The sequence below is a fragment of the Thiobaca trueperi genome (genome assembly GCF_004342175.1).
In the GTDB taxonomy this organism is placed as follows: Bacteria; Pseudomonadota; Gammaproteobacteria; order Chromatiales; family Chromatiaceae; genus Thiobaca; species Thiobaca trueperi.
In genome coordinates this window covers 155153-204783 of the sequence record NZ_SMAO01000009.1, presented here as the reverse complement: position 1 = coordinate 204783, position 49631 = coordinate 155153, and the positions used below count along the sequence as shown (strand labels likewise).

Below are 49631 nucleotides of genomic sequence, written 5' to 3'. Positions count from 1 at the left end.
GGCTCACGCTTCTATAAACTCCGTTGATCAAAACTCCGTGTCAATCCTTGGGAACAGAACATACAAGGTTGGGGTGAGTTTACGAACCCCAACAATTCTCCGGCATGATGTTGGGATTCGCTCTCGCTCATCCCAACCTACGGTCCTAACTGGCGGTTAAAGAGTGGACCCCGCAGACGGCACGGCGCTCATTCCGTTACGTCATGTCTGTGGAGCCGCTTAACCGACGCCCATCTTGGAGTAAATCTGAAATGCCTGATTTAAGAGTGGCACGCAATAAAGTAAGGCTATTAAGATCGCATCAAATTGAAGACCCGGCATCAACGCTGCCGCAAGAAGAACTTCTTGCCAGCGTCTGGGAATTAACAGAAGAAATATACTCGCTCGCAGGTCACTACGATGCTCAATCAAGACTACAAAGAAATGTTGTCTTTGTTAATAGAAGGGAAAGTTGAATTCATATTGGTTGGCGCTTATGCGCTTCAACTGATTCAATCCGGCTGATTCAGCAAAGCGTCTCGAATCGCCATGACCTCCTGCCCGGTGTACTCCCGAACCGTCTCCAGATGACCCCATACCGGTTTGGGCCAGCAGGCATCGCCAGGACGGCGGCCAATGACATGAATGTGCAGCGGCGGAACCAGATTGCCGATCCAGGCCACATTCACCTTGGGATAGCCCAGATCGGCGGTCAGATAGTCCGACACGCGCCGGCAATCGGCCAGCACCGCCTCGCGTTGATCCGGCGGCAGATCCAGCAGGTTGCTCAAATCGGTCTCAGGAACCAGGATGAACCAGGGAACGGACCCATTGCGATGGAGCAGCAGATGGGTCGCGGACAGACGACCGAGCCGGTGGCAGTCGGCAAGAAGCTGCGGGTGGAGTGAAAAAGTCGGAGTCATATCGAGCCTGCGTCGAAACCGTGACGCGCCAGCGCCCGTACAGGACGCTGGCCCCTGTCACCACTGCTGATACAGAGAATTGGCATAGAGCCCCCCGCTGACCGCACCAAAGGTCTGCATGACGCCCCGGAATGCCGCCGTGCCCGCCCCGGCCCTGCCGGCCATCATGCTACCCGCGACCGTCGTCTCGGCGAATGCGGTGCCAGCGAACCACGAATACAGCGGCAGAATCAGGCCATTGGTCACGACGCCCGCGATCACCGCACCGCCCAGCGCGCCCGCCGTGATCATCAGGGCGTAGGTATGATCGACTGATGAGTCGGAGGCGGCGGGCGTTTGCGGCGGCATCTCGGCCAGGGCATCCAGTGAAGTGACCGCAAGCATGGCGGCGATCAGCGTCAGGCGTGAACGGGATGAGCAGTTCATCGGCATTCCTCCAGGATTGAAAACCATCAACAGGGACATTGAAACCCGCTCGTCCAGGCCATCCGGCCAGCGCCTGGGCGATCTCGTGGCGCATGACGACGCGCGACCGGCTTTATCGTGCGATGCAGAAACATGAAGCGCCTCGCTCGGTTCAGTGGATGTCGTTTCGGTTTGACTTCCCAACAGGCCAGGGTCTGGCGTCCCATGAGGCGCCCGATTGCCTTTATACTGCGATCCTTTGACTGAGCAACGCGGTCTGACTGGACGGCGTCAGAGACAGGCAACACCAGCAATGAATCCGGATTTGGGACGTCTTCAGTCTTACCCTTTCGAGAAGCTCGCCCTGCTCAAGCAGGGTATCGAACCGCCGCGCGGGCGCGATCATCTCGCGCTCTATATCGGCGAGCCCCGGCACCCCACGCCCACGCTCATCACCGAGGCGCTGATCGCGCATCTGCACCAACTGGCGGTCTATCCCACCACGCGCGGTCTGCCTGCGCTGCGCGAGTCGATTGCCGGCTGGCTGACCCGCCGCTTCCGGCTCGCGCCCGCTGGCGATCTCGGGATCGACCCCGAGCGCCAGATCCTGCCGGTCAATGGCACACGTGAGGCGCTCTTTGCCTTTGCACAAGCCATCATCGACCGCTCGCAAGACCCGCTGGTGCTGATGCCCAATCCCTTCTATCAGATCTACGAGGGCGCGGCGCTGCTGGCGGGGGCCGAGCCGCGCTATCTGGCGTGCCGGGCGGAAAACGGCTTCATCCCGGATTTCGATGCCGTGGACGCGGCGACCTGGCAACGCTGCCAGTTGCTCTATGTCTGCTCGCCGGGCAATCCCACCGGGGCGGTCTTCGACCGGGCGACCTTTGCGCGTCTCATCGAACTGGCCCACACCCATGATTTCGTGATTGCCTCGGACGAGTGCTATTCCGAACTCTATCAGGATGAGAACGATCCGCCACTGGGGTTGCTCCAGGTCGCGGCGGAGCTGGGTCATCGCGACTTCGGGCGCTGCGTCGTTTTCCATAGTCTGTCCAAGCGGTCCAATGCGCCGGGGCTGCGCTCGGGCTTCGTGGCCGGTGACGCCGCGATCATGGAACGCTTTTTCGCCTATCGCACCTATCATGGCTGCGCCATGCCGCTGCCGACACAGCACGCGAGCCTCGCCGCCTGGAACGACGAGGGCCATGTGCGCGAGAATCGCCGGCTCTATCGCGAGAAATTCGACGCCGTGCTCGATCTTCTCGATGGCGTGCTGCCGGTTGCGCGTCCGCCAGCGGGTTTTTATCTCTGGCCGGAAACGCCGGTCGCGGATACCGAATTCGCCCGCCGGCTCTATGCCGAGGAAAATCTCACCGTGCTGCCCGGCAGTTTTCTCTCGCGCACCGTCGCGGGCGACAATCCGGGCGCCAACCGCATCCGGCTGGCGCTGGTGCCGCCGCTGGACGAATGCATCGACGCCGCGCAGCGCATCCGGCGCTGTAGGGGCGAATTCATTCGCCCCTGACTCCCATGCCAATCCAGATACGACAGAGCACCAGCGCCGAGACTCCAGCCGAGCACGCCGATGCCTGGATGGTCCAGGCGCTCGAACCGGGACTCATTGGGCCGGTTCGGGGTCAGGTCAGGTGCGCCGATGCACTCGGCGACCCCCGGCACTGGCAGGAATAATCCTTTACTTTCAACCGATACGGAAAAAACATGAGCGATCAACAAAGCATCATCGTCGAAGCCTTCGAGCGCCGCGCCGACATCACCCCCCGCAATGTCGAAACCCATGTCCGCGATGCGGTGCAGGATGTCATCGAACGTCTCGACCGGGGCGAGCTGCGGGTCGCCGAAAAGCGCGACGGCGACTGGATGGTCAATGAGTGGATCAAGAAGGCGGTGCTGCTGTCGTTCCGCATCGAGGACAACAGTTTCATCAAGGGCGGCTTCACCAATTATTACGACAAGGTCGCGTCCAAGTACGCCGACACCAATTCGCGCGAATTCCGCGAGAGCGGCGTGCGTATCGTGCCGCCAGCGACCGCGCGCAAGGGTTCCTATATCGCCCCGAGCTGCGTGCTCATGCCCTCTTATGTGAACATCGGCGCCTATGTCGATTCGGGCACCATGGTCGATACCTGGGCCACGGTCGGTTCCTGCGCCCAGATCGGCAAGAACGTGCATCTCTCCGGCGGCGTCGGCATCGGCGGCGTGCTGGAGCCGGTGCAGGCCGCGCCGACCATCATCGAGGACAACTGTTTCATCGGCGCACGCTCCGAGGTCGTCGAGGGCGTGATCGTCGGCGAGGGCGCGGTCATCTCGATGGGCGTCTACATCGGCCAGAGCACCAAGATCTACAACCGCGAGACCGGCGAGATCACCTATGGTCGCATCCCGCCCGGTGCCGTGGTCGTCTCCGGCAACCTGCCGGCGAAGGACGGCAGCCACAGTCTCTACTGCGCGGTCATCATCAAACAGGTCGATGAGCGCACGCGCGGCAAGGTCGGAATCAACGAGCTGCTGCGCGACATTTAAGGCATTCAGGAAAATGGACAGGATTCACAGGATTTTTCAAGATTGACAGGATTCAGAAAACAATGGCTTGCCTCCTGTGAATCCTGCGAAATCCTGTTCATCCTGTCTATTCGAGGCGTGTCATCCGGTATGAGCCTTTCAGGAAGTCCCCCAACGCTCTACGGCATCACTAACTGCGACACGGTGAAAAAGGCCCGCCGCTGGTTGGATGACCGGAGCATCGCTTACATCTTTCACGACTACAAAAAACAGGGGCTGGACGCTGGCATCCTGCGCGCCTGGGTGGACGAACTCGACTGGGAAACCCTGCTGAACCGTCGCGGCACCACCTGGCGCAGGCTGCCCGAGTCGGTGCGCGAGGGGTTGGACCGGGAGGGCGCGATCCGGGCCATGCTGGAGAATCCATCGCTCATCCGCCGCCCCGTACTCGACACCGGTGCCGCGCGCCATGTCGGTTTTTCCGAGAGCCAGTATCAGGAGTTGTTCGGCTGATGTCGCCTACCCTCGCCCTTGCCTGCGATCTCATCGCGCGCCCTTCGGTCACGCCGGACGATGCCGGCTGTCAGGCCTTGATGGCCGAGCGACTTGCCGCCATCGGTTTTCGCATCGAGCACCTGCCCTTCGGCGAGGTCAGCAATCTCTGGGCGCGGCGGGGCGAGACGGGGCCGCTCTTCTGTTTTGCCGGGCATACGGATGTCGTCCCCACCGGCCCGCTCGATCAATGGACTTCGGATCCTTTCGTTCCGACCATTCGCGACGGTCTGCTCTTCGGTCGCGGTGCGGCGGACATGAAAGGCTCAGTGGCGGCGATGGTCACGGCGGCTGAGTCCTTCGTGGCGGCGCATCCCGGCCATCGGGGCTCCATCGCCTTTCTCATCACCAGCGACGAGGAAGGACCGTCGGTCGATGGGACGGTCAGGGTGATCGAACGGCTCGAAGAGCGGGGCGAGAAGATCGATTACGCCCTGGTCGGTGAGCCGTCGAGCAGCGAACGGCTGGGCGACACCATCAAGAACGGTCGGCGCGGCAGTCTGTCGGGCTGGCTGCGGATACAGGGCAAGCAGGGCCATGTCGCCCATCCGCACCGCGCGAAAAATCCCTTTCATGCCAGCGCCCCGGCACTGGCTGCGCTCTGCGCCGAGGTCTGGGACGCGGGCAACGATTATTTTCCGCCGACCAGCTTCCAGATCGCCAATCTGAACATGGGCACGGGCGCAGACAACGTGATTCCCGGCCATCTGGACGCGCAGTTCAATCTGCGTTTCTCGACCGAACTGACCCCTGAAACCATCCAGGCGCGGGTCAGACAGATCCTCGATGCCGGCGGTTTCGACTATGACCTGAGCTGGCGACTGTCGGGCAAGCCTTTTTTAACCCCAGCCGGGGAACTGGTCGCCGCCACCCGCGCGGCCATCCGCGCCGTCCAGGGGATCGAGACCGAACTCTCAACCAGCGGCGGCACCTCGGATGGGCGCTTCATCGCCCCGACCGGGGCTCAGGTGCTGGAGCTGGGTCCGCTCAATGCCAGCATCCATCAGATCGACGAATGTGTCGGCATCGCGGATCTCGACCAGCTCTCTGTTATCTATTGCCAGATTCTGCAACGTCTGCTGGTGGCGGCCTGAAGCGGGACAGCTCATCCAGGGTCAACGGCTGGCTGAAGAGATAGCCCTGGAACGCCTGGCAGGCGTGTGCCTGCAGAAACCGCTTCTGCGACTCGGTCTCCACCCCGGCGGCAATGACCTCCAGCCCCAGCGCATCGCCTAAGACGATCACGCTGCGGGCGATGGCGGCGGCCTTGGGATCGGTGAGCAGATCGCGCACAAACGAGTGGTCCAGCTTCAATTGATCCAGCGGGAGACGGATGAAATCGGCCAGCGAGGAATAGCCAGCACCGAACCGATCCAGCGAAAAACGCACGCCACGCGCCTTGAGCGCCTCCATCCGCGCCAGTATCTTTTCGGGATCCTGCAACAGCAGTCCTTCGCCCAGTTCCAGTTTGAGCCGACGCGGATCGGCGCCGGTCCGGTCCAGGATCGTCAGGATCCGCTCGACAATGTTCGTATCGCGAAACTGGCGGGCGCTGAGATTGATCGAGATGGTCAGTTCCGCCCACTCCGGATCGCGCGACCAGGCATTGAGCTGCGCACAGGCGGACTCCAGCACCCAGTCGCCGAGCGGCAGGATCAGGCCGGACTCTTCGGCCAGCGGGATGAAGTCATGGGCGCTGACCATCATCCGCCGTGGGTTCGCCCAGCGCACGAAGGCCTCGGCGCCGATGATCTGACCGGCGCCGTCAACCTGCGGCTGATAATGCAGGACGAAATGCCCCAGTCCGATGTCTTCCCGCAGGTCGCGCTTGAGCAGCAGGCGCGCATCGACCGATGCCTGCATGGCAGGGTCGAAGAAGCGCAGCGTATTGCGCCCGCTCTGCTTGGCCCGATACATCGCCATATCCGCCCGGTTAAGCAACTCGTCGGGGTTCGCCTGATGTCCATCGAAGAGGACGATGCCCATGCTGGGTGTGCTGTCGTGCCGGTGCTCGCCGAGCTGGTAGGGCTGCCCCAGCGCCGCCTGGAGCTTGGCGCCAAGATCAGCGGCGCGGATCTCGGCAGCGCTGGCGTCTCCGCTCAGATCCTCCAGCATGACCACGAACTCGTCGCCGCCCAGACGCGCGACCGTATCGATCTCGCGCACGCTCTGACACAGCCGCCGTGCCACCTCCTGGAGCATCAGATCGCCAACGGCATGGCCGAGGCTGTCATTGAGCTGTTTGAAGCGGTCCAGGTCGATAAAGACGAGCGCGCCGAAGCGCCGCGAGCGCTCGCTGGCGACGAGTGCGTGATGCAGACGGTCGAGCAGCAGGCGTCGGTTGGGCAGTCCGGTGAGGGCGTCATAGAAGGCGAGATGCTGAACGGCCTCTTCGGCGGCCTTGCGCCCGGCGATATCGATATCGACGCCGATCATGCGTTTCGGCTCGCCGTTCGCCGTGCGTTCGATGAGCTGGGCGCGCGTCAGGAACCATTTGTAGCGACCGTCGCGGCAACGCAGCCGCTGCTCGGCCTCGTACAGCGGTGATTCGCCATCCAGATAGCGTTTGAGCGTGGCGATCACGGCTGGCCGGTCATCCGGATGGACGCGGTTTTTCCATTCTTCGATGCTCAGACCGATCTCGGATTCGGCATAGCCCAACATCGTTTTCCAGTGCCGCGAGTAGAACACCTGATCGATTTCCATATCCCAGTCCCACAGCCCCTGGCCGGTCCCATCCAGCGCAAAGCGCAGACGCCGCTCATTGATCTGGATCAGGCGTTTCTGCTCGTCGGCCTGTAAACGCAGCCGGATACTTTCGCCCAGCGAACGCTCGATGCGGGTGGCCGTGACGATCAGAAAGATCAGCAGGACCAGCAGGATGATGCCCATCGCCAGACTGAGGGTGGCTGGCTCCAGTAAAAACCGGATGGCGGCTGGCGCCAGCATGGGCACGACGAACAGGAGCGCCGTTCGCCGGTCGATCGACAGGGCGGTGATCGCAGCGGCGCCGATGCCGGCCAGGGCAAAGCCGACGAATGACTGATAGACCGGATCGCCGGACTGACAGAGGATGAGTCCGCCGAGCCCCCAGTTCAGACCGCCCGCCAGTACCGCCAACCGGAAACGGCGCAGCCAGCGGTGAGCCGATGCGGCGTCCGGCACACGGCGGAAGGACCAAACCAGGGCCGCGCACCCAGTCAGCACGGCACCCAGGACGGTCAGCCAGGCCAGCAGCACTTCCGGCGGCACCAGATTCCAGTGCACGACGACCAGCACCAGCCCCGTCACCGCACTGGCCGCCAGCAAAGCAGGCAGTGCGGCATCGAGAAAGCGGATCTTTTCCGTGGCGAACTCAGGTGTGTTCACATGGCGATCATCCCTGCATGCATGGGCCAACCAAGACATCGGCCCGATCAGTTCAAAATCGTTCAGGCCACTCCGATCAGGAAGCACGGTGACGGGCCATCGGCCCCTCAGGCTGGATAAACCAAATTCAAATGCGGTGCTTGCCCGTGTCCGGCAGGATGATGTTGAGTTCCAGCACCTCGTGCGACTCTTCCTGCTCGTAATTCACCGAAACCGCGCTCAGATCCACATCGACATATTTACGGATCACCTCCAGGATTTCCTGCTGCAACTTGGGTAGATAAGAGGGACAGCCGCGTGCGGCGCGGTCGTGGGCCACCAGAATCTGTAGCCGCTCCTTGGCGACATTGGCGGTCCCCTTCTGCTGGGTGGAACGGAAATAGTCGAGCAGGCCCATGGGTTACCCTCTGAATAAGCGGCTCAACAAGCCCTTCTTCTCCGCATGAAGGAACCGGTGAGGCACCTCCTCCCCCAGATAGCGCGCCACCATGTCGCCATAGGCTTGTCCGGCGTCGCTGTCCCGATCCAGGATCACCGGAATACCGGCATTGGAGGCCGTCAGAACGGCCTTGGACTCGGGAATGATGCCGAGCAGGTTCAGCGCCAGAATCTCCTGCACGTCATCGACACTGAGCATTTCGCCGCTTTCGACCCGATGTGGATCGTAGCGGGTCAGCAGGAGAAATTCGCGGATGGGTTCGGCATTGGTTTCGGCGCGCCGCGACTTGCTCGACAGGATGCCGAGCATGCGATCGGAGTCGCGTACCGAGGACACCTCCGGGTTGGTCACCACGATGGCGTCGTCGGCATAGTACATGGCCATGGTGGCGCCATGCTCGATCCCGGCGGGCGAATCGCAGACGATGAAGTCGTAGGTCTGGGACAGCTCTTCGAGCACCCGTCCCACGCCTTCCTTGCTCAATGCGCCTTTGTCGCGGGTCTGCGAGGCCGGCAGCACATAGAGATGGTCGCAGCGTTTGTCGCGAATCAGCGCCTGATTGAGATTGGCCTCCTGATTGATGACATTGATGAAGTCATACACGACTCTGCGCTCGCAGCCCATGATGAGGTCCAGGTTGCGCAGGCCGACATCGAAATCGATGACCACCGTGCGTTTGCCGCGCTGGGCCAGCCCCATGGCCAGAGCGGCGGACGTGGTCGTCTTACCGACCCCGCCCTTCCCCGAGGTAATGACAATAATTCTCGACAAAATCGCACCCTCCTTAAAGGGATCTGTTCCGTTACTTAAGCCGTTAAATTTTCTCGATGCGCAGGATTTTCTGATCCAGAAAGATCTGCACCGGAACGCCCCGCAATTCCTTCGGAATGTGCTCGCTGACCCGATAATGTCCCGCAATCGAAACCAGTTCCGCCTGAAGATCCAGACAGAAGATGCGCGCGTCGAGGTTGCCGTTCATGCCCGCCAGCGCCCGTCCGCGCAGCGGGCCATAAATATGGATATTGCCATCCGCCATCAGCTCCGCCCCCGAGCTGACGGCGGCGGTGATGGAGAGATCGCCGCCCGCCGCATAGACCCGCTGTCCCGAGCGTACCGGGCGCGTGACCAGCATGAAACCCGAGTTGATACGCCGCACAGTTGCCACCCCAGGCGATGCATCGGACTGTGTGGTCGCAGAGAGAACCGCCGCCACCGCAGCCGGGTCGGCTGCCGTCGCGGCGTCAGCGGTCTTGGTTTTGCGCGCATAGGAATCGCGCAGAATGGCCAGATCCAGCGCCTCGGCAATGGCGTTCTGTGCCGGATTGCCGCCACGCACCCCGAAGGGAATCATGCCATAACCGCGCAGCAGTCCCACCAGCAGCGGGAATTCGGCCTCGCCCACGCCTTCCGGGAGACCGCTCAGATCGATCACCACCGGCGTATTGTGAAAAAACTCGGGTGCCGTCTCAACCTTCTCGCCCAGTTTGGCCGCAAGCGCCTCGATATTGGCGTTGAGCAGATAGATCACCGGCAGCATGAAATTCGCCGCCTTGAGATCGAAGCCAGCGGCTGCATCGGCTTCAGGATATTTGGGATTCACGGCCATGGTTATGCACTGCTCCGGCGTCGCATGCTCTGGATGTCCTGCCGCTCACCAAATGGACAGGATTAACAGGATTTTTCAGGATTCACAGGATTAAAAAGCATGAAAAATCCTGTCAATCCCTTTTATTTTCAGCATCATCCGGGCGGCCACTGCAAGGGGCGTCCGCCCAGGACATGCAGATGCAGATGAAAGACGGTCTGGCCCGCCCCCGCATTGCAGTTGACCACCGTCCGGTAGCCGCTCTCTGCAATGCCTTCCTGCGCCGCGACCTTGGCCGCCGCCAGAAACAGCCTGCCAAGCAGCTCGGTATCCTCCGGCTGCGCATCGTTCAGGGTTGGGATGGGCTTGCGCGGGATCACCAGGACATGCACCGGCGCCTGCGGATTGACATCGCGAAAGGCGACGACCTCCGCATCCTCATAAATGATGTCGGCGGGGATGTCGCCGGACAGGATCCTGCTGAAAATGGTCTCTGACATATCAAAGTTTCCTCGAAAGCGCCTAATGCAAGAGTACTGATGTTTCGAGACCGTCTCCGATCATTGTCGTTGTCGTTGTCGTCGGCTTGCGAAACTTCGACAACGACAACGACAGCGAATGGCTTCGGTATTTCCAGGGTGCTGCACTAAAGCGCGCGGCGACCTGAGAAAGCCAGCGCCAGCGTTCCCCCGTCCACATACTCCAGCTCGCCCCCCAGGGGCACGCCGTGGGCAATGCGCGTGACTCTGACCCCGTGACGGGCGGCGCTGTCGGCGATGTAATGCGCCGTCGCGCTGCCTTCCACGGTCGGACTGATGGCAAGGATCAACTCACTGACCGGTTCGTCATGCAGTCGGCTTTCGAGCACGTCCAGTCCCAGTTCGTCGGGACCGATGCCGTCCAGCGGCGAGAGCCGACCACCCAGCACGAAATACAGCCCGCGAAAGTCGGTCGCCTGCTCAATGGCGACGATCTCGGACGGCTGCTCGACCACGCACAGCAAACCGGCATCACGTCGCGGATTGGCGCAGATGCCGCAAAGCTCGTGCTCGCTCAGGGTCCGGCAGCGCCGACAGCGCTGGATGCGGAGCATGGCGTCCGCCATGATCTGCGCCAGACGGGCGCCGCCTTCACGGTTGCGCTCCAGCAGATGAAAGGCGATCCGCTGCGCCGATTTGGGACCGACACCCGGCAGACAGCGCAGGGCATCGATCAACTGATTCAGCAGTGAGCGTTCAGTCACGTCCGGGCGCGTTAAAAGGGCAGCTTCATGCCGGGCGGCAGCGGCATGCCGGCGGTCAGTTCGGCCATGCTTTCCTTGGCCTTTTCGGCCACGCGCTGGGTCGCGCCATTGAAGGCGGCGGTGATAAGGTCTTCCAGCATCTCTTTATCGTCGCCCATCAGCGACGGATCGATCTCGACCCGCTTGACCTGATATTGGCCGTTGATGGTGATCTTGATCAGACCGCCGCCCGCTTCGCCAACCACTTCTTCCTGCGCCAGACGCAATTGTGCCTGCTGCATTCCTTCCTGCATCTTCTGCGCCTGCTTGAGCAGACCACCCAGTCCAGCTTTCATCGCGTTCTACCTCGTTGATGGTGTTAAACCGCGTCCAGCGCGATATGCGTTATTTTCAGTTTGTGTCTGGCTTTGCGGATGTCAGCGGCCTCAGTGGAGGCGCGGTTTAAGACATTAAATATAACTTTAAACCGCGTCCCCACTGCTGTTGGTGACACCCTCAAGGTTCAACACAAACTGAAAATTACGCCTGTCGCACTGGACGCGGTTTAACATGATTAAAAACAGTATGATAAACAACCCTGTTAATCCTGTTAATCCTGTCAAAAATTCAGGATCAATCGGCTGGTGCAATAGTCCCCGGCACCCAGTCGGCATCGAACCGCTCGCGTAACTGTGCGGCGAGCGGGTCGGCGCGCATCGTCTCTTCAGCGAGTTGCTGCCGTTCATCGGCCTCGCGCACCCGGCGCTGGGCCAGGGTTTCCTGCTGCGGTCGCGCGACCTGAATATCGAGCCTGACCGGCCCGCCCAGCGCCTGTTCCAGCGCCTCGCGCAGCCGGGTCTCGGCGCTGGCGACCCGCAGATTCTCGGCGGTCGGGTCCAGGGTCAGCGCCAGCCGTCCGTCCGCCCACTCCAGAAAGCCGCAATGGTGCGCGAGCTGACTGGGGATCCCGCGCAACGGCAGTCGCGCCACCAGGTGCTGCCAGTCAGCATGGGATGTCAGACGTACCGACTCGACGGAGACGGCGGGCGGGGGCGCCGGATTCGGCACCGCCGCCCGACGCGGCGCATTCGGCCCGGTTCCGGGAACGGCTGGCGGAGCGGCGTCGCTGACGGGCGGTACAGAGCGTTCGAGCGCACGCGGTGCAGGCGGCGCCGACAGGGTATCCGCGGCAGCGACCGGACGAAAGGCCAGCGCCCGCAGCAGCACCATCTCGAATCCGGCGCGGGGATCGGGCGCAAGCGGCAGGTCACGCTGTCCGGTCAGGGCCACCTGATAAAACAACTGCACATCCTCGGCAGGCATCGCGGCGGCGAGCGCCGCCAGCCGCGCCTGATCGGGATCATCCGCCGCCAGACTTCCCGGCACCTGCTGAACCAGCGCCAGCCGGTGCAGCAGCACGATCAATTCACGCAGCAGTTCGCCGAAATCGGGCGTCAGAGCAGCGACCCGCTCGACCTCGGCCAGCAGCCGCGCACCATCGGCGGCTGCCAGTGCATCCAGCAGATCCAGCAGCAGATCGCCGCTGACGGTGCCGAGCATGGCCCGCACCTCGTCCTCGGCCACCCGCCCGCCACTGAAGGCGATGGCCTGATCCAGCAGGCTCAGACCGTCGCGCATGCTGCCATCGGCGGCGCGGGCGAGCAGCGGCAGAGCCGCCGGCTCGAACGCCACACCCTCAACCTCCAGCACATGACGCAGACGGTCGCCGATCTCGCCCGGCAGCAGACGGCGCAGATTGAATTGCAGGCAGCGCGAGAGGACCGTGACCGGCACCTTCTGCGGATCGGTCGTCGCCAGCAGAAATTTCACATGCGGCGGCGGCTCTTCCAGGGTCTTGAGGAGCGCATTGAAGCTGTGCGAGGAGAACATGTGCACCTCGTCGATCAGGTACACCTTGAAACGCGCACGCGCCGGGGCATAAGGGACGTTATCGAGCAGTTCGCGGGTCTGATCGACCTTGGTGCGCGAGGCGGCATCGACTTCCAGCAGATCGACGAAGCGCCCGCCATCGATCTCAAGACAGGCCGAGCAGACGCCACAGGGTTTGGAACTGACGCCCTGCTCGCAATTCAGCGCCTTGGACAGAATGCGCGCCAGCGTGGTCTTGCCGACACCGCGCGTGCCGGTGAAGAGATAGGCGTGATGAAGCTGGTCGCGGTCGAGCGCATTGGAGAGCGCACGCACGACATGCTGTTGTCCGACCAGATCATCGAAGGACTTGGGGCGCCATTTGCGGGCGAGCACCTGATAGGACATGCGCGACTTGGAGTGGCGGAATAAGGATTGGCAGCGGATGCCTGAATGGGCGCGAGTGTAACAGAAGGCGCACCACACTCAACGACCAACTGCCGCTCGACAGCCTGACGGACACGATGACGATGGAGGGCGGCGGCTGACGCCAGCCACACCCCGGCACACGCATCAACCGCTGCGGCTGCTCCCTTCCGGGCCTGACCGGGTTCACGGTATCGCGTTGCGAGGGGACCGACGCCGGCCACCATAACGCAGACTCTCCGGGCAGCCCGGAGATGAGCGGCGCAGAGTAACAAAGCGCGTCAGAGAAGACAAATGCGATGAGGCATGCGCCGTGTTCAGACGGCGGACGCGGCAGTGCGCTCAAGACTGACGGGGTTCCCGGAATCAGCGGCCCATCGTCAGGCCGGATTGAGATAACCTTGGAGCAGACTTCAATCCGGCCTGTCACCATGAATCTACAGCAATTGCGCTATATCAATGAAGTGGCGCGCCAGGGGCTCAATGTCTCAGTGGCGGCGGAGGCGCTCTTTACCTCGCAGCCGGGGGTTTCCAAGCAGATCCGTCTGCTTGAGGATGAACTGGGGATCGAGATCTTCCGGCGTCAGGGCAAGCGGCTGGTTGCCATCACTGAGCCGGGGCGGCATGTGCTGGCGATTGCCGCACGCATGCTGGGCGATCTGGACAATCTGCGTCAGGTCGGCGCGGAGTTCGGCAACGAGGCGACGGGCAATCTGTGCATCGCCACCACGCATACTCAGGCGCGCTACGTCCTGCCGCGCGTCATCCATGATTTCATCGCGCGCTATCCGCTGGTACAGCTCTCACTGCAACAGGGCAATCCGCGTCAGGTGTGTGAACGGGTGCTGGCGGGCGAGGCCGATCTGGCAATCGCGACCGAATCCATCGGCGATTACCCTGAACTGGTGAGCCTGCCCTGTTACGAGTGGAATCGCTGCGTGATCGCGCCGCTGCATCATCCCATTCTGGACGTGCAGCCACTCAGTCTGGAAGAGATCGCCCGCTGGCCGATCGTGACCTATGATTCAGCCTTCACCGGTCGCAGCCAGATCAACCGGGCCTTCCAGAATCTGGGTCTCGAACCGCGCGTGGTCCTGACCGCTGTCGATTCGGATGTCATCAAGACCTATGTGAAAATGGGTCTGGGCATCGGCATCATCGCGCGGATGGCCTACGATGTGGAAACCGACAGCGGCATCGGCATGCTGGACGCCGCCCATCTCTTCGATGCCAGCGTCACCCATCTCGGCATTCGGCGCAAAGCCTGGCTGCGCGGCTATCTTTACGACTTCATTGAGGGCTTCGCCCCGCACCTGACGCGCAAGGTGGTCGATCTGGCGATGAGCGGAGAGGGCAGCCAGTACGCGATTTGAACCGCGCTTAAACCGCGCCCGGCACGGTATGCGATCTTTGTGGATCGGGTCGGCCCTGGCAGACTCAAGGATTACCGGAGCTGGCGCGGTTTAAGATATTAAAAAATATAAAATTTTAAACCGCGTCTCCACTGATGTCGTTGATTTCCCCAGAGCTAGACACAAATTGAAAATTACGCCTATCGCACTGGACGCGGTTTAATGATTTAAAAATCCTGTCCATCCTGTTAATCCTGTCCATTCAATGAGGCGAGGATCATGTCCACCACACAGCCCCATGACCCGGAAGACATCCGGCGCCGGATTCAGACCGAACTCCCGCACTGGCGCTATGAAGACGGGCAGCTCTGCCGTCAGTACCGCACCGGCGGCTGGAAAGGCACGCTGATGGCGGTCAATGCTGTCGGACATCTCGCCGAGGCCGCCTGGCATCACCCCGATCTTGCCGTTTCCTACGACAGCGTGACGGTCAAACTCTCGACCCACAGCGTCAAGGGCGTCACCGACCGCGATTTCGAACTGGCGCGCCGGATCGAGGACCTGCTGATGTGGCGGCCCGCTCCTGACAGCGCACTGGAAGGCACGCCGGACGATCCCCGTTTCAAATATATCGAATACGATTAACCCGGCCACGACAGCAGGTATCCACCCCGCATGGACAACTTTGAATCGTTACAAAACCGGCTCGCCGATCCTGACAGCCAGTTTCTCGACGCCAACGGCTTCAGGATTCATTACAAACGGCTCGGCAGCGGCCCGACGCTGATTCTCCTGCTGCATGGCAGTTTTCTGAGTCTGCGTTCCTGGAGTCAGGTCATACAGCCGCTGGCGGAACAGGCAACCGTGGTAGCCTTCGACCGTCCGGTCTGCGGCCTGACCTCGCGCCCGCTCCCCAAGGGCAAAGGCGACGCGCTCTACAGCGCGGATGCCCAGAGCGATCTGGTGGCGGCCCTGATCGACAAGCTGGGTTTCGAGCAGGCGATCCTGATCGGCAACTCCACCGGCGGCACCATCGCCCTGCTGACCGCGCTGCGGCATCCCGAGCGGGTGCGCGGACTGGTGCTGGTCGGCCCCATGATCTACAGCGGCTATGCGACCAGTCAGGTGCCGACGCCCATGCTCGCCGTCATGAAGGGACTGCGCCCCCTGTTTTCGCGCCTCATGAAGGTCATGATCGCCAGACTTTACGACAAGGCGATCCGCAAGTTCTGGTTTCGACAGGAGCGGCTGTCCGATGCCATGCTCGCCACCATCAAGGCCGATTTCATGATCGGCCCCTGGGATCAAGCCTTTTTTGAATTGTTTCTGGCGACCCGACACCTTGGTCTGGACACCCGGCTCCAGTCGCTGTCGCTCCCGACGCTGGTCGTGACTGGCGAGCATGATCGGGCGGTGAAGCCCGAAGAAAGCGTGCGTCTGGCCAATGAATTGCCCGGCGCGGTCCTGGAGATCATCCCCGATTGCGGTCATCTCCCGCAGGAAGAAAGGCCGGATGCCTTTGTGACGGCGATCGGGACATTCCTGCATCAATCCGGACTGCTGGGTTGAGCCGTGACTCACCCGGATCGTCAATCGGCGTGCGTTTGCGGCTAGAATCCCGCGTCCGATTTCCATCCAATGAGGTACAGAGGTGTCTTTAGAGAACATGCAACAAACCGACGCACGTCCAGTGATCGACCAAACCCCCATCGCTTGGACGACGCCTGCGGATTGCCGCTATCAGGACATCCTCTACCATCAGGCCGAGCGGATCGCCAGAATCACCATCAACCGGCCCGAGGTGCGCAACGCCTTCCGTCCGCAGACGGTGCGCGAGCTGATCGACGCCTTTCACCGCGCCCATCTGGATCCCGAGATCGGCGTCATCATTCTCACCGGCGCGGGTGAGCTGGCCTTCTGTTCGGGCGGCGATCAGCGGATTCGCGGTCACGCGGGTTATCAGGACGAGGCCGGCATCGAGCATCTGAACGTGCTGGAGCTGCAACGTCAGATCCGCACCCTGCCCAAACCGGTGGTGGCAATGGTGGCGGGTTATGCCATCGGCGGCGGTCATGTGCTGCATCTCATCTGCGACCTGACCATCGCCGCCGACAACGCCCGCTTCGGCCAGACCGGCCCCAGGGTCGGCAGCTTCGACGGCGGCTTCGGCGCCGGACTCATGGCGCGCACGGTCGGGCTCAAAAAGGCCAAGGAGATCTGGTTCCTGTGCCGCCAGTACGATGCACAGGAGGCGCTCGACATGGGTCTGGTCAATACCGTCGTGCCGCTGGCCGAACTGGAGGCCGTCACGATCGACTGGTGCCGGCAGATGAACCGGCTCTCGCCAACCGCGCTACGGGTGCTCAAATCGTCATTCAATGCCGATACCGACGGACTGGCCGGGATCCAGGAGCTGGCCGGCAATGCCACCGCGCTCTTCTATACCACTGAAGAGGGACAGGAAGGACGCAACGCCTTTCTCGACAAGCGCGAGCCGGATTTTCACCGGTTTCCACGGCGACCTTGAGTGGGGTTTGATGACGTGCAAAACATCGATTCTGATTTGTTGGCCGAGGCGGTGCGCCGCATCGTGCAGGCGGTTGAGCCCGAACAGATTCTGCTGTTTGGATCGCAGGCCTGGGGACATCCGACCGAAGATAGCGATATCGACCTTCTGGTTGTGCTCAAAGCAACGAATCAGCCGATGTATCGGCGTGCGCGGGAGATCTATCGCAGCCTGCGCGGCATTCGCCTGCCGATCGAGGTGGTTGTGCGAACCCGTGATGAAATGTCGCGCGCGGCGCTGACACCCACATCATTAGAGCGTCAGGCGATGGAGCAGGGACAGGTTCTGCATGGATGAGCATCAGGCGCTCCTCATCCATCAGTGGATGACCAAGGCAAACCATGATCTGCGCTCGGCACGCCGCCTCTACACGGACTCACCGCCTCTTCTCGACACGGCAGCCTATCACTGCCAACAGGCGGCGGAAAAAGCCCTGAAGGACTATCTGCTGCTGCACGATATTCCCTTCCGCAAAACGCATTTACTAGCCCCGTTACTGGCTGAATGCGAATCCCTGGATACAGAGTTTGGCATGCTTGCCGAGGCCACCGAGGTCTTGATCCCGTTCGCGACCGCTTTTCGCTATCCGGGCGATATGCTGGATCCTGAGCAGTCCGATGTCGCCGAAGCCATCACCCTGGCCGAGGCTGTGGTGGCATTTGTTTTGACGCGGATGCCTGAAACGCTGACTGGGGACATGCCCGGACGGACAGGCTGTTGAACGATTCGCCCATCACTCATCGACTCAAGCACCCCATGTCTGAACAGGTACTCTCACCCTTAACCCCGCTGACCCGCTGGCTCCTGGCCGCACGTCCCAAAACCCTGCCGCTCACCCTCGCCCCGGTGCTCGCCGGCATCGCACTGGCCTTCGCCGAAACCGGGCAGCTCGCGCTCATGACGGCACTCTGCACCCTGCTGGCAGCGATGGCGATCCAGATCGGCACCAATCTGCACAACGATGCCGCAGACTTCGAGCGTGGCACGGATACCCCCGACCGGCTCGGTCCGCCACGCGCGACGGCTCAGGGTTGGTTCAGCGCGCGGCAGGTCAAGACAGCGGCTCATCTCATGTTCGCCCTGGCGTTTCTGCTCGGGCTGTTGCTGCTCGTGCGCGGAGGCTGGCCGATCCTGGTCATCGGGCTGGCGTCGTTGGCCGCCGGTTACGCCTATACCAGCGGTCCACGCCCCATCGCCTATGGCCCTTTCGGTGAGATCCATGTGCTGCTCTTTTTCGGCATGGCGGCGGTGGGCGGCAGCTATTATCTTCAGGCGCTCACCTTCGGCTGGCATCCGCTGCTGACCGGATTCGCGCTTGGGCTGCCTGCCGCCGCCGTGCTGCTGGTCAACAATTACCGCGATCTGGAGACCGACTCTGCCGCCGGTCGCCGCACACTCTGTCATTATCTGGGCCGTTCGCGCGCCCGCTTCCTCTATGCGCTGCTGCTGCTGGCGCCGGTTCCCATTCTGATGTTTGCCGGCCTGCCTGGCGCCGGCTGGCCGCTGCTGGCCGCGTTGCCACTCGCCATCATCCTGAGCCTTGGCCTGTTTCGCGGGACTGACGGCGCGGCGCTCAATGTGCAGCTTGCCAGAACGGCGCTCTTTCAGGTCGTGCTTGTGGTCCTGATGGTTCTTGGTTTTCTGCTCCCTTGAATCAACTGATCGAGCGACTGCGGATCCATCCCTACGATCTGCCGCTGCGCCGGGCCTGGGGCAGTGCGCGCGGCGGCTTCGACCGGCGGCGCGGCTGGCTTCTGGAGATCAGCGCCGGGGGGCTGCATGGTTTCGGCGACTGCGCGCCTCTTCCAGCCGCCGGGACCGAGACCACGGATGCCGCCTGGAATGCACTCTGCCGGTTGCAGACCTGTGTCGCTGGCCGGACGCCCGACAACTGTCTGATGGAGATGAGTGACGCTCTGGCGGCGACCCCCGCCACCCGTTTTGCCCTGGATTGCGCGCTCTGCGATCTGAACAGCCGACGCCTGGATCTGCCGCTGCGCCGCTGGCTTGCGGACAGGGCTGAGGATCAGGTGCCGGTGAACGCCATGCTCGGCCCGCTCGAACGGATCACCCCGGCGGATCTCCAGATGGCCTGCGAGGCGGGTTTCAAGGTGCTCAAGATCAAGGTCGGGCTGGACGATCCCTCAACCGAGCTGGTCCGTCTCACTGATCTCGCCGGGCGGCTTCCGCCTGGAATCGCGCTGCGACTCGACGCCAACGGTGCCTGGTCCCCGGATGCCGCGAGACGCTGGATCGATGGTCTGGCCGGACTCCCCATCGAGTCCATCGAAGAGCCGCTGCAAGACCCCGATCCCGACCGGCTTGCCGCCTTGCAGGAGGGTGCGGACTTTCCGCTGGCGCGCGATGAATCGCTGCCGGCCTGGAGCGAACATTTCGATCCATCCGCGCTCGGCGTGCGACGGATCGTGCTCAAGCCAGCCGTCATCGGTGGTTTGGTGCGCAGCCGTTTAATCGCCGAACACGCCCTGGTGACTGGAATCCAGGTCGTCGTCACCAGTCTGGTGGAAAGCGCCGCCGGTCTCTGGCCGACCGCGCAACTGGCAGCCGCCATCGGTGGCCCCATCCCGCATGGTCTGGCGACCGCCGGCTGGCTGGCTGAAGACCTTGGCCCTGCACCGCAGCCAAGTGGCGGATGGATTCACCTGCCCCGGACAGCCGGCTCCGGATTTGCGCCCCATGTCTGATCGCACCGACCAGATTTTACGTCGCGCCGCCATTGCCCTGGCGTCACTCCCGGAGACGAATCCACGTCTCGAAGCCGAACTGCTGCTGACGCTGGCGACCGGCTGGTCGCGCGCGTCACTGCTGGCCTGGCCTGAACGCGAATTGGCGCCTCGGGACGCCGCAGTCTTCGATGATCTGCTCGCCCGCCGCCTGGACGGCGAGCCCATCGCCTATCTGCGTGGCCGGCAGGGATTCTGGACGCTCGACCTGCGGGTCACGCCCGCGACGCTCATTCCCCGTCCCGAGACCGAACTGCTGGTGGAAACGGCGCTGGTGCGGCTCGCTGCCGACGCCCCGCTGCGCATCGCGGATCTCGGCACCGGCAGCGGCGCCATTGCCGCCGCCCTGGCAAGCGAACGCCCCGGCTGGCAACTGATCGCAACCGACCGCTCGGCGTCGGCCCTGGCGGTCGCGCACGACAATTTCCGCGCCCTGCATCTCGACCGGGTCAGTGTCCTGCATGCCAACTGGCTCGCGGCCTTTGCGCCGGACAGCCTGGATGCCATTCTTGCCAACCCGCCCTATATCGCAGGCGACGATCCGCACCTTCAGCGGGGCGATCTGCGCTTCGAGCCCCGCCCGGCGCTAACCCCGGAAGGAGACGGACTGGACGCCATCCGCGTGATCGCCCGCGATGCCCGACGCTGTCTGCGATCCGGCGGATTGCTCATGGTCGAGCACGGTTACGACCAGGGAGCGGCCGTGCGGGCGATTTTCAGGGACGCCGGGTTGCAGCGGATCGAGACGCGGCGGGATCTGGCCGGCCAGGATCGCATCACGCTGGGCGATGACGGTTCAGTGAAGTCGTCTGACTGATTTGGGATCGAGTCGGCACCGCAAGGAAAAGACGGTAGACAACACCCTATGGATTGTAGAGGATAGGGGCGAGGACAAGCCGTACCACTCGCACGCCTGATCTCCGGGTTGCGTCAAACGGACGATTCGGCGCGCTTTTCTCACTCGCCACCAAACATAAAAAGATGCCATGGACACCCCAGACGCCGAACGCATCAAATATCGCGAAATCGCCTTTCAGGACATTCACCCCAACCCAAATCAGGCGCAGGCTGCGGCGCGTTTCCTGAACGATCTGGATGGCATCCTGAGCGTCGATCCCGTTTCGCCCACTCTGCTTCGTGTCAGCTACGACGTGCTGCGCACGACTCAGCGTGACATCGAGGAAGCACTGATCGAACTCGGCCTGCATCTGGACAACCGACTCTATCACCGCGTCAAACGCGCCCTGCACGAATACACGGAAGAAACCCTGCGCGCCAACTGCGGTTGCGGCGACGAAATCAACAGCACGCAGAGGCTCTTTGCCCGGCGTTACGAACTGATCGAGCATGGTTGTCGCGACGAGCGGCCCGAGCATTGGCGGCGGTATTTATAAGGCTCCATGAACGACGCCCAACTGCTGCGCTACAGTCGCCAGATTCTGCTGCCAAACTTCGATATCGCCGGACAGGAACGTCTGCGGACGGCCAGCGTGCTGGTCGTCGGGCTCGGTGGACTGGGCTCGCCTGTCGCACTCTATCTGGCTGCCGCCGGGGTCGGGCGGCTGCTGCTGGCCGACTTCGATGCGGTCGATCTCTCCAATCTGCAACGTCAGATTCTCCACACGACCGAGCGCATCGGAACGCCGAAGACCGATTCGGCCTGTCTCGCACTGCGTGCGCTGAACCCCGAGGTGGAGCTGATCCCGGTCAACCAGCGCCTGACCGCCGGGCGGCTGGCGGAACTGGTCGCCGAGGTGGATCTGGTGGTGGACGGCTGCGATAACTTCGCGACCCGCTTCGCCGTCAACGCCGCCTGTGTCACCGCCCGCGTCCCGCTCGTTTCAGGTGCGGCAATCCGGCTTGAGGGTCAGGTCACGGCCTTCTCGGGTCGCCCCGGCGATCCCTGCTATCAATGTCTCTATCCGCAGGACGGCCATCTCGATGAGACCTGCACGGCCAATGGCGTTCTGGCGCCGCTGGTGGGCATCATCGGCAGCGTCCAGGCAACCGAGGCCATCAAGATCCTGACCGGACTGGGTACGCCCCTGTTCGGGCGTCTGCTGCTGCTCGATGCCGCGACCATGGACTGGCGCCGCCTGCGTCTGCCGGTCGATCCGGACTGCCCGGTCTGTTCCGGGCGCGTCTGAATGACGGCAAGAGTCAGGGGCAACCCTGGCGCCACCCGGCGGAGGATCATTTGCGCCAGAACTGCGGCGTGAAGAGGATCAGCAGCGAGAAGACTTCCAGCCGTCCGAGCAGCATCGTGAAACTCAGCACCCAGATCTCGTAATCCGAGAGACTGCCGTAATTGGTTGCCGGCCCGACTAGGCCCAGCCCCGGTCCGGCGTTGTTGATGCAGGCGATGACGGCGGTGAAGGCCGAGATGAAATCCAGTCCACCGAGAATGAGCAGAAAGGTCATCGCCACAATGCTCATGAAATACAGAAAGATGAAGCCGAGAATGGCGACGACCACCCGGTTGGGGATGGGGATGCCGCTGATGGTGACCGGGGCGGCGAGGTTAGGATGAAGCAGTCGGGTGAGTTCACGCCCACTCTGACGCACCAGGATCAGGGTGCGGATCATCTTGATCCCGGCGCCGGTGGAGCCGGAACTGGCGGTGATCGAAGACAGAAACAGCATCCAGAAGGGCACGAAGATGGGCCACAGCGCATAGTCCGTGCTGACAAAGCCGCAGTCGGTGGCAATCGAGGTCAGGTTGAAGCTGACATGGCGCAGGACGGTCCAGAAACTGTCATAGACACCACCCCACCAGAGATAGACGGTGCAGCCGAGACAACTGAGAAAGAGCACCGCCAGAACCCCCCGCACCTCCGCATCGCGCCAGTAGGGCCGCAGACTGCGCTCACGCCAGACGGTGAAATGGGTCGCGAAATTGAGCGCCGCCAGCACCATGAAGACGATCAGCACCGCCTCAATGGCGGGTGAGTCGAAGGCGCCGACACTGGCGTCGCGGGTCGAGAAGCCGCCCAGGCTCAGGGCCGCGAAGGCGTGACAGATGGCGTCGAACCAGCCCATGCCGGTCCAGCGGAGACTCAGGGCGCAGGCCAGCGTCATCATGAAATAGACGCCCCAGAGCACGGCGGCGGTGTCGGCGATGCGGGCGGTGAGTTTGGCGTCCTTGATCGGGCCGGGCACCTCGGCGCGAAACAACTGCATGCCACCGACGCCGAGCATGGGCAGGATGGCGACCGCCAGCACGATGATGCCCATCCCGCCCAGCCAGTTGAGCGCATGGCGCCAGAGATTGACCGACGGCTCCAGGGTGTCGAGTCCAACCATGACGGTCGCCCCGGTCGTGGTCAGACCCGACATGGTCTCGAAGAAGGCGTCAGTGAAGGACATCGGCTGATGCAGCAGGAGCGGCACAGTAGCGATGCTGGACATCAGGATCCAGGCCAGGGCCACCAGGATAAAGCCATCACGCGCCTTCAGCTCCCGCTGATACGCCTGGGTCGCCAGCGTCAGCACACCGCCCGCCAGCAGACAGGCCAGCAGACTGACGATGAAGGTCAGCAGGGTGCCGTCACGATAGATGAGCGCGCAGACAATCGGCATGACATAGGCGATGCTGAAGACCATCAGCAGACGCCCCAGGATATGCGCGACCGACAGCAGCGCGTGCATCAGAAAAAGGCCAGTCCGACCTGAAAATAGCGTTCGACCTTGGGCACCAGTTCCTTGTGCGCGATGAAAATGATCACATGATCCTCCGGCTCGATGAGGGTATCGCCGTGCGCGATCAGCACCTGACCGAGCGGTGCACCCGGCGTATCCGGGCTGGGTCCGCGCACGACGGCGCCGATGGTTGCGCCCCGGGGCAGATCCAGTTCGCAGATGCGCCGACCGACCACCTTGGAGGTCGAGCGGTCGCCGTGGACCACGAATTCCAGCGCCTCCGCCGCCCCGCGTCGCAGACTGTGCACCGCCGCCACGTCGCCGCGCCGCACATGCGCCAGCAGCGAGCCGATCGAGATCTGCGCCGGGGAGATGGCGATATCGATGCGATCGGCCTGCAACAGATCGGCGTAGGCGCGCCGGTTGATGAGCGCCAATACCCGCCGTGCGCCCAGACTCTTGGCCAGCAGCGCGGCCATGATGTTGTTCTCGTCGTCGTTGGTCAGGGCGAGAAAGAAATCCATTTCATCGATGTTCTCGGCGGCGAGCAGCTTCTCGTCCGTCGCATCGCCATGCAGCACTAGCGTTCGATCCAGGGTCGCGCCGAGTCCCTTGGCCCGCAACTCGTCAAGCTCGATCAGCTTGACCTGATAGCGATCCTGCGCCGCGCCAGCCAGACGCGAGCCGATGTTGCCGCCGCCCGCAATCAGGATGCGCCGGGTGGGTTGGTCACGGTGACGCAACTCGCTCATGACTCGGCGAATATCGCGGGTCGCGGCCAGATAGAAGACCTCGTCGCCGGCCTCGATCAGGGTGTCGCCCTCGGGCACGATGGGCTGATCCCGGCGATAGATGGCGGCGATGCGGGCATCGATCTGCGGCAGGTGCTGGCGCAGGTCAGACACCGGCTTGCCGACCAGCGGCCCGCCCGGAACCGTGCGCGCGGCGACCAGACTGACCAGACCCTCGGCGAATTTGAGGACTTGCAGTGCCTCGGGGTATTCAATGAGTTTGAGCAGATAATCGGTGACGATCTGCTCGGGGCAGATACTGAAGTCGACGCAGAAATTTTTGTTGTCGAGCAGCTCGGGATGTTGCGTGTAATCGGACGAGCGCAGCCGCGCGATCTTGGTCGGGATCTTGAACAGGGTTTCAGCGGTGCGGCAGGCGCAGAGATTGGTCTGATCGCTCTGGGTGACCGCGATCAGCAGATCGGCATCCTCCGCGCCGGCCTGACGCAGCACCGACGGCAGCGCCGCATTGCCCACCACGGTGCGCAGATCCAGACGATCCTGCAACTGGCGCAGAAGTCCCACATCGGTATCGACCACATTGATTTCATTCGATTCTGAAACCAGGCTTTCGGCCACGGAACTGCCGACCTGGCCGGCGCCCAGAATGATGATCTTCACGCTTGCAGACCTTGCTTAAGTGATGAGCGATATTCATAGAGATCAGGATTTTTCAGACCGCGCCGCTGCCTGCTCTCCTTTGGCGAGCGCCTTCAGGGTTTTGGGATCCGCGATCAGCGGGCGATAGATCTCGACACGATCCCCATCTTCCAATCGGGTCTCCAGGGTACAGACTTTGCCGAAGACCCCGACCTTCTGCTGGGTCAAGTCGATTTCAGGAAATTGCGTGAGTATACCGGAGCGAGCAAGCGCGTCCTGAACGGTCGCGCCTTCCGGCATCTCGATGGTCAACCACACCTGTTTTTTGGCCAAAGCATACACAATACCGATATTCATGGCGACATCCTCACACGCTATGGGCGCCGGCCATTTGGATACTCTTACCGGCGCGGAGATCGAGCAGGCGTTTGCCGACGATCACCAGCCCCGTGACGAGGAATCCGCCGGGTGGCAGGATCATCATCAACACGCCCATATCAGCTGGCATCAGGCGCAGTTCCATGAAATGGAAGGCCGGTCCCAGCAGAAGCGAGGCATCCGCAAACAGGGTGCCTGAACCCAGGATTTCACGGATCGCACCGATCAGGGTCAGGGCGAGGGTGAAGCCCAGACCCATGAAGATGCCATCCATCAGCGCTGGCAGGATGGGTTCCTTCGAGGCGAAAGACTCCAGCCGCGCCAAGGGCAGGCAGTTGGAGACGATCAGTGGGATGAACAGACCCAGCACCTTGTAGAGTTCATGCATCCAGGCATTCATCACCAGATCGACGAAGGTGACGTTTGCCGCCACGATGAGGATGTAGACCGGGATGCGCACTTCACGGGTGATGTAATGGCGGAAGGCAGCGACCATGAAATTGGAGGCTGCCATCACCACGGCGGTGGCAAGTCCCATCCCCAGTCCGTTGGTGGCGGTGGCGGTCATGGCCATGGTCGGACACATGCCGAGCAGCATGACGATGACGCCATTGTTGTCCCACAGACCGTCGCGGATGATCCGTCCGTAGTGAGTTGCCATCAGTTGACCTCCAGCAATTGCGCCTGGTGGGCGGCGAAGAATTCAAGTCCGTGGCGGATGGCGGTGACGACGCCGCGCGGGGTGATGGTGGCGCCGGTGAATTGGTCGAACTGACCGCCGTCCTTTTTCACCTTCCATTTCTCGGCGGGTGGTTGACCCAATGCGAGTCCGGCGAACTGAAGAATCCAGTCGCCTTTCTTGACGTCGATCTTGTCGCCCAAACCGGGCGTCTCTTTATGACTCAAGGCCCGTACACCCAAGACACGACCGTCGGCATCGATGCCGAGCATGAGTTTCATCTGACCGGCGTAGCCGGTGCCGAAGATCTCATAGGCGACACCCGTCACCTTGCCCGCCTTGAGTGCGCGATAGACGGTGAGTTCGTGGCCCTGGGCGTCCTGCATGCTCAGGGTGTCCAGCACCGGGTTGTTGTCGTGGAGGCTCGCCGGGATCACCTGCCCGAGCGAGTTCTGCCGGTCTTCCAGGGCACGGGCGGCAATGGCGTCATGCGTGGCCCATTCGGTGAGGGCGAGAAACAGGCCAAAACCGAGACAGAAAATCCCTAAGATGACGCCGTGGATCAGGGTGCGCTGTGTCATTCAATCCCCCTTCAATGGCAAAGGCTCACCCTTGCGCGTGCGACCAAAGAGGCGCGGGCGGGTGTATTGATCGATGATGGGGGTGAGCGAGTTCATCAGCAGCACCGCGAAGGCCACCCCTTCGGGGTAGCCCGCGAAGGTGCGGATGACCCAGGTCAGGCATCCGACGCCGAAGCCGAAGATCACTTGCCCCTTGAGTGAGACCGGCGAGGTGACGTAATCGGTGGCGATGAAGAAGGCGCCCAACACGGCCGCCCCGGACAGGATATGGACGTATCCGGGGGCGAAGCGGGCTGGATCCAGCAGGTTGAACAGGGTGCCCAGCAGAAACAGGGTGCCGAGCATGGTGGCCGGGATGTGCCAGGTGATGATGCGCCGACGGATCAGAAACAATCCGCCGAGGAGGATGAGGAGCGCCGAGGTTTCGCCCAGGCTGCCGGATTTGTAGCCGGCCGCCAGATCCATGAGGTCGGGCGTATAGGACAGGTCCGTGTTGCGCCCGTATTCGCTGAGCGATTGAAAAACGGGGATGCCGCGCGAGAGTTCGGTCTTGACATAGCCCAGCGCGGTGGCTGCCGTCACCCCATCGGGCAACCCATTGCCGAAGGTGATGTCGAGCGCGGCGGCAAAACTCGGGGCATTGGCCGAGAACAGCGGGTGCGGTTCGATCCAGGCGGTCATCACCACCGGGAAGGACACCAGCAGGGCGACCCGCGCCACCATGGCGGGGTTGAACAGATTCTGGCCGAGTCCGCCAAAGGCGTGCTTGGCGAGCGGGATGGCGAAGACGGCACCGAGCGCGCCGGTCCACCAGGGCGCCCAGGGGGGCAGGGTCATGGCCAGCAGCCAGCCGGTGAGGATGGCCGAACCGTCGCTGAGCGTCTTGGCCAGGGGCCGTCCGGCGAGCGCGAGCATGAGCGCCTCGGCCAGCACGCAGGAACCGATCGTCACCCCAAACAGGAAGATCGCCGGCCAGCCGAATAGATAGAGATCGAAGAACGTGGCCGGCAACAGCGCCAGCAGCACCGTGAACATGGTGCGCTGGACGGTATTGGTCCCGTGGGTAAAGGGGCCGCTTTTGGTGATTTCCCCAACGATCATGCCTGAATCTCATCAATGGTGGTCGTTTTGGGCTTGCGCGCGACGGTGGCCGCACGCTGCGCGGCGATCCGTTCCAGACGCGCGGCATGGGCCTCGACCAGCGATTTAGTTCGCTCGGTCTTGCGGTGCTCGCGTTCCTGAGCATGCAACGCGCCCTTGGCATAGTTGAAGTAGTGCACCAGTGGGATATGCGAGGGACAGACCCAGGAGCAACTACCGCAGGAGACGCAGTCCATGACGCCGAGCTTTGCCGCTCCCTCCAGATCGTCGTGCCGGATATGCGCGGCCAATTCGACCGGGGTGAGACCACAGGCGCAGATCGAGACACAGGAACCGCAGCGAATACAGGGATCCGCCTGCCGTTCGTTGATTTCGTCGGCGGTGAGCGCCAGAATCCCCGAGGTTCCCTTGACCACGGGTACGTCCAGTCCCGGCAGGTGGATGCCCATCATGGGGCCGCCCTGGATCAGGCATTCGGGACGCTGCGAAAAGCCGCCGCAGAAGTCGATCAGGTCGGACACCCGTGCGCCGATGGGGGCGGCAATGTTTTTGGGTTCGCGGATGGCGCCGCCGCTCACGGTCACGACGCGGTCAATCAATGGACGGCCCAGACGCACGGCCTGATGGACTGCACGCGCAGTGGCGACGTTATGCACCACGACGCCCAGATCGGCGGTCAGCCTGCGTGCCGGGGTTTCGCGCCCAGTAATGGCCAGCGTCAGGTGGCGCTCGGAACCCATCGGATATTTCACCGGCACCGCCACCACCTCGATCTGCGGGAAGGTGCTGGCGGCAACCCTCATGGTCTCCAGCGCCTGGGGCTTATTTTCCTCGATCGCCACGACTATCCGGGGCGCACCCAAGGCATAGGCCATGATGCGGGCGCCATCAATGATCTCATCCGCATATTCGCGCATCAGGCGATCATCGCAGGTCAAATAGGGCTCGCATTCGGCTCCATTGACAAGCAGGGCGTCGATCCGGTGCCGGATCCCCAACTGGAGTTTCACCGCTGCCGGGAAGGTGGCGCCTCCCATACCCACGATTCCGGATTCGGCAACGCGATCCTCGATGACTTCGGGGGTGACAGCGAACGGATCGGGGATGGGATCGGGGAGGACGCACCATTCATCCCGTTCATCCGGCTCGATGACGATGGTCGGCTGAGGCAGACCCGAGGGATGAGGGGCCGGGATCTCGGTCACGGCAATCACGCGCCCGGAGGTCGAGGCGTGGTGATGGGCCGAGATCTGACCATGGCGACGGGCAATGACCTGACCTTTTTTGACCTGATCGCCTTCCGACACCAAAATTTCGGCGGGGGCGCCGATATGTTGTTGCAACGGGATATAGAGCCGATGGGGCAGCGGCAGTGTCTCGATCACACGCTCGCTGGTCCGCTCCTTGCGATATTCGGGATGAATGCCGCCACGGATCGGGAAAAGCTTCATTCGCCTGATGCTCCGGGTCGAAATTGGATAAGGCCGTTAGGCCAGCGCGGTCCGTCCGGCGTCTTCAACGCGCGGAGCCGTTCTTGGCGGCGATGCGCCATCAATGGAGGGCTTGGGCCAGTGCCATGCGGCCAGCGTCACCGGCACTTCGAGCATCCGGATGGCGTCAGTGGGACAGACCAGAGCGCATTTTCCGCACCCGTGGCAGGCGTCGGCAACGACGGTATGCATCAGCTTGCTCGCGCCGATGATGCCATCCACGGAGCATTCCTTGATACAGCGGGTGCAGCCAATGCAGAGCGCCTCATCGATCGAAGCGTAAACCGGCACATGCAGGGCGTGATCGGACAGATCGACCGTCACCCCCAGACGCCTGGCCAATTGTTCGGCGACCGCCTTGCCCCCCGGCGGACAGAGCGTGACCGGCGCTTCGCCCCGTGCCAGGGCCGCCGCAGCCTGAGCACAGCCCACGAAACCGCATTGTCCGCACTGGGAGCCGGGTAACATGGCCTGGAGTTCCACTTCCAACGGATCCTCTTCGACGGCCAGCAAACGCGCGGCAACCCCCAACAATCCGCCCAAGGCCACGCCCATGGCGGTCAAACTACCGACAGCGATCAACATAGCCAGACCTCAGTTGGTATTCATGCCAGAGAAACCCAGGAACGCCAGCGCGAGCAGGCTGGCGACGATAAAGCCGATTGGCGGGCCGGCGAAGAGGCGCGGCACCTCGGCCAAGGCGAGACGCTCACGCAGTCCGGCGAAGATCACCATGACCAGGCTGTAGCCGATGGACGACGCGAAGGCAAAGAGCGTGGCGGCAATGAAGCTCATCTTGCCCTCGACCAGCAACAGCGCGACGCCAAGCACCGCGCAGTTCGTCGTAATGAGCGGCAGATAGATACCCAGCATCTGGAACAGCGGCGGCGACACCTTGCGCACGGTCATTTCGGTGAATTGCACCGCGCCCGCAATCACCAGGATGAAGGTCACCGTGCGCAGGTAACCCAGGCCGTAGGGCTCCAGCAGATACACCTGGACCGCCCAGTTGGCCATGGACGAGACGGTGATGACGAAGGTCGTCGCCAGCCCCATGCCGATGGCGGTGTCGATCCGTGTCGTCACGCCCATGAAAGAGCAAAGGCCCAGGAAGCGGGCCAGGATGACATTGTTGACCAGGGCGGCCCCGATCATCAAAAGCACATAGTCCTGCATGACTAGCGGGCACCTTTGGTTAATTCGGTACGACAGAACTCGTCGGTGCTTGCCCGACGAATGAAACGTGGTGCGAGTTGACCACGGGCACCCAGCGAAAGGGCACCCCAGCGTGCGCCCGCGAGACCTACACCCAGCGCGATCACCATGGTGGCCATGGTGATCGCGTCGCTTCCGGCTAACCATTGCGCCACCAAGCCGGCTCCCAGCATCACCACCAGGGGCAGTGCATAGGCGGTTCCCGATGCTTTGAGTAAGGCACGTTCGTCAACCCCAACGACGACCCGTTCGCCAATGATGAGTCCCGGCTCGTTCGTCAGCGGGAAACGGCGCATTTCGAGGCGGCTCGCAGTGGTCCCGATTCCCTTGGCGCCGCAGAGTCCGGAAGAGGCACAGCCGCCGCAACTGGTGGTTTGCTCGGGCTCCAGCCAAGCCACGCGACCGTCTATCGCGACGACGCGGGCGATGCCCTCAACCAAGCTCGATTGCACTGGGTCCGCTGCATCTGCGGGAGGACAAGCGTCAATGGGAGTCAAAGAGAACCTCAATGGTCGTTTGCAGCGGGGCTGCCAGTGTCTTGCTGCGCTGCACAATCTTTTAAAGAATAGAGCAAACTCGACTTGCCGTGCAACAGCGATTTGCGGATGTCTGTAAATAACGATTCGACCATTAAGATAATAGAGTATTTACACTCATAACCCACTCGGATCCTCACCGGTAGAATCAGGGATGCTGTATCAGCTTGGCCGTTTGCGGTCAAACGGTACCCTGCGTGGTCGTTTATGCAGGGGGAGCCTAGCCATCACACCTGTCTTGATCAGGAGGACATGATGATCGACCCCACTGGGCGCGCCATCTATGGCGACATCGCCACCAATCTCGATATTCGGAATCAACTTCAAGCGGACATCAATCTCGGCCTCGATGTGTTTGTGGAAAAACACATCCCGACCATCATCGAGTACTATACGAGCGAATGCCCCATTGAAGAAGAGTACGCCATTGAAATAGCCGCAGCGGTCTGGCTGCACCTGCATCCGGATTACGAACGACCGCTACCGAAAACGCGGGAAGACAGGAAGGCTCTTCAGGCGCTTATTCAAAATGAGTTGAAAACGGACGCAAACGCTTTTTGGCAGCTTTGATCTTTTTCATTACGACACCTGATCACTGCCGGCTCTGCCGACACGAAAATATGGCTTTTGACAGGATTAAACCGCGTCCAGTGCGGTGCGATGTGTTCGGGTTGAATCAACCCTGGCAGCATCGACGACCGCGAGAGCTGGCGCGGTTTAACGGTTGGAGCTGCTATATATTCAGGCACCGCCCCCGTCGCCGGTTCGGCCTCCGGCGCATGGCGGCGGATCGGTTTTGCCCCGCGTTCAACCGCCGCCGCTCAGGATCAGGCGTCGAACTGCGCGGGAGCGGACACGCGAAGATCTGGTCGTTTAGCTGAAATTTGAGGGTTTGGACACGGGACCGCCGGACGACACCTGCTCGTCGGCTTGAGACGTTTTATCGTCGGGGTCGGACACGGCCTTGCGGAAACCCTTGATGGCGCTGCCGATGTCAGCGCCGATATTGCCCAGCCGCTTGGTGCCGAACACCAGCGCAACCACCAATAACACAACCAGCATATGACCAAGACTCAATCCGCCAAGGCCCATAAGATAGCCCTCATCAATGCATTGAAAACCGGAGCCGGGCGACTCGCGATCCGAATAAGCCGCGGCCGCAATCAGTGAGAATTGGCCGATAGACTCGGGGAATATACTCCAGGGTCAGCCACATTGACCAGCCCCGGACGATTTTGAAATATTTGGCACATTTTGACGAGAAACGCCTTTTGGATATAGCGATATGTTATCGCTTCAACCCCATGTGCGAGGCCAATCTGGCGGTCGAGCGCACCACCTGTCCGCATCCCTGGAACAAGGCCATTGTTGCGAACTGTCTGCGGGTCGGCTATTGCCGTCAAGTCGAAAGATCGGGCAGGAGATTGCCGCGCACGGCATCATGTCGGTCGCGGTCAGGGAGTGTCACATCTTCAATCTCTGCGTGCATCCCCACCATCAACGCCGGAGGCTGGGACGGCAGATGCTGCGTCATCTGCTGGAGCTGCTGATCGAGCGCAAGGCTGAAACCGCCTTTCTGGAAGTGCGCGATTCCAACGCCGCCGCCCGCGCACTCTATGCCGCCGGGGAGGTCAAACAGATCCCGCTGGCGCGTCGCACCCGGCGCTCCAGCGCCTCCCCCAGTACGCTCGACTCGCGATAGACCAGCGTGAACGCCTGACGTGCGCGGGTGATGCCGGTATAGATCAGCTCGCGCGTCAGAACCGGGTTGGGGGTGTCGGGCAGGATCAGGGCGGCATGGGTGAATTCCGAACCCTGCGATTTATGCACGGTCATGGCAAAGACCGTGTCCACTGACTGGAGCCGGCTGGGCAGGATCCAGCGGATGCCGCCGCTGCCGTCTCCGGCAGGAAAGGCCACGCGCAGCACCCGGCGCATCTGGCCGTCGCGCTGGCGAACCGGCACCGCGAGGGTGATGCCGATGTCGCCATTCATGAGCCCGAGACTGTAATCATTGCGCGTGACCAGCACCGGTCTCCCGGCGAACCAGTGACGCTCGAAGCCGCTCTGTTCCGGGTCAGGTCGAAGATCCAGCAGCTTTGCCCGACTCAGGATGGCGACGATCTGTCGGTTGAGTCCTTCCACACCCCATGGCCCCTGCCGCAGCGCGGCGAGCAACTGGAACTGTCCCTGCGCCTTGAGAATATCGCGCGCCCACTGATCCAGGGTCGTCTGGTCGGCCACATGGCCCGGATCGCGGTCGCGCATGCAGGTCAGATAGCCGCGATAGCCGTTTTTGACCAGGGCCGCGAATGCCGGATCCTGGGTGTCACGCAGATGAATGGCCGCAATGCGCCCCAGATCGTCCGGCGCGGCTTGCCGTTGACGCGCGAACAACTGCAACACGGCGTCCAGGCGGTTGACCGCCTGATGACCGGGCAGATCTTCATTGACCAGCGCCGCCAGCGCGCCGATGCCGCCCTCCGGTTTGAAGCGATAACTTTTGCGCAGCATGGCGATGGACTGATCCAGCGCACCGCCAGCGGAATCGATGAAGATGTCTGGCACGCTGGCGCCGGTCGCCCGTTGCAGCCAGTCGCGGGTAGTCGGGAGATAGTGCGCCGCGCGTGCACGCCGGCAGAGATCGCCGAGCACCGCGCCCGCCTCCACCGAGGCCAGTTGATCCTTGTCGCCGAGCAGGATCAGCCGCGCGTCGGGCCGCAGCGCCTCCAGCAGCGAGGCCATCATCTCCACATCGACCATCGACGCCTCGTCCACCACCACCAGATCGACGGGCAGCGGATGACCGGCATGATGACGGAAATGACGGCTGTCCGGGCGGGCGCCGAGCAGACGGTGCAGGGTGGCGACCTCGGTTGGAATCTGGCTGCGCACCTGTTCGCCGTGCGGGCCGTCGAGCGGCAGGCTGGCGATCCGGTCGGCAATGGATTCGTTGAGACGGGCGGCGGCCTTGCCGGTGGGCGCGGCGAGACGGATCCGCAGCGGCGGTTGACCGCCAGCGATCGCCAACCCTTGCAGGAGTGCAAGCAGACGCACCACGGTCGTCGTCTTGCCGGTGCCGGGGCCGCCGGTGACGATGGCAAAGGCGCTGCGTGCCGCCAGCGCGCAGGCGATCCGCTGCCAGCCGCTGTGATCCTCGCCGGGGGCAAAGAGCGCGTCGAGCTGCGCGCGCAGGTCAGCTTCCGGCAGGACGAAGGACTGGCGCAGACGCGCCTCGATCCCGGCGACGATGCGCGTCTCGTACTGCCAGTAGCGACGCAGATAGAGCAGTGGCTGAGTGTCTGTACCGCCGAGCACCAGCGGCGAAACGCCATCGTCATCGCCACCCGTCAGGCGGTCGCTGACCGCCGGGCTGCGGCGCAGACGGATCAGCCAGTCCGCCAGATCGAACCCGCCCAGCATGGCCTTCAAGTCGGCGTGCGCATCGACATCGGGCGCTTCACCGTCGTCGCGCGGACTGGTCAGCAGCTCGTCGGGATGGTCCAGCGCCGCCTTGAGGTCGAGACAGACATGACCGTGACCATTGCGCTCGCTGGCAAGCGCCACGGCGAGCAGCACGGCGGCATCGGTTTCCGGTCCCTGCTGCCGGATGAAGCGGGTCAGGGCCAGATCGAGCGGACGGAGCGCCCCGGCAGTCGCCCAGGTCGCGATCCGCGCCAGGAAACCGGTCTCTGTCAGGTCGATCATGCCGCCTCCTCAGCGCCAGCAAAAAGGCGATCCAGTTTTTCAATCAGGATCCTCGGCGGTTTGTCCATGAACAGACCCTGACCGGCGCTGTAACCGCCGCGCAGAAAGACATAGATCGCCCCGCCAAGATGCCGGTCATAGTCATAGCCGGGCAGACGCGCCTGGAGCTGGCGGTGCAGGGCCAGCAGATAGAGGACGTATTGCAGGTCGTAACGCTTGCGCAGGATTTCAGCGCGCACTGCCTCGGGGGTGTAGGCGGCGTCATCCAGACCCAGCCGGTTGGATTTCCAGTCCATGATGTAGTAGCGCCCCTCATGCTCGAACACCAGATCGATGAAGCCTTTGAGCATGCCGTTGAGACGGTTGAAGCCGATGGCCGGACGCGATTCGCCGTCCAGGGTGTGCGACTGCACCAGTTGATCCAGTCGGGGCGTCGCGACATCGCCGCTCTCCAGCCAGAATTCCAGCTCGACCTGCATCCGATGCGGTTCCAGCTCGCTGAGTGACAGGGTCGGGATCTGGCCGTTCGTGTCCGGCAGGCCCGAGAGTATCCAGCGCCGGTCGAGAAAATCCTTCAGCCAGACATCCAGCGGATCGATCCAGTCGGCGAGTCCATGCAGCGTACAGCGCTGTTGCAGCATCTCCAGCCGCAGCGTCGGTGACTCGGCGGCAGCGGCATAGCCGCGCAGCAGGTTGCCCTGATCGTCGCGCGCCCGCTGTGCCGACGCCCATTCCAGAATCTCATGCAGAAAGGTGCCATATTGACCGCCGCGCGGCAGGGCGTGCAGATGGCTGTCCTTTGGCATGCGGCGCAAACGTCGCGATTCCGACTGAGCGTCTGCGGCGGCGGCCTCTTCTTCGAGTGCGGTTTCCTGCCGGGCGGTTTCTGCCGATGACGGCGGCAATTGCATTGGCGCGGAATCATCCGGGCCGGTTGATGGCGGGGCTGCCAGTCGCAGCGACGAATAGCTGGCGATCCACCAGCCCCTTTGATGCCGGCTCCGCACCGTGCGGGCGTCGTCCAGTTGCGCACCCGGTTCCGGCGCCAGCCGCTTTGACGAGGGTGACGGGGCGGGCTCGATGCGGATGTGCGGACAGTCTCCGCGCAATCGCTCCAGCGACTCCCAGACCTGAGCCGGCGCGGCAAAACGCTCGCCGCCATTGAGCAGATGACCGATGGCCGATTGATGCAACTGGGGTGTTTTGGCGTTGCCGCTCTTGAGCGGTGCGATGCCGAGCCAGAGCGCCTGCTCGGCGCGGGTCACGGCGACATAGAGCAGACGCATGTTCTCGCTCAGACGCTCGTCGTCCGCCCTGGCCCAGGCCGTCTCGAAGCCTTTCTTGCCCGCCAGTTCCAGCGAAACACCCTGTTCGGCGCGATAGACAACCTGTCGGGTGTGACCGTCCACCGCCCGCCAGGAGCAGATGAAGGGCAGCAGCACCAGCGGATATTCCAGCCCCTTTGATTTGTGAATGGTGACGATCTGCACCAGCTCGGCGTCGCTCTCCAGACGCAGGATGAATTCCTCCTCGGCCTGCCCGAGATGCTCCGACAGATGCCGGATCAGCGCCTGCTCGCCATCGATGGCGCTCGCCGAGGCTTGCAGCCATTCGGCCAGATGTAGCAGATTGGTCAGGATACGCTCGCCGTCGTCGCGTCCGACCAATCGTGCCGGCAGTTCCGCATCCTGCATCAGGCGTCGCAGCATGGCGAGCACGCCCTGCTGCTGCCAGACCTGCCGGTAGCCGCGAAAGCGTTCGATCTGTTCCTCCCAGGCCAGTTCGTCATGCTGGAGCCGCTCCAGCTCGTCCATCGGCATCGCCAGGGTGTTGGTGCCCAGCGCGGCGCGCACCAGGGTCTCGTCGGTCGGCGTGGCGCAGGCGCGCAGCCAGTGCAGCAGATCGGGCGCCTCCTCAGTCTGAAAGACCGACCCCCGATCCGAGAGATAGACGCTGTGAATGCGCCGCGCCGCCAGCGCCCGGCGCATCATACCGGCCTCCTTGCCGGTACGGACCAGGATGGCGATGTCTTGCGGTCGCAGCGGGCGGCGCATGTCATCGCGCGCGAAACCGGCCCGGCCCGCACGCGCCTGCCGCAACCAGTCGGCGATCCGGGTCGCGGCGACGTCGGCCATCTGCCGCAGATAATCGTCCATCGAAACCGGATCCTCGCCCTGATCCAGGGTCCAGAGGGTCAGCGCCGGTGCCTCCCGGTCATCCAGAATCAGACGTTCGGCGCGGCCCTGAGCCGCGACGGGCTGAAAGGGGATCGGATTGTCCGCCCCGAGCCGGAAGCGAAAGGCGCCCCGCGCATGGCCTTCGGCGTGCTCGAACAGACGGTTGCAGGCATCGACCAGGGGCCGGGTCGAACGGTAATTGACGCCCAGGGTGTGATGGCGTCCATCCGTCGCGCGCCGGGCGTCGAGATAGGCGTGGATGTCGGCACCTCGGAAACCATAGATCGCCTGCTTGGGGTCGCCGATCAGGATGAGCGCGGTTTGCGGATCGTTGTGTGCCGTCCGATAGACACGGTCGAAGATCCGGTATTGCACCGGATCGGTGTCCTGAAACTCATCGATCAGGGCCACCGGAAACTGACGGCGGATGGTCTCGGCCAGACGTGCGGCCTGTCCCGGCTGCGCGGATGGCTCGGGGGTGAGCGCCAGATCGAGCTGACGCAGCAGATCGTCGAAACCCATTTCGGCACGGGCGAGCAGACGCCGGTTGAGTTCGTGTCCCACCCAGCGCGCGGCATGGGCGAGCAGACAGGCTTCAAAGGCCGGCTCAGGCTCGGCTGGCTGAGGCCATGCCGCCGGGTTGACGGACTGCCAGTCGGCAATGGCCTCAAAGGCGGCATGCTTGATCTCGCTCTGCACCTTGGCCGTTTTTTTGAACTGGAAGGCGCCCTGGGCGAAGGACTTGAGCTTGCCGGGCGCCTCCTCGCCCCCGGACCAGCGGGCGACCTCGGCCAGCAGATCCTCGAACTTGTCTGCGTGTGTGCTGCCGTGCACGGTGCCGTTGAGATGCGGCCGCAGTGTGCGCAGATGCTGTTCCAGCGTTGCGCGGTCTGCCTGCCACAGATTCCGCGCCACCTGTTCCAGTTCAGCGGCCTGTGCGCTCAGACGCTCGCCTTCCAGATCGGCCTGATCCTGTGCGGTGCGCCACTGACACTGACGGGCCAGCGCGGCGTCGAGCGTTTCACCGTCCAGCGGTTCGCCCTTGTAGGAAAACCGCGTCTCCCGACGCTTGAGCCAGTCAGCGAGCTTGCGCCGCAGCGCGTCGGGCGACTGGACGACCTCCCGCACGCAGCGCGCCTCCAGTGGGGACAGCGGATAGAAATGGACGCGCCAGTAATCCTGCACCGTCTCGGCGATGAGATCGGCCTGATCCGTTACCAGCTCGCGGTCGAAGAGTCCACGGGTGTCGAAGGCATGTTCCTGGAGCATGCGGTAACACCAGCTATGGATGGTCGAGATGACGGCCTCGTCCATCCACTCGGCGGCCAGACGCAGACGCCGCGCGCAGCCGGGCCATGCGTCGGGCGGATAGGTATCGCGCAGATCGTCAAGCAGACGGTCGCTGGCGGTCAGGGCGCCCGGAGCGGACTCGAAACAGACCGCCGCCTCGACCAGACGCCGCCGGATGCGGTCGCGCAGTTCCTTGGTGGCGGCATCGGTGAAGGTGACGACCAGGATCTCGGGGGGCGTGAGCGGGCGGTCAAAGGCGCTCTCCTGATCGCCATGCCCCAGCACCAGACGCACATAGAGCAGGGCCAGGGTGAAGGTCTTGCCGGTGCCGGCGCTGGCCTCGATGAGACGGCTGCCCCGCAGCGGAAAGGCGAGCGGATCGAGCGTCTGGCTCATGGCGCGGTCTCCCCGGAGGGCGAGCAGTGGTCGAAGAGCGGTCGATAGAGCCGCTCGATCAGATCGCCAAACCCCGGATCGGCCTGGAGATCCTCATAGGTCGGCCAGAAACGGCGATAGCCCGGATGGCTGTCGCGCTCGCCGTCATGGTTATAGCCGCCCTCGTAAGTTGCGCACGGATCGGCCTTGCGCCCGGCGTTCGCCTGAAGCAGGGCAAAGCCGGTTTTGCAGGCCAGTGGCGGCAGGGCGGTCAGACCCTGGAGATAGTCGTCCAGCAGCCGGTCCAGCAGGACGGCGGCCGCCTCGGCAGGGAGCGGGTCGAGGATGACATGGCTGTCCGGCCCGAGCAGATGCGTGCTGACCGGCCCGTCGAGCTGGGCGGCGAGATGGGCCGGCCAGTGCGGTGTCAGGTGCGACCACTTGAGATCACCGCCGACCACGAGCCGGCTGGCCTGAAGACGCAGTCTGACCCGATTGCCCCCGGCGTTTTCGCGCAGATCGCTCAGGCTGTCTTCGAGGACGATGCCGTCCCGCTCCAGACGCAGGATCTGCGCCGGACAGGGCTGTGGAAAGGCTTGCAGCAGCCTGCGATAGGTCTCCACCGGTTCGCTCAGTTCAGCGGTCAGCGACTCGATCCAGACCCCATCGAAAGGCGGAAGGGGCAGACTGCCAGCGCGCGCAAGACGCTGCATGGCTGCGCCCAGACAGGCATGCGGGTCGGCATCGATCTGTTGCGCCAGGGTGCTGGCGACGGTCTGGATCATGGCGTCGCGGATGCCCCAGCTCCCCAGTCCGTCGAAATCAAAGACCTCCTCGTCCTCGATACCCTGCTCGGTTCGGGTCAGATCGAGCGACAGGCGGCGGCTGTAAAAGGTCTTGACCGGATGACGCAGAAAAGCGCCCAGGGCGAATAGCCGAATGGGCGCATCCAGCGTGGGGCGGGCAAGACAGGGCGGCGTCTCCGGCTCAGGCGCGCGATCCTCATGCACCGCCCGCCATTCGTGGGCATAGGTGAAGAGACGCGGATTGCGGTCGGGCTGAAAATACTGGCGGCTGAAGGGCTGTAATGGATGCTCGGTGGTCAGCGCCGCCAGCAGCGCCTCGCCCGGCGTCATGCCAGGTACGCCATCGGTTGCGCCGGCCAGCCGCCAGCCGGCGGCAAGATGATCGCGCAACTGGCCGACCAGCACCGAGGGTGGACGGGGCGAGTTGTCGCGGATGCTGCGCCCCACCCAACTGATGACCAGCCGCTCGCGCGCCGAGAGCAGGGCTTCGAGAAAGAGATAGCGGTCGTCCTCGCGGCGCGAGCGGTCGCCGGGGCGGTAGTCATTCGCCATGAGATCGAAATCAGCCGGACGCCGGGTGCGCGGATAGTCGCCGTCGTTCATGCCCAGCAGCCAGATCTGCCGGAAGGGGATGGCGCGCATCGGCATCAGGGTAGCGAAATTGACCGCGCCGGCGAGAAAATGCTTGTTCAGGGTCGGTTCGTCCAGACCGGCCAGCAGCGCGGCGCGCGCCACCGCCAGCGGCAGGATCTGCGTCTCCGCGCCGCCCTGACGGCAGTCGCGCGACCATTGCTCCAGCGCCTGCTGCACCTGGCCGATGGCGAGGGTATCGGCCTCGGTGACCACCGCGAAGGCGTCGTCGAGCAGACGCGCCACGACCTGCGTCCAGTCATCCGGGGTGCGCGGGGTCTGAAGCACCTTCCAGTAATGCTCCAGGGTCTCCAGCAGTTGCGCCAGGGGACCGATCAGCGCCGCCTCCAGCCCGCCGATCTCGTCATAGGGCTCGATGCCCTGCCAGGGCTCCGCCCTGCCGGTGGCGAATCCGAGCAGCATGCGTCGCAGACCGAAACGCCAGGTGTTCTGCTCCAGATCCTCGGGCAGGCCCAGACTGGCGCGCTGCGCGGCGTGCAGGCCCCAGCGGATATTGGCCCCGCTGATCCAGCCACGCAGTTGGGGCAGATCGGATTCGTCGATGTCGAACCGCGCACGCAGCGCCGGAATGTCGAGCAGATCCAGGAGTTCGCTGACCGCAAAGCGCGACTGCGGCAGATTGAGCAGGGTTTCCAGCCCGATCAGGAGCGGATTGCGATGACGCAGTCCCTGATCGGAGAGATGGAAGGGGATATGACGCGGATCCTCCGGCGCGAGACGCCCGAAGACAGCCTCAATGTGCGGCGCATAGGGATGGATGTCGGGGACCATCACCAGCATGTCACGCGGGTGCAGCGTCCGTCCGGCATCGGACGCCTGCGCGAAGGCGTCGAGCAGTTGATCGTGGAGGATTTCGACCTCGCGCTGGGGGCTGTGGGCGACCAGGAATTCCAGACTGCGATCCTGCTGCGGATCGATGGCGACAGCCAGCGCCTGTCGCTCATGCAGCGGACGCAGTTCCAGGATGTCGTCCTGCAACTGCTGCAACAGGGTCGCCTTGCCGGGTGACTCGAAGAGATCGATGTCCAGGCTCGCGGACTGAAAATGGCCCTCGTAGTGCGCGCGTTCATCATGCTCGTCCAGCAGCCGGATGTAGTCCCGGCCCTGCTTGCCCCAGGCCGCGAGCAGCGGATGACCATGCAGATGCAGCCGGGTTTCGTCGATGTTCTCCGGCACCTTGCGTGCGCGCTGGCGGCGATAATCGCGCTTGAACAGCTCGCGTCCCTCGACGATGTCGCCCCAGTAATGGCGGCTGGGATTGTGTGCAAAGAGCATGACCTGGGTGCGGCTGGAAATGGCCTCCAGCACCTCCAGCGACTGGCGCGGCAGGGATGAGATACCGAAGACGATCACCCGTCGCGGCAGTCGCTCATCCAGGGCATGCGGCCCATCGCCCAAAGCGTGGATCCTGGCCATGAAGCGGCGATGAATCTCGGCGCGGCTGGCGCCATCAGGGCTCTCCGGATTTCCGGCGGTCTCTCCGGCGACATCCTGTGTCAGGATGCGCCAGAGCGCCGGCTGCCAGCGTTGCGTCTCGGGCACCGGTTCCTGGCTGCCGTCTGGCCTGATCAGGATGTCCCGGCCTTCCTGCCAGTGTTCCAGCCAGTCGGCGCGATAGACCTGATACTGATCGTAGAGATCGGCGAGTTGCGCTGCCAGTTGATGGCGGCGGCGCGGGTCGTCGTCTTCCTGCAGAAAGCCGCGCAGCGGGGCCAGACACTCGGGGTTCGGCAGACGCGCGCCGAGCGCCGCGACATCGTCCAGCAGGCGATAGAGCCGCCAGGTCATGGGCGCCTTGTCGAAGGCCGAGCTGTCCGGCAGATTGCCGAGGACACAACGGTAGGCGTACCAGATGAAGCGCCCCGGCAGACTGGTTCGGATCGCAGCGGCAATGCCGCAGCCGCCTTCCAGCGCATTCCCCGGATTGGCTGCCAGCGCCAGTTTGAGCCATTGTGCGATGCCGTTGCTCTGCACCAGCACCGTTTCGTTTTCCAGCGGATGGAGCGGATGGCGCTTCATCCAGGCCACCAGGAGTCCGCACAGGGTCTCCATACGATTGCCCTGGATCAGCATGAAACCGGTCGGCCAGTCCTCGGCCCGATTGGCGTGCGGTGAGTTCATCGGGATCTCCATTGTTCAAACCGTGGATATTTGCGAGCAACGGCTTGCGACAGGGGGTAGAGGACAGTAAACATCCGGCCAGCCCGGCCCAAAAGGCTCAGTGCCGGCATCCGCTTTCCGGCGCGCAGCCTAAACCAACCAAATAAGTAGGTAATGACCACGTATCGAAAGCGGTATTCCTTGTATTCTTCTCGGTTATGACTATTCTGCTCATCGTTGGCAAGAGAGATGTATCTTCGGGATCCAGCCCAAGCATCTTCCACACCTTCCATTGTTCCAACCACTGAACCGAGGTGAGTGTCATGACTGAAGAAGTGATGCGCAAGCACGAGAGTCGGGCGATTTGGCTTGGGATTGTCATCTGCCTGCTGCCGCTGGTGCCTTATGCACTCCACGGCGTCGGTCGCTAACCGGGCTGGGGCGCCTGCCCCATCCGCATAACCTTTAACCGACGGGGCGGGGAGAATCTCCCCGCCCTTTTTTATGTCGTCTCAATCGCCGCCTGACCGCACAGCGGGCAGCCCTGCATGCGCAGGGGCGGTTCCAGACCGGATGCTGCCAGCAGCGCCGCATCGACGAAGATCTCGGCCGTAGGGCCATCAGCGACAATGCGGCCCTCGCGCAGAACGACGGTACGCGAACACAGATCCAGCGCCAGATCCAGATCGTGCGTGGCGATGAATGTGGTCTGCTCGAAGCCCGCCAAAAGACGGATCAGCCGCCGCCGCGCACCCGGATCCAGGTTTGAACTGGGCTCGTCCAGCACCAGCATGGCCGGCTCCATTGCCAGCACGGTGGCAATCGCCACCGCCCGCTTCTCCCCGCCGGACAGGCGATAGGGTGGTCGTTCGCGCAGCGCCAGCGCACCCACCCGTTGCAGCGCATCGTTCACACGCCGTTCCACCTCAGCGACCGGCAGTCCCTGATTCAGGGGGCCAAAGGCGACATCTTCAGCGACCGTCGGCATGAAAAGCTGATCGTCCGGATCCTGAAACACCATTCCCACCAGACGTCGCACCGCTGGCAGGCTCTCTTTCGTCAATGACAGATCGCCGATCCGCACCCGCCCCTGCTGTGGCCTGAGATAGCCGTTGAGATGGAGCAGGAGGGTCGATTTGCCCGCTCCGTTGGCCCCGACGATGGCGACGGATTCGCCCTGGTGCGCCCGCAGCGAGATGTCCGCCAGCGCCTGCGTGCCATCCGGGTAGGCATAGGCCAGTCGTTCCAGCTCGACAAATGACCGACTCATGTGACCAGCCTCAGGGTCAGATCGCCGAGGATCTGCGGCAGATTCCAGATCCGCAGAACCATGAAAATCCCGCACCAGCCGAGCGTAAACAGCATTTCAGGATGACCGATCCGCAGCGGTTGCAGCGAGCGGATCTCGCCGCTGAAGCCCCGGCAGCGCATGGCGATATGGATGCGTCGGGCGCGGTCGAGCGTGCGCAGCAGCAGATGTCCGAGCAAACTGGCGTAGACCCGCATCCCCAGACCGCGCGCGCCGACGGATCGCAGCGCCCGCGCCCGCACCAGACGCCGCGACTCATCGACGAGCACGAAGAGATAACGATAGAGAAAGAGCAACTGGAGGGTGAAGACCTGCGGCACACCAAGCCGTTGCAGGCCCAGACAGAGATTCTCGAAGCGGGTGATCGCGATCAGAACCAGCGCGGCACTGACCGTCAACGCAAAGCGGAGCAGGATCGACATGAAGGAGATCCAGCCCCCGCTCACCGCCAGCGATCCCAGTTGAAGCCGGGGCTCCTGATCGAGCAGTGGATTGAAGATGCCGACCAGCAGCGCAAAGGGCGACACGATCAGGAGCTTTTTCAGCAGATAGTCAAAGGGAATGCGCCCCGCGCTCGCCAGGGCGATGGGAAAGATGGCGTAGGGCAGCAGCGGCGCGACATCGTATTGACCAAAAGATACCACGCAGACGAGAAAGACCGCCGTGGTCAGGATCTTGGCGCGGGGATCGAGCCGATGGAGCGGGGTTTCCTGACGCCCCAGATGGTCGAGCCGCCCGAGATCAAAGAGCGATGCATCAATGCCGGACACGGCGTTCACCCTCAGTTCCGGATCCTGCTGCTGACAATGAAGGGGCGATTTGACATGAAGCGCGGGCGTCGTTTAGCGTTGAGCGACAGTAGCACAGATATTTTTCACGTAACACTTTACCGGGAGACTCACCCATGCACATGGCCGACGCACTCCTCTCGCCAGCCGTTGGCGGAACCCTCTGGGCGGCCACCGCCGCCATGACCTGGCATTGCTCCAGGCGCGTGCGGGAGACGCTGGACGATCAGACCATTCCGCTGATGGGCGTCCTGGGTGCCTTCATCTTCGCCGCGCAGATGATCAACTTCACCATCCCCGGCACCGGCTCCAGCGGTCATCTGGGCGGCGGACTGCTCCTCGCCATTCTGCTTGGCCCGCACGCTGCTTTTCTGGTGATGGCCTCGGTGCTGACCGTGCAGGCGCTCGTCTTCGCCGATGGCGGGTTGCTCGCACTGGGGGCCAACATCTTCAATATGGCGGTTCTGCCCTGTTTCGTGGCTTACCCGTTGATCTACAAACCGCTCGTTGGCGCCCATCCCACGCCGGGGCGCATCACGCTCGCCGCCGTGCTGGCGGCCGTGGTGGGGCTGCAACTCGGCGCCTTCGGCGTGGTGCTGGAGACGGTCGTGTCCGGCATCTCGGAGCTGCCCTTCTCTGCCTTCGTCCTCCTGATGCTGCCAATCCATCTGGGGATCGGGCTGGTCGAGGGACTGGTGACAGCGGCGGTGGTGAACTTCATCTGGGCGGCACAGCCTGACATCCTGCGTCACGCCGCAACGGCGCGTCCGCTCGGCCAGCCGCTTTTGAAAAAGGTTCTGATCGGGCTCGGCGTGACGGCGGTGATCACCGGCGGCGCGCTCTCCTGGTTCGCTTCGACCTATCCCGACGGTCTGGAATGGTCCATCGCCGGAGTGAGTGGCGCCGAGGAGATTGCACACCCCGATGACGGCATCCACGCCACACTCAGCGCCGTGCAGCAACAGACCGCCATCCTGCCGGACTATGGATTCGGCGCAGCGGATGCGGACTCTAGGCCTGGACAAGAGCAGGATCATGCGGAAGCGCCGGTCTGGCCGGCGGTCGATCCGGCAACGAGTCTGGCGGGCCTCGTCGGCGGCGCACTCACGCTGCTGATCGCGGTCGGCATCGGCTGGCTGCTGCGTCGGCGCACGGCCTCAGCCTGATGTCAGTCGGTCGCGCAGACGCTTGAGCCAGAAGCTCTCCGGGAGCAGCACCAGATAGACCATGCCAAGGATGGCGAACTGATACCAGAGACTGCCTAACCAGGGCGGTGTCACGCCACTCTCCAGCCAGCTTTCCGCCAGACGCTGGAGATTGAAGAAGCTGAAATAGGCCAGCAGGGCAAGCAGCAGACGCCCGGTCGTGCGCTGGCGCGGCGAGATGTCCACCAGCGGAATCGCCAGCAGGGCCAGGGTCAGAATCGCCAGCGGCGCCGCCAGCCGGTGTTCGAGTTCGACTCGATCCGCCAGCGCCGATGAGCCGAGCAGATCCAGGGTCGGCGTGGTGGCGCGTCTGGCGTTCCGCTGCGGACGGATGCCGGAGCCCCGGATGCGGATCCGGTATTCCGCGAAATCGCCAATGAGAAAGGCGCCGACGCCCGGATTGCCATCGAAACGATGACCGCCGATCAGGGTCACGATATGGTCGCCAGTGGTCTCTTCAATCCGGTGCTGACCGCCTTTGCTGACGATGATCCGTGAATTTCCGCCGCGCCGGTCCAGAATGAAGACATCGCCCAGCGATTTCTGCCGGTCGATCTCGCCGATGTAGACCACGACCTCGCCCTGCTCCTCGACATAGAACCGCCCCGACTGCAAACCGGCGATCTGCGCCCCCTGCTCGCTTTGCTGGGCACGAATCGCCAGAATCCCGGCCGCCGCATCCGGCTGAAGCACGAGCGCGATCCAGCCGGTCAGCAGCGCAACCGGGATCGCCAGCAGCAGCAGGGCGCGATAGAGGCGCGGCGGACCGATGCCGCAGGCGTTCATCGCCACCAGCTCACTGTCGCGCGAGAGCCGGCTGAGGGTGACGAGCATGGCGAGAAAAAAGGCCGGCGGCAGCAGGCTGGACAGATCCCGCAGGATCTGGAGACCCAGAAAGTGAAACACCACATCGACCCCCAGCCCGCCCACATTCACCTCTTCCAGGGTGCGCAGAAACATCAGGCTGACGACGATCAGGGTCAGGACGACGACGATGGCAAGAAAGACCTTCGCCACCTCGCGGAAGACATAACGATCAAGGATTCCGAGCATGGTCCCGCCCCGTTGCAACTGAGCGGCCATTTTGTCATGAGGGAGACGCCATCGACCATCGCTGGCTGATGCGGCCGCCGTCATCAACCCGCCATCAAACGCTCATCCCAGGATCATCAGGCGGGAATAGACTGGCGCTACGTCCATTCAGCACGGTCAGCAACCCAGTGGAAAAATTCGCCGATGTGCTCGATCTGGCCCAGGCCCACACGGAACGGGAAATCCAGATGCGGATTGCCGCGATCCTTCGTCACACCCAGGGCGGAGCCGGCTGCGCAGTCTGTATCGATTGTGGCGAACCCATTCCGGTCAGCCGCCGTCGTCATGTGCCCAACGCCAAACGCTGCGCGGTCTGTCAGGCAGCCGAGGAACGCCGCCGCACCCCGGTGCAGCGATCGGCGGCCTGATATCGATTGCTGATGGTCAGCCAGCGTCCAGTGCCTTCGACGCCACCTCGAAGACATCCTTCGAGATGTCCTCCCGCTCCAGAATCCGCGCGATCTCGGCCCGCATCAACGCCTGACGGCCAGGATCGAAACGCCGCCAGCGGATCAGCGACTTGACCAGACGCGAGGCGATCAGCGGATTGAGCGGATCCAGTTCCAGCACCCGGTCGGCGAGGAAACGATAACCCGCACCATCGGCGGCATGGAAGCGGACCTGGTTCAGGTTGCAGAAGGCGCTGACCAGACTGCGCACCCGGTTGGGGTGGCCCAGCGAGAAATCGGGATGCCGCATGAGCTGAATCACCTGCGTCAGGGTCTCCTCGCGCGGGCTGGTGGCCTGGACGCTGAACCATTTGTCCAGCACCAGCGACTCGCCCGACCAGCGCCGGTAAAACTCGTCCAGCGCCTGACGGCTCTCCAGGCCGCCCCGATCGACCAGCAGACGCAGCGCCGCCATGACATCGGTCATGTTGTGCGCGCCAGCGAACTGCGCCTGACAGCGCGCGAGCGCCTCGGCATCCTCGGCCTGCATCAGATAGCCCAGGGCCAGATTCTTGAGCGCACGGCGACCGACCGCCTCAGGCGTAAAGGCATAGGGACCGCTCTCGCCGTTGTCACGATAAACCGCCAGCAGATCGTCGCGCAGACGCTCGCCGATCAGTCGGGTGAGCGTGGTGCGGGCGCGATGAATGCCGTCCACGTCCACCACGGCCATCTGCTCGCCCAGATACGACTCGGCAGGCAGCGTCAAGACCTCCGCCAGCAGCGCCCGGTCGCTCGCTTCGTCGCGCAGAGCGCGCCGGAAGGCGTCGAAGAACGACTCCGGGATCCCGGCCTCCGCATCCTCAACCAGATTCAGCAGCAGACGCTGCATCAGGGTCTGCGCCGCGTCCCAGCGGTTGAAGCCGTCGCTGTCGTGGGCCATGAGAAACAGCAGGTCGTCATCGGTACAGTCGAACGACAGCTTTACCGGCGCCGAAAAACCGCGCAGCAGCGAGGGCACCGGACGCGCCGGCAGATCGACAAAGTGGAAGGTTTCGACTGCCTGCCGCAGTTCCAGCACATGCGTCCCCGGCGCATCCGGGGAGGATGCGCCGGCAAGCCGCAGCGGCAGATCCCGACCATCCGGGCCGAGCAGACCGATTGCCAGCGGCAGATGGAAGGGCGCCTTGACCGGCTGGCCCGGGGTCGGCTCGGTGTGCTGGCGCACGATCAGGCTACAGGTGCGGGTCGCTTCGTCATAACTGGTCTGAATGTGCAGTTCCGGGGTGCCGGCCTGTTCGTACCAGCGGCGGAACTGGCTCAGATCGCGTCCGCTCGCGTCTTCCATGCAGCGTACGAAATCGTCCGTGGTCACGGCCTGACCGTCGTGTCGCGCGAAATAGAGATCGGTCGCCCGCCGGAAGACCTCAGGGCCGAGCAGATTGGCCTGCATCCGCACCACCTCGGCACCCTTCTGATAGACGGTCGCGGTGTAAAAATTGTTGATCTCGATATAGGAATCGGGGCGCACCGGATGCGCCATGGGGCTGGCGTCCTCGGTGAACTGATGGCTCCGCAGCACGCGCACGTCGCTGATGCGCTTGACCCCGCGCGAGGCCACGTCGGCGGTGAACTCCTGATCGCGATAGACGGTGAAGCCTTCCTTCAGACTCAACTGGAACCAGTCGCGGCAGGTGATGCGGTTGCCGGTCCAGTTGTGGAAATATTCATGGGCGATGACGCTCTCGATGCCGTCGAAATCGACATCCGTTGCGGTGTCGGGCCGCGCCAGCACGAATTTGTCATTGAAGATGTTGAGCCCCTTGTTCTCCATCGCGCCCATGTTGAAATGGCTGACGGCGACGATCATGAAGATATCGAGGTCATATTCGCGCCCGAAGCGTTCCTCGTCCCAGCGCATGGCCTTTTTGAGCGAGCGCATGGCATGGTCGCATTTGTCCAGATTGTGCGGCTCGACAAAGATCTGAAGCGCCACCTCACGCCCTGAGGCCGTGGTGAATGAATCCTCGACCGCGCGCAGATCCCCGGCGACCAGCGCAAAGAGATAACTCGGCTTGGGGAAGGGATCCTCCCAGCGCACCCGATGACGCCCGTCGTCGAGATCGTCTGACGCGACCCGGTTGCCGTTGGACAGCAGCACCGGAAAACGGGTCTTGTCGGCGATCAGGGTCGCGCTGTAACGCGCCATCACATCCGGGCGATCCAGGAAATAGGTGATGCGGCGAAAACCCTCCGCCTCGCACTGGGTGCAGAGCATGTCGCCGGACTGATAGAGCCCTTCGAGCGCCGTATTGTGCGCCGGATGGATCCGCACCTGCGTCTCCAGCACAAAGCGATCCGGCACCCGCTGCACGGTCAGCGACTCGCGCTCCACCCGATAATCGACCGGATTCAGCGGATGACCGTCGAGCGCGATCCATTCCAGCTCCAGTTGCTCGCCATGCAGGCACACTGTACCGTCGCCACGGGTCGCCGCCGGATTGCGGCGCAATTCGAGCCGCGCAGTGACCATCGTTTGCTCAGGATCCAGCTCGAAGGCCAGATCAACACGATCGATCAGAAATTCCGGCGGCTGATAGTCGTGCAGAAAGATCGGGTGCGGTGTCTCGCGATACATAATGATCCTTGGTAGGGGCGAATTCATTCGCCCCGGCAGTTGGCAGTTGGCAGTTGGCAGTTGGCAGTTGGCAGTTGGCAGTTGGCAGTTGGCAGTTGGCAGTTGGCAGTTGGCAGTTGGCAGTTGGCAGTTGGCAGTT

General features: G+C 63.2%; 49 protein-coding genes and 1 other RNA gene. 21 read left to right on the top strand and 29 right to left on the bottom strand.

The window, feature by feature from the left end:
- Positions 1–251 precede the first annotated feature (251 nt).
- Complete coding sequence (locus tag EDC35_RS16240; protein ID WP_132978293.1) at positions 252–455, top strand: hypothetical protein; 204 nt, start codon at positions 252–254, stop codon at positions 453–455.
- A 36-nt stretch (positions 456–491) separates the two neighbouring features.
- Here EDC35_RS16240 and EDC35_RS16235 read toward each other — a convergent pair whose 3' ends face one another.
- Positions 492–902, bottom strand: coding sequence for an HIT family protein (locus EDC35_RS16235; protein WP_132978292.1), 411 nt, complete (start codon positions 900–902; stop codon positions 492–494).
- A 57-nt stretch (positions 903–959) separates the two neighbouring features.
- Complete coding sequence (locus EDC35_RS16230) at positions 960–1328, bottom strand: hypothetical protein (protein WP_132978291.1); 369 nt, start codon at positions 1326–1328, stop codon at positions 960–962.
- Positions 1329–1620: 292 nt separating this feature from the next.
- On the opposite strand from EDC35_RS16230, the gene dapC reads away from it, so the two are divergent.
- The 5 genes from dapC to dapE all read left to right on the top strand — a co-directional run bounded on the left by dapC (position 1621) and on the right by dapE (position 5476).
- Complete coding sequence (gene dapC / locus EDC35_RS16225) at positions 1621–2835, top strand: succinyldiaminopimelate transaminase (RefSeq protein ID WP_132978290.1); 1215 nt, start codon at positions 1621–1623, stop codon at positions 2833–2835.
- Positions 2836–2840: 5 nt separating this feature from the next.
- The gene (locus tag EDC35_RS16220; RefSeq protein WP_207896275.1) at positions 2841–2999 is read left to right on the top strand and encodes a hypothetical protein; all 159 of its coding nucleotides are present in this window, start codon (positions 2841–2843) and stop codon (positions 2997–2999) included.
- A 30-nt stretch (positions 3000–3029) separates the two neighbouring features.
- Positions 3030–3851, top strand: coding sequence for a 2,3,4,5-tetrahydropyridine-2,6-dicarboxylate N-succinyltransferase (gene dapD / locus EDC35_RS16215; protein WP_132978289.1), 822 nt, complete (start codon positions 3030–3032; stop codon positions 3849–3851).
- Positions 3852–3980: 129 nt separating this feature from the next.
- Positions 3981–4343: an ArsC family reductase gene (locus EDC35_RS16210; RefSeq protein ID WP_132978288.1), complete on the top strand. Its 363-nt coding sequence runs from the start codon at positions 3981–3983 to the stop codon at positions 4341–4343.
- Positions 4343–5476, top strand: coding sequence for a succinyl-diaminopimelate desuccinylase (dapE, locus tag EDC35_RS16205; RefSeq protein ID WP_132978287.1), 1134 nt, complete (start codon positions 4343–4345; stop codon positions 5474–5476). The genes EDC35_RS16210 and dapE overlap by 1 nt, the downstream gene beginning before the upstream one ends.
- Here the strand turns inward: dapE and EDC35_RS16200 are convergent.
- The 9 genes from EDC35_RS16200 to ffs all read right to left on the bottom strand — a co-directional run bounded on the left by EDC35_RS16200 (position 5433) and on the right by ffs (position 13508).
- The gene (locus tag EDC35_RS16200) at positions 5433–7751 is read right to left on the bottom strand and encodes a putative bifunctional diguanylate cyclase/phosphodiesterase (RefSeq protein ID WP_165903458.1); all 2319 of its coding nucleotides are present in this window, start codon (positions 7749–7751) and stop codon (positions 5433–5435) included. The genes dapE and EDC35_RS16200 overlap by 44 nt on opposite strands.
- Before the next feature lie 127 nt (positions 7752–7878).
- Positions 7879–8148 carry a cell division topological specificity factor MinE gene (minE, locus tag EDC35_RS16195; RefSeq protein ID WP_132978285.1) on the bottom strand — a complete coding sequence of 90 codons (270 nt, stop codon included), beginning with the start codon at positions 8146–8148 and terminating at the stop codon, positions 7879–7881.
- A gap of 3 nt (positions 8149–8151) precedes the next feature.
- Positions 8152–8961: a septum site-determining protein MinD gene (gene minD / locus EDC35_RS16190; protein ID WP_132978284.1), complete on the bottom strand. Its 810-nt coding sequence runs from the start codon at positions 8959–8961 to the stop codon at positions 8152–8154.
- A 43-nt stretch (positions 8962–9004) separates the two neighbouring features.
- Positions 9005–9796 (bottom strand): septum site-determining protein MinC, encoded by a 792-nt coding sequence (minC, locus tag EDC35_RS16185; RefSeq protein ID WP_132978283.1) that lies wholly within the window; start codon positions 9794–9796, stop codon positions 9005–9007.
- Between the two features lie 134 nt (positions 9797–9930).
- The gene (locus EDC35_RS16180) at positions 9931–10275 is read right to left on the bottom strand and encodes a histidine triad nucleotide-binding protein (RefSeq protein WP_132978282.1); all 345 of its coding nucleotides are present in this window, start codon (positions 10273–10275) and stop codon (positions 9931–9933) included.
- A 146-nt stretch (positions 10276–10421) separates the two neighbouring features.
- On the bottom strand, positions 10422–11018 hold the full coding sequence (recR, locus tag EDC35_RS16175) for a recombination mediator RecR (RefSeq protein WP_132978281.1): 597 nt from the start codon (positions 11016–11018) through the stop codon (positions 10422–10424).
- Between the two features lie 11 nt (positions 11019–11029).
- Positions 11030–11353: a YbaB/EbfC family nucleoid-associated protein gene (locus EDC35_RS16170; protein ID WP_132978280.1), complete on the bottom strand. Its 324-nt coding sequence runs from the start codon at positions 11351–11353 to the stop codon at positions 11030–11032.
- A 277-nt stretch (positions 11354–11630) separates the two neighbouring features.
- Positions 11631–13274, bottom strand: coding sequence for a DNA polymerase III subunit gamma/tau (gene dnaX / locus EDC35_RS16165; protein WP_132978279.1), 1644 nt, complete (start codon positions 13272–13274; stop codon positions 11631–11633).
- A 137-nt stretch (positions 13275–13411) separates the two neighbouring features.
- Positions 13412–13508, bottom strand: an RNA gene (gene ffs, locus EDC35_RS16160) — signal recognition particle sRNA small type.
- A gap of 215 nt (positions 13509–13723) precedes the next feature.
- Here ffs and cysB point away from each other — a divergent pair.
- From cysB to EDC35_RS16105, 11 genes are all read left to right on the top strand, one after another.
- Positions 13724–14665 carry an HTH-type transcriptional regulator CysB gene (gene cysB, locus EDC35_RS16155; RefSeq protein WP_132978278.1) on the top strand — a complete coding sequence of 314 codons (942 nt, stop codon included), beginning with the start codon at positions 13724–13726 and terminating at the stop codon, positions 14663–14665.
- Between the two features lie 258 nt (positions 14666–14923).
- A complete protein-coding gene (locus tag EDC35_RS16150; RefSeq protein WP_132978277.1) occupies positions 14924–15289 on the top strand; it encodes a 4a-hydroxytetrahydrobiopterin dehydratase in 366 nt (121 codons plus the stop codon).
- A gap of 30 nt (positions 15290–15319) precedes the next feature.
- Complete coding sequence (locus tag EDC35_RS16145; protein ID WP_132978276.1) at positions 15320–16213, top strand: alpha/beta fold hydrolase; 894 nt, start codon at positions 15320–15322, stop codon at positions 16211–16213.
- Positions 16214–16310: 97 nt separating this feature from the next.
- Positions 16311–17171: a 1,4-dihydroxy-2-naphthoyl-CoA synthase gene (gene menB / locus EDC35_RS16140; RefSeq protein ID WP_132978275.1), complete on the top strand. Its 861-nt coding sequence runs from the start codon at positions 16311–16313 to the stop codon at positions 17169–17171.
- 15 nt (positions 17172–17186) lie between these two features.
- Complete coding sequence (locus EDC35_RS16135; protein WP_243651736.1) at positions 17187–17507, top strand: nucleotidyltransferase domain-containing protein; 321 nt, start codon at positions 17187–17189, stop codon at positions 17505–17507.
- A complete protein-coding gene (locus tag EDC35_RS16130; RefSeq protein ID WP_132978274.1) occupies positions 17500–17931 on the top strand; it encodes a HEPN domain-containing protein in 432 nt (143 codons plus the stop codon). Before EDC35_RS16135 ends, EDC35_RS16130 begins: the two co-directional genes overlap by 8 nt.
- 35 nt (positions 17932–17966) lie before the next feature.
- Entirely contained in the window at positions 17967–18863 is an 897-nt protein-coding gene (gene menA / locus EDC35_RS16125; protein ID WP_207896282.1) for a 1,4-dihydroxy-2-naphthoate octaprenyltransferase, read from the top strand.
- Positions 18860–19915 (top strand): o-succinylbenzoate synthase, encoded by a 1056-nt coding sequence (gene menC / locus EDC35_RS16120; protein WP_341539446.1) that lies wholly within the window; start codon positions 18860–18862, stop codon positions 19913–19915. The genes menA and menC overlap by 4 nt, the downstream gene beginning before the upstream one ends.
- Positions 19908–20771, top strand: a complete 864-nt coding sequence (prmC, locus tag EDC35_RS16115) for a peptide chain release factor N(5)-glutamine methyltransferase (RefSeq protein WP_132978273.1) — start codon at positions 19908–19910, stop codon at positions 20769–20771. Before menC ends, prmC begins: the two co-directional genes overlap by 8 nt.
- Before the next feature lie 169 nt (positions 20772–20940).
- Positions 20941–21348: a hypothetical protein gene (locus tag EDC35_RS16110; RefSeq protein WP_132978272.1), complete on the top strand. Its 408-nt coding sequence runs from the start codon at positions 20941–20943 to the stop codon at positions 21346–21348.
- 6 nt (positions 21349–21354) lie between these two features.
- Positions 21355–22101 carry a HesA/MoeB/ThiF family protein gene (locus EDC35_RS16105; protein ID WP_132978271.1) on the top strand — a complete coding sequence of 249 codons (747 nt, stop codon included), beginning with the start codon at positions 21355–21357 and terminating at the stop codon, positions 22099–22101.
- A gap of 46 nt (positions 22102–22147) precedes the next feature.
- Here EDC35_RS16105 and EDC35_RS16100 read toward each other — a convergent pair whose 3' ends face one another.
- Genes EDC35_RS16100 through EDC35_RS16055 form a run of 10 tightly spaced genes read right to left on the bottom strand, consistent with a single transcriptional unit; the run spans position 22148 to position 30868 of the window.
- Positions 22148–23602: a TrkH family potassium uptake protein gene (locus tag EDC35_RS16100; RefSeq protein ID WP_207896273.1), complete on the bottom strand. Its 1455-nt coding sequence runs from the start codon at positions 23600–23602 to the stop codon at positions 22148–22150.
- Positions 23602–25005, bottom strand: coding sequence for a Trk system potassium transporter TrkA (gene trkA / locus EDC35_RS16095; RefSeq protein WP_132978270.1), 1404 nt, complete (start codon positions 25003–25005; stop codon positions 23602–23604). Before trkA ends, EDC35_RS16100 begins: the two co-directional genes overlap by 1 nt.
- A 42-nt stretch (positions 25006–25047) precedes the next feature.
- On the bottom strand, positions 25048–25341 hold the full coding sequence (locus EDC35_RS16090) for an RnfH family protein (protein ID WP_132978269.1): 294 nt from the start codon (positions 25339–25341) through the stop codon (positions 25048–25050).
- 10 nt (positions 25342–25351) lie between these two features.
- Positions 25352–26023: an electron transport complex subunit E gene (locus tag EDC35_RS16085; RefSeq protein WP_132978268.1), complete on the bottom strand. Its 672-nt coding sequence runs from the start codon at positions 26021–26023 to the stop codon at positions 25352–25354.
- Positions 26023–26622, bottom strand: a complete 600-nt coding sequence (gene rsxG, locus EDC35_RS16080) for an electron transport complex subunit RsxG (protein ID WP_132978267.1) — start codon at positions 26620–26622, stop codon at positions 26023–26025. The genes EDC35_RS16085 and rsxG overlap by 1 nt, the downstream gene beginning before the upstream one ends.
- A complete protein-coding gene (locus EDC35_RS16075; protein ID WP_132978266.1) occupies positions 26623–27723 on the bottom strand; it encodes an RnfABCDGE type electron transport complex subunit D in 1101 nt (366 codons plus the stop codon).
- A complete protein-coding gene (gene rsxC / locus EDC35_RS16070) occupies positions 27720–29174 on the bottom strand; it encodes an electron transport complex subunit RsxC (protein WP_132978265.1) in 1455 nt (484 codons plus the stop codon). The genes EDC35_RS16075 and rsxC overlap by 4 nt, the downstream gene beginning before the upstream one ends.
- 36 nt (positions 29175–29210) lie before the next feature.
- Complete coding sequence (locus tag EDC35_RS16065; protein WP_132978264.1) at positions 29211–29798, bottom strand: RnfABCDGE type electron transport complex subunit B; 588 nt, start codon at positions 29796–29798, stop codon at positions 29211–29213.
- Between the two features lie 9 nt (positions 29799–29807).
- On the bottom strand, positions 29808–30389 hold the full coding sequence (gene rsxA / locus EDC35_RS16060) for an electron transport complex subunit RsxA (RefSeq protein ID WP_132978263.1): 582 nt from the start codon (positions 30387–30389) through the stop codon (positions 29808–29810).
- Between the two features lie 2 nt (positions 30390–30391).
- Positions 30392–30868: a SoxR reducing system RseC family protein gene (locus EDC35_RS16055; protein WP_243651734.1), complete on the bottom strand. Its 477-nt coding sequence runs from the start codon at positions 30866–30868 to the stop codon at positions 30392–30394.
- A gap of 348 nt (positions 30869–31216) precedes the next feature.
- Between EDC35_RS16055 and EDC35_RS16050 the strand changes: the two genes are divergently transcribed.
- Complete coding sequence (locus EDC35_RS16050) at positions 31217–31534, top strand: hypothetical protein (RefSeq protein ID WP_132978262.1); 318 nt, start codon at positions 31217–31219, stop codon at positions 31532–31534.
- A gap of 303 nt (positions 31535–31837) precedes the next feature.
- On the opposite strand, the gene tatA is transcribed toward EDC35_RS16050, so the two are convergent.
- Positions 31838–32056 carry a twin-arginine translocase TatA/TatE family subunit gene (tatA, locus tag EDC35_RS16045; RefSeq protein WP_132978261.1) on the bottom strand — a complete coding sequence of 73 codons (219 nt, stop codon included), beginning with the start codon at positions 32054–32056 and terminating at the stop codon, positions 31838–31840.
- A 301-nt stretch (positions 32057–32357) separates the two neighbouring features.
- Here tatA and EDC35_RS16040 point away from each other — a divergent pair, with 301 nt between their 5' ends.
- Positions 32358–32666 carry a GNAT family N-acetyltransferase gene (locus EDC35_RS16040; RefSeq protein ID WP_243651732.1) on the top strand — a complete coding sequence of 103 codons (309 nt, stop codon included), beginning with the start codon at positions 32358–32360 and terminating at the stop codon, positions 32664–32666.
- On the opposite strand, the gene recD is transcribed toward EDC35_RS16040, so the two are convergent.
- From recD to cbiQ, 5 genes are all read right to left on the bottom strand, one after another.
- The gene (recD, locus tag EDC35_RS16035) at positions 32579–34672 is read right to left on the bottom strand and encodes an exodeoxyribonuclease V subunit alpha (RefSeq protein ID WP_132978260.1); all 2094 of its coding nucleotides are present in this window, start codon (positions 34670–34672) and stop codon (positions 32579–32581) included. The genes EDC35_RS16040 and recD overlap by 88 nt on opposite strands.
- Positions 34669–38535 (bottom strand): exodeoxyribonuclease V subunit beta, encoded by a 3867-nt coding sequence (recB, locus tag EDC35_RS16030; RefSeq protein ID WP_132978259.1) that lies wholly within the window; start codon positions 38533–38535, stop codon positions 34669–34671. Before recB ends, recD begins: the two co-directional genes overlap by 4 nt.
- Entirely contained in the window at positions 38532–42092 is a 3561-nt protein-coding gene (recC, locus tag EDC35_RS16025; protein ID WP_132978258.1) for an exodeoxyribonuclease V subunit gamma, read from the bottom strand. The genes recB and recC overlap by 4 nt, the downstream gene beginning before the upstream one ends.
- Before the next feature lie 481 nt (positions 42093–42573).
- Complete coding sequence (locus EDC35_RS16020) at positions 42574–43341, bottom strand: energy-coupling factor ABC transporter ATP-binding protein (RefSeq protein ID WP_132978257.1); 768 nt, start codon at positions 43339–43341, stop codon at positions 42574–42576.
- Entirely contained in the window at positions 43338–44150 is an 813-nt protein-coding gene (gene cbiQ / locus EDC35_RS16015; RefSeq protein WP_132978256.1) for a cobalt ECF transporter T component CbiQ, read from the bottom strand. The genes EDC35_RS16020 and cbiQ overlap by 4 nt, the downstream gene beginning before the upstream one ends.
- Positions 44151–44284: 134 nt before the next feature.
- Here cbiQ and EDC35_RS16010 point away from each other — a divergent pair, with 134 nt between their 5' ends.
- On the top strand, positions 44285–45334 hold the full coding sequence (locus EDC35_RS16010; protein WP_132978255.1) for an energy-coupling factor ABC transporter permease: 1050 nt from the start codon (positions 44285–44287) through the stop codon (positions 45332–45334).
- On the opposite strand, the gene lptF is transcribed toward EDC35_RS16010, so the two are convergent.
- Entirely contained in the window at positions 45326–46426 is a 1101-nt protein-coding gene (gene lptF / locus EDC35_RS16005; protein ID WP_132978254.1) for an LPS export ABC transporter permease LptF, read from the bottom strand. The two genes, EDC35_RS16010 and lptF, sit on opposite strands and share 9 nt — an antisense overlap.
- A 167-nt stretch (positions 46427–46593) precedes the next feature.
- Between lptF and EDC35_RS16000 the strand changes: the two genes are divergently transcribed.
- Complete coding sequence (locus EDC35_RS16000; protein ID WP_132978253.1) at positions 46594–46833, top strand: TraR/DksA C4-type zinc finger protein; 240 nt, start codon at positions 46594–46596, stop codon at positions 46831–46833.
- A gap of 16 nt (positions 46834–46849) precedes the next feature.
- On the opposite strand, the gene pepN is transcribed toward EDC35_RS16000, so the two are convergent.
- Positions 46850–49492, bottom strand: a complete 2643-nt coding sequence (gene pepN, locus EDC35_RS15995) for an aminopeptidase N (RefSeq protein WP_132978252.1) — start codon at positions 49490–49492, stop codon at positions 46850–46852.
- Positions 49493–49631 lie beyond the last annotated feature (139 nt).

Coding starts and splice junctions, on each gene's coding strand:
- EDC35_RS16065 (WP_132978264.1), bottom strand. CDS start 29,798: ATGTTGATCGCTGTCGGTAGTTTGACCGCCATGGGCGTGGCCTTGGGC.
- EDC35_RS16100 (WP_207896273.1), bottom strand. CDS start 23,602: ATGCACGCGCTGCTGTCGGTCGCGCATATCCTGGGGCGTCTGCTGATG.
- dapC (WP_132978290.1), top strand. CDS start 1,621: ATGAATCCGGATTTGGGACGTCTTCAGTCTTACCCTTTCGAGAAGCTC.
- EDC35_RS16220 (WP_207896275.1), top strand. CDS start 2,841: ATGCCAATCCAGATACGACAGAGCACCAGCGCCGAGACTCCAGCCGAG.
- EDC35_RS16020 (WP_132978257.1), bottom strand. CDS start 43,341: ATGAGTCGGTCATTTGTCGAGCTGGAACGACTGGCCTATGCCTACCCG.
- dnaX (WP_132978279.1), bottom strand. CDS start 13,274: ATGTCCTATCAGGTGCTCGCCCGCAAATGGCGCCCCAAGTCCTTCGAT.
- cysB (WP_132978278.1), top strand. CDS start 13,724: ATGAATCTACAGCAATTGCGCTATATCAATGAAGTGGCGCGCCAGGGG.
- EDC35_RS16170 (WP_132978280.1), bottom strand. CDS start 11,353: ATGAAAGCTGGACTGGGTGGTCTGCTCAAGCAGGCGCAGAAGATGCAG.
- EDC35_RS16130 (WP_132978274.1), top strand. CDS start 17,500: ATGGATGAGCATCAGGCGCTCCTCATCCATCAGTGGATGACCAAGGCA.
- rsxA (WP_132978263.1), bottom strand. CDS start 30,389: ATGCAGGACTATGTGCTTTTGATGATCGGGGCCGCCCTGGTCAACAAT.
- recB (WP_132978259.1), bottom strand. CDS start 38,535: ATGAGCCAGACGCTCGATCCGCTCGCCTTTCCGCTGCGGGGCAGCCGT.
- EDC35_RS16235 (WP_132978292.1), bottom strand. CDS start 902: ATGACTCCGACTTTTTCACTCCACCCGCAGCTTCTTGCCGACTGCCAC.
- EDC35_RS16090 (WP_132978269.1), bottom strand. CDS start 25,341: ATGAATATCGGTATTGTGTATGCTTTGGCCAAAAAACAGGTGTGGTTG.
- dapE (WP_132978287.1), top strand. CDS start 4,343: ATGTCGCCTACCCTCGCCCTTGCCTGCGATCTCATCGCGCGCCCTTCG.
- EDC35_RS16240 (WP_132978293.1), top strand. CDS start 252: ATGCCTGATTTAAGAGTGGCACGCAATAAAGTAAGGCTATTAAGATCG.
- EDC35_RS16230 (WP_132978291.1), bottom strand. CDS start 1,328: ATGAACTGCTCATCCCGTTCACGCCTGACGCTGATCGCCGCCATGCTT.
- recD (WP_132978260.1), bottom strand. CDS start 34,672: ATGATCGACCTGACAGAGACCGGTTTCCTGGCGCGGATCGCGACCTGG.
- recC (WP_132978258.1), bottom strand. CDS start 42,092: ATGAACTCACCGCACGCCAATCGGGCCGAGGACTGGCCGACCGGTTTC.
- menB (WP_132978275.1), top strand. CDS start 16,311: ATGCAACAAACCGACGCACGTCCAGTGATCGACCAAACCCCCATCGCT.
- EDC35_RS16180 (WP_132978282.1), bottom strand. CDS start 10,275: ATGTCAGAGACCATTTTCAGCAGGATCCTGTCCGGCGACATCCCCGCC.
- EDC35_RS16110 (WP_132978272.1), top strand. CDS start 20,941: ATGGACACCCCAGACGCCGAACGCATCAAATATCGCGAAATCGCCTTT.
- prmC (WP_132978273.1), top strand. CDS start 19,908: ATGTCTGATCGCACCGACCAGATTTTACGTCGCGCCGCCATTGCCCTG.
- EDC35_RS16105 (WP_132978271.1), top strand. CDS start 21,355: ATGAACGACGCCCAACTGCTGCGCTACAGTCGCCAGATTCTGCTGCCA.
- tatA (WP_132978261.1), bottom strand. CDS start 32,056: ATGGGCCTTGGCGGATTGAGTCTTGGTCATATGCTGGTTGTGTTATTG.
- EDC35_RS16210 (WP_132978288.1), top strand. CDS start 3,981: ATGAGCCTTTCAGGAAGTCCCCCAACGCTCTACGGCATCACTAACTGC.
- dapD (WP_132978289.1), top strand. CDS start 3,030: ATGAGCGATCAACAAAGCATCATCGTCGAAGCCTTCGAGCGCCGCGCC.
- EDC35_RS16085 (WP_132978268.1), bottom strand. CDS start 26,023: ATGGCAACTCACTACGGACGGATCATCCGCGACGGTCTGTGGGACAAC.
- minC (WP_132978283.1), bottom strand. CDS start 9,796: ATGGCCGTGAATCCCAAATATCCTGAAGCCGATGCAGCCGCTGGCTTC.
- EDC35_RS16145 (WP_132978276.1), top strand. CDS start 15,320: ATGGACAACTTTGAATCGTTACAAAACCGGCTCGCCGATCCTGACAGC.
- lptF (WP_132978254.1), bottom strand. CDS start 46,426: ATGCTCGGAATCCTTGATCGTTATGTCTTCCGCGAGGTGGCGAAGGTC.
- EDC35_RS16075 (WP_132978266.1), bottom strand. CDS start 27,723: ATGATCGTTGGGGAAATCACCAAAAGCGGCCCCTTTACCCACGGGACC.
- EDC35_RS16010 (WP_132978255.1), top strand. CDS start 44,285: ATGCACATGGCCGACGCACTCCTCTCGCCAGCCGTTGGCGGAACCCTC.
- rsxC (WP_132978265.1), bottom strand. CDS start 29,174: ATGAAGCTTTTCCCGATCCGTGGCGGCATTCATCCCGAATATCGCAAG.
- EDC35_RS16150 (WP_132978277.1), top strand. CDS start 14,924: ATGTCCACCACACAGCCCCATGACCCGGAAGACATCCGGCGCCGGATT.
- rsxG (WP_132978267.1), bottom strand. CDS start 26,622: ATGACACAGCGCACCCTGATCCACGGCGTCATCTTAGGGATTTTCTGT.
- menA (WP_207896282.1), top strand. CDS start 17,967: ATGTCTGAACAGGTACTCTCACCCTTAACCCCGCTGACCCGCTGGCTC.
- minE (WP_132978285.1), bottom strand. CDS start 8,148: ATGGGCCTGCTCGACTATTTCCGTTCCACCCAGCAGAAGGGGACCGCC.
- pepN (WP_132978252.1), bottom strand. CDS start 49,492: ATGTATCGCGAGACACCGCACCCGATCTTTCTGCACGACTATCAGCCG.
- EDC35_RS16050 (WP_132978262.1), top strand. CDS start 31,217: ATGATGATCGACCCCACTGGGCGCGCCATCTATGGCGACATCGCCACC.